Raw genomic sequence first — 56,916 nt, forward strand, 5'->3', positions numbered from 1 at the left:
GCTGCCCCGCAGGGAAAAAGTGCCACAGGTGAATCCGCAGGCAGCACGGCGGGCTACCGAGTCGGCACCCGGACCCGGTCAGCCCTGTCCCCACCAGACCGATCACCGCTGCTTGACCGCACCATGGTCACCAGCATCCGGGACCTCGCTGCTCCGATCCGAAGCCGTCTACGCAAGGTCTCAGCAGAGATCGGTCGCTGAAACGTGTCCCAGTGCCGCGCATCCTCCTGACGAGCACGCTCCAGGAGATCATCTCCAGGAGCCATCCGACGTCCCCAGCAGCAGCCCCATCACAGACAGGTCCACCGCCGGCGCCACCAAGGGCGCCACCCATGGCGGCACGCCCAGGCGCAGCGCCAGAGTCCACACGTTCCCGGAGCCGAACAAGAATGTGAGCCCGACCACGGCCCCCATGATCCACGTGACCGCTCGAAGCGTGACCTTCCGCTCATAGGAAGCACCCGTCCGCCCCGTGACGGCTGCCGGATCCGTGTCCCGCTTCACCGGGTCCCGTCCCAGGCTGCAGGCCGGAAACGCCCCTCCACCACGAGGCGCCCGATACGGATTGGACACTGCCGGTCAGACCTGCAACCATCTGCCTGTGCCCCGATTGGGGGCACGAGACACCGTGTGCGACACTGGCTCCGCCAGTTCGCGCGCAACAGCAAGGTCCTGTGGAGCAGCTTGGAGTGCTCGCCACCCTGTCAAGGTGGAGGCCGCGGGTTCAAATCCCGTCAGGACCGCTGAGGTTTCCCCGGAAGCCTCGTGGCTGGGTAGCTCAGTTGGTACGAGCGATCGCCTGAAAAGCGATAGGTCGCCGGTTCGACCCCGGCCCCAGCCACAGTGAAGGCCCCGATCTTCGGATCGGGGCCTTTGTGCATGTCTTTCGCGCTGCGTGCGTTTCTTCACACAGCGCCAGGAGCCGGAGGCCGAAGGGCCCGACCCGGATTTCACCACGGTCTTCGACGGCTCCCTCCTGCTGCCCGACGGCCGCATCGCCGTCGCCGATGTCGAGCAGATGACCCGCTTCGTGCACCGCTTGGGCGACCGCGGTGAGTACGACGTGCATGTCGCCGTGGACTCGCCGGGGCCGGACGCCGGCGCCATCGATGTCACCCACCCGCCCCGGCAAGTGATCTGCCAGGACCGCCACCTCGGCGTACGCAGGCCGCTCACCAGCGGTCCCGGTCGCGGGCAAGGGGCCGTCGTCCTCCCGTCGTGGGCCGGGGATACGATCCGGCTCTGTCGGTGCCGGGTGGCGTAGTTGCGGGGGAGATCGGCCATGAGCCAGGACGAGGCGCGGGGTGTCCGGAACACGGATCTGGAGAAGGTGCGGGCTCGGTACGGACTGCTCGCGGTGGTGGGCAGCAATGTGGCGATCACCGCGGTGGCGATCTTCGGGGTGTGGCAGCTGGACGGTGACCGGGCGGTGATCGTGGGGGTGCTGAGTTCGGCGTTCACCGCGATGGCGAGTCTGACCACGGCCTATCTGGGGATCAAGGCTGTGTCAAATACGGCGCAGTCGATGTCCAACAAGAACGTCGGGACGGGATCGGGCACAGGTCAGCATTGATCAGCCTGTCCGGCGGTTGAGGGCGAGGCCCTGACTCACCTGCACGACCCCCCGCCAAGCCGCCCCCGCCAATTCATTCGCCAGGAATTTCGCCAAGGTGAGACCCTGGACGGCGTATGTCTACGCACCCCGCCTCCGCCCCCGGCGCTCCGGCCGCCCCCGCCCTCGGCGATCTCGCCCCCCGCCTGACCGAGCTGACCCTGCGCGACGCGCACCGGCTCGGGCGCAGGCTCGAAGGCGCACGCAGGATCCGTAAGCCGGAGGCCCGTGCCGCCGTTCTCGCCGAGATCGAGGCCGAGGTGGCCCGTGGCGAGGAGCGGATGGCCGAGCGGCGCCGTCGTATCCCCGCGATCTCGTATCCCGAGCAGTTGCCGGTCAGCCAGAAGAAGGCCGACATCGCCGCCGCGATCCGTGATCACCAGGTGGTGATCGTGGCCGGTGAGACCGGTTCCGGGAAGACGACCCAGATCCCGAAGATCTGTCTCGAACTCGGTCGGGGCGTTCGCGGCATGATCGGGCACACCCAGCCGCGCCGTATCGCCGCCCGGACCGTGGCGGAGCGTGTCGCGGAGGAGATGGACACCCCGCTCGGCGAGGCCGTCGGCTGGAAGGTCCGTTTCACCGACCAGGTGAACCAGGAGTCGACCTTCATCAAACTGATGACGGACGGCATCCTGCTCGCCGAGATCCAGACCGACCGCGAACTGCGCGCCTACGACACGATCATCATCGACGAGGCCCACGAGCGGTCCCTCAACATCGACTTCCTGCTCGGCTATCTGGCCCAACTGCTGCCCAAGCGCCCGGACTTGAAGGTCGTCATCACGTCGGCGACGATCGACCCGGAGCGTTTCTCGCGGCACTTCGGCGACGCCCCGATCATCGAGGTGAGCGGCCGGACCTATCCGGTGGAGGTCCGCTACCGCCCGCTCCTCGAAGACGACTCCGAGGACTCCGACCGCGACCAGATCACCGCGATCTGCGACGCCGTGGAGGAACTCCAGGGCGAGGGCAAGGGTGACATCCTCGTCTTCCTCTCCGGGGAGCGGGAGATCCGCGACACCGCCGACGCGCTGGTGAAGAAGAACTACCCCCGCGCCGGAGGCGCTAATGGGCAGGGCACGGAGGTCCTGCCCCTCTACGCCCGGCTCTCGCACGCCGAGCAGCATCGCGTGTTCCAGCAGCACACGGGCCGAAGGATCGTTCTGGCGACCAACGTCGCCGAGACCTCCCTCACCGTCCCGGGCATCAAGTACGTCATCGACCCGGGCTTCGCCCGGATAAGCCGCTACAGCCACCGTACGAAGGTGCAGCGGCTGCCCATCGAGGCGGTCAGCCAGGCAAGTGCCAACCAGCGCAAGGGTCGTTGCGGCCGCACGTCGGACGGTATCTGTATCCGGCTCTACTCCGAGGACGACTTCCTCGCCCGCCCGGAGTTCACGGACGCCGAGATCCTCCGTACGAACCTCGCCTCCGTCATCCTGCAGATGACGGCGGCCGGGCTCGGTGAGATCGAGAAGTTCCCGTTCATCGACCCACCGGACCACCGCAACATCCGCGACGGCGTCCAACTCCTCCAGGAACTGGGCGCGTTGGACCCGGACGAGAAGGACCCACGCAAGCGCCTCACGCAGACCGGCCGCAAACTCGCCCAGCTCCCCGTGGACCCACGTCTGGCCCGCATGGTGCTGGAGGCCGACAAGAACGGCTGTGTCCGCGAGGTCATGGTGATCGCCGCCGCGCTCTCCATCCAGGACCCGCGCGAGCGCCCCGCCGAGAAGCAGACCCAGGCCGATCAGCAGCACGCGCGCTTCCGGGACGAGACAAGCGACTTCCTCGCGTTCCTGAACATGTGGCGGTACATCCGCGAGCAGCAGAAGGAGCGCGGCTCGTCCGCGTTCCGTCGCATGTGCAAGCAGGAGTACCTGAACTTCCTCCGCATCCGCGAGTGGCAGGACATCTACAGCCAACTCCGCACGGTCGCCAAGCAGATGGGCCTCCAGCTCAACGAGACTGCATCCGATCAGGGGGCTCCGCCCCCGGGCGCGGCCGAGCAGAGCGTCCACGTCTCCCTCCTCGCGGGACTGCTCTCGCACATCGGCATGAAGGACGTGAAGGACGGCGCGAAGAACGAGTATCTGGGCGCGCGCAGCGCCAAGTTCGCGATCTTCCCCGGCTCGGCGCTCTTCAAGAAGACGCCGCGTTTCGTCATGTCGGCCGAGCTGGTGGAGACTTCGCGGCTCTGGGCGCGCGTCAACGCGAAGATCGAACCGGAGTGGGTCGAGCCGCTGGCCGGCCATCTCCTCAAGCGGACGTACAGCGAACCGCATTGGGAGAAGGACCAGGCGGCGGTGATGGCCTTCGAGAAGGTGACGCTCTACGGCGTCCCGATCATCGCGCAGCGCAAGGTGAACTACGGCCGGATCGACCCGGAGGCGTCCCGCGAGCTGTTCATCCGCAACGCGCTGGTCGAGGGCGACTGGCGCACACACCACAAGTTCTTCGCGGACAACCGCAAACTCCTCACCGAGGTAGAGGAGTTGGAGCATCGTGCCCGGCGCCGGGACATCCTGGTCGACGACGAGACGCTCTACGACTTCTACGACCAGCGGGTGCCCGAACACGTCGTGTCCGGCGCCCACTTCGACTCCTGGTGGAAGCACAAGCGCCATGAGGAACCCGAACTCCTCGACTTCGAGCGCTCGATGCTCATCAACGAGCGTGCGGGCGACATCAGCAAGGACGACTATCCGGACTCGTGGCGGCAGGGGCCGCTCAAGTTCCGGGTGACGTACCAGTTCGAGCCGGGTGCGGACGCGGACGGTGTCACGGTCCACATCCCGCTGCACGTTCTCAACCAGGTCACGGACGAGGGCTTCGACTGGCAGATCCCGGGCCTGCGGGAGGAGGTCGTGACGGAGCTGATCCGTTCCCTCCCGAAGCCGATCCGCCGCAACTACGTACCGGCACCGAACTTCGCGCAGCGCTTCCTGGCCACAGCCGTCCCCCTCCAGGAACCCCTCACCGCCACCATGGCCCGCGAGTTGAAGCGCATGGTCGGAGTCCCCTTCACGGCCGACGACTTCGACTGGTCGAAGGTTCCGGACCATCTCCTCATCACCTTCCGGATCGTGGACGAGCGGCGCCGGAAGCTGGCGGAGGACAAGGATCTGGAGGCGTTGAAGCTCCGGCTGAAGCCGAAGGCGCGGCAGGCGATCTCGCAGGCCGCCGCGGCGACGGCGGAGCGTGAGGGCGGGGAGTCCCTGGAGCGGAAGGGGCTGACCGACTGGTCGATCGGCACGCTCACGCGGGTCTTCGAGACGCGTCGGGCGGGTCAGCCGGTGAAGGCGTATCCGGCGCTGGTCGACGACGGCGACACGGTGTCCGTGCGGCTCTTCGACACGGAGGCCGAGCAGGCGGAGGCGATGTGGAAGGGCACGCGGCGGCTGATCGTGCGCAACATCCCGGTCAATCCGGCGAAGTTCGCTTCCGAAAAGCTCACCAACGCGCAGAAGCTCGCGCTGTCCGCGAATCCGCACGGTTCGATCCAGGCGCTGTTCGACGACTGCGCGCTGGCGGCGGCCGACAAACTCATCGGTGACTTCGGTGGGCCGGCGTGGGACGAGGAGTCGTACCGGAAGCTGTACGAGCGGGTGCGCGCGGAGATCGTCGACACGACGGTGCGGGCGGTGGGGCAGGTGCAGCAGGTGCTGGCCGCCTGGCAGGCCTGTGAGCGCCGTCTGAAGGCGGCGAGCAGCCCGGCCCTCCTCCCGAACCTCGCGGACGTACGAGCGCAGCTGGACGCCCTCGTGAAGCCCGGGTTCGTCACGGCGGCGGGGATACGTCGCCTGCCCGACCTGATGCGGTACCTGGTGGCCGCGGACCGTCGGCTCCAGCAGATGCCGACCGGGGTCCAGCGGGACACGACCCGCATGGAGAAGGTCCACGAGATGCAGGACGAGTACGCGTGGCTCCTGGAACAACTCCCGCAGGGCCGCCCGGTCCCCTCCTCCGTCCGTGACATCCGCTGGATGATCGAGGAGCTCCGGGTGAGCTATTTCGCGCACGCGCTGGGCACGGCGTATCCGGTCTCCGACAAGCGGATCGTGAAGGCGATCGACGCCGCCGCGCCGTAACAGCGCCTGCACACAGGGTGAGTTCGACCAGGCGGGCCCCCCTCCTGTACAGTCTCGTCTCGCAGCACAACGCACCATCAAGTGCCGCGAAACCAGGTCCTGTGGAGCAGCTTGGAGTGCTCGCCACCCTGTCAAGGTGGAGGCCGCGGGTTCAAATCCCGTCAGGACCGCAGTGAACGAGACCCACTTCCTTCGGGAGGTGGGCTTTTTCGTGCACACACCGACAACGACCACGCCCGCCACCCCGTCAAGACGGAGGCCGCGCCCGCGGCGCAGCCGCAATCGGGCACAGCAAATCCCGTCAGGACCGCAGTGAACGAGACCCACTTCCTTCGGGAGGTGGGCTTTTTCGTACAGCCACGGCGGCCTGTCGACACCGGCCAGCACTACTCAGCCCGTCCGGCGTTTGAGGACGAGGCCCCTTCAGGGCCGATGGGGGTCTGGGGGCGGAGCCCCCAGGGACGGCGCCAGGCGCAGACGGTCCCCTTGACGCCGCCGCCGGCGCCCGGTACCCAGAAACCAGGCCCCGTTCCCGCAGGGCCACTGGAGGTGGCGTATGGCGGCTTCGGTCAGGCGTGAGACGCGGGCGCTGCTCCGTGCACATCTGTCGGCCGCCAGCTCCTACCGCCATGTGACCCGGCACTGTCCGATCTGCCACCGCCTGCTGCGGCTGGCCCTGGACTCCCCTCCGCCACCGGAGCCTCGGGACGATCCACCGGACCAACTCCTCTAGCGCACATAGACCATGGGCAACAAGTCCTCTGGCATGTGACGGGTGTCACCGCATAAGTTTTTGAAACGGTGGAACTTGAGACTCACCTACAACTGGTCAATTTAATATGTGCAATTGCACCCCTGTGAGCGATGGTCCACAGGAGATCCGACAGCCCTCCCCAGACTCCGACAAGGTCCCTCACAGGACCCCTCGCGAGGCGCGCACGGAGCCACGACCAGGCACAAAAAAGATCGCGCTGGACCCGGCGGAGTCCAGCGCGATCTACGACGCACCCTGTGTTCACATGTCTAAGAGCGTTGGGCGTGGGCCCTGTTGGGGCAGAACCCGCGTCGCTTGGAGCTGTGCTGTCGGGCGCTGTGACCGGTTGGGGGACCAGCCGTTTCGCCCTTATTCAGTTGGTCAGGCTTCGCTGCGCTGCTGCGGAATGCCCGCGAGCAGTGCACGGACCTCCGCCTCGCGGTAACGGCGGTGTCCGCCGAGCGTGCGAATCGAAGTGAGCTTGCCGGCCTTCGCCCACCGCGTGACCGTCTTGGGGTCCACACGGAACATCGTGGCGACCTCAGCCGGGGTCAGCAGCGGCTCGGCATCAGGGGTGCGAGCGGTCATGAGCGGCCTCCTCGGGAGAACCGAACCTTCTCGGTTCTTTCCTCTAAATTCTGCACCTTGACCCGCGTTGCCCGAAATGGCGGACGCGAGTCGAGTCGGTTATAGGACGAACGGCATGTCCTCGGCACTACAACTACACCATCTGTCCAACCGCTACGGCCAAACCGACGGAATTGCCATCCCAGGTGTCCATCAGCGACGGAAGCCGATGGACCATGCCATAACGGACAGTCACACCACTGTGACGATCAGTCACAGGGCGATCAGGAGTCATCCAGACCCCCCAAAGCACGCAATGCTGAGATTCCGCCCACAACGGGACGGACAGAGTCCTCCCCGGACTCCTTGTCCTATTTTGGCACGAGGGCGGGCAAGGGGCGCAAGGGATCTGCACGTGCGATCCGTCACGCTTGACATCAATCGTCCGGATAGGGACCTACGCCCCGTGTTGACGAACCGTAAGAATCCTATGCGCACTTGTTCGAAGGTGTCAGCCTCGTCGGCCCGAGCGTCAGTTGGCCGACCGCCGGTCCCGGACCGACCGCCACCGCTCCACGAGCCGCCCGTACGCCTCGCCCGCCGCCGCCCCGTCCCCGGTCCGCAGCGCCTCGATGCCCGTGGCCACGTCCGCCGCCGAGTGGTCGTCCTCCAGCTCGCCGGCCGGCAGGACGTGCACGAGTCCGCCGTAGTCCAGTTCCACCAGCGAACGCGGATGGAACTCCTCCAGCCAGCGCCCCACGTCCACCAGACCGTCGATCAGCGGCCCGTCGTCGATCGCGTCCTTCAGGGTCCGCAGCGCCCGCGCCGTGCGCCGCCGCGCCTGCACCATCGGCGTCCGGTAGCGCAGCATCGGCGGATCTTCCCCGGAGGCCTTGTCGTAGCGGCGCTCCTCGTCCCCGACGAGCACGAACCAGTTCAGCGGCACCTGCCAGGTCGCCGTCCGGATCCACGGCCGGGCGTCCGGGTTGCGGGCCAGCCAGCGCTCGTAGTCCTGGGTGGCCTGGTGCCGTACGAGCGGCGGCAGTACGGCGTCCAGGACCGACGGCGGAAGTTCCTCCGCGAGGTCCCCCAGGGCCTGCCAGCCGCGCAGCCGGGTGCGCCAGGGGCAGACGCAGACCACGCCGTCGACCTCCGCCACGAAGGCGTCGGCGCTCTCGTGCACCGGCACCGCGACCGGCGGGGTGGGCAGCAAGTCGGCCAGCGCGCGGCGCAGTTCGTCCTGGTACGACGGACGGTCGGGCCGGCGGGCGTAGCGCGCCCAGTGGCCGCGCTCCGGCTCCGGGAAAGCGGCCAGCGGCTCGTAGACCCGCAGATAGGTCGCGTACGGGACGATCACCGAGGACACCTTCTTGGGCACGCCTGCTCCCTCCCCCGCCGACCGTCAGGAAAACCTCCGGAACCCGCTCACAAACGGGCGGGAAAACTATGCAAATCGTCGCACGGCCACCCCCCTTCGGTAGGTGATCCTGAACACTGCACCGATGGCGGCCGGACGCAGGCCCTACGCTCGTGCCACGGCACCCGCCACCCCTACGGGGGCCTGTCTCCAACCGCCGCCACTTACCCAGGAGTCACCACAGTGACCGACGTAGACAACGGCGTCCTGCACACCCTGTTCCACTCGGACCAGGGCGGTCATGAGCAAGTCGTGCTCTGTCAGGACCAGGCCAGCGGCCTCAAGGCCGTCATCGCCATCCACAGCACCGCGCTGGGCCCCGCCCTCGGCGGTACCCGCTTCTATCCCTACGCGAGCGAGGCCGACGCCGTCGCCGACGCGCTCAACCTCGCCCGCGGGATGTCGTACAAGAACGCCATGGCCGGCCTGGACCACGGCGGCGGCAAGGCCGTGATCATCGGTGACCCGGAGCGCGACAAGACCGAGGAACTGCTGCTCGCCTACGGCCGGTTCGTGGCCTCGCTGGGCGGGCGGTACGTCACCGCGTGCGATGTCGGCACGTATGTCGCCGACATGGACGTCGTGGCCCGCGAGTGCCGCTGGACGACCGGACGCTCCCCGGAGAACGGCGGCGCGGGCGACTCCTCCGTGCTGACCGCCTTCGGCGTCTTCCAGGGCATGCGGGCCAGCGCGCAGCACCTGTGGGGCGATCCGTCGCTGCGCGGCCGTACGGTCGGCATCGCGGGCGTCGGCAAGGTCGGGCACCACCTGGTGGAGCACCTGCGGGACGATGGCGCCGAGGTCGTCATCACCGACGTGCGCGAGGAGTCCGTGCGGCGGATCCTCGACAAGCACCCGAGCGGTGTGCGGGCCGTCGCGGACACCGAGGCGCTGATCCGGGTCGAGGGGCTCGACGTCTACGCCCCCTGCGCGCTCGGCGGTGCCCTGAACGACGAGACCGTGCCGGTGCTGACCGCCGAGGTGGTGTGCGGCGCGGCCAACAACCAGCTCGCGCACCCGGGTGTGGAGAAGGACCTCGCCGACCGCGGGATCCTCTACGCGCCGGACTACGTGGTGAACGCCGGCGGGGTGATCCAGGTCGCCGACGAGCTGCACGGGTTCGACTTCGAGCGGTGCAAGGCGAAGGCCGCGAAGATCTTCGACACCACGCTGGCCATATTCGCACGTGCGAAGGACGACGGTATTCCGCCGGCCGCGGCGGCCGACCGGATCGCCGAGCAGCGGATGCACGAGGCCGCCGCGCGGAACAGGTGAGCGGTACCCGCCGACGAGGACTTGGAGAGAACTCTCACGTTCGTCGGCGGGTCGCCTGCCAAGAAGTGGTTAAAATCGCGGTTGACCAGCGAGGACAGGGCGCCTCGCGGGTCCTGTGGCCCGGCACGTGCTGCGGGCGACGTACCGTATGGGCGCGGGCTCAGGTACCGTGGAACCCCTACGGACCGGTCTCTCCACGGAGAGTCCGTTCCAGATCATGAACGCGTGTCAAGACTCTGGGGCCACCGAGCCCCGTATCCGAGGGGGTCGAGCCATGGGGCGCGGCCGGGCAAAGGCCAAGCAGACGAAGGTCGCCCGCCAGCTGAAGTACAGCAGCGGCGGGACTGACCTCTCGCGTCTGGCCAATGAGCTGGGCGCTTCGACTTCGAGCCAGCCGCCGAATGGCGAGCCGTTCGAGGACGACGACGAGGAAGAAGACGACCCGTACGCTCAGTACGCGGATCTCTATAACGACGACGACGAGGACGAGGACGACGAGTCCGGTCCCCAGTCTCAACGTCGCGGAGCTTGACGCAACAGCGTCCCTCGCAGTTTCCGCATATCCGGAACAACTGCACCTCACCCGGTCCGGGGCAACACCGCCGGACCGGGTTTTGTGCTGCCGTTCCTCAGGCAGCCGCTTGGATCAGGCTGAGGCGCTTTAAATCGAATACGTGCCGACCAGCTCCGCGCCCGTCGCGTGGTCGCCGCGCTCGGTGATCTCGCCGGCGACCCATGCCTCGACCCCGCGGTCGGCCAGGGTCTCCAGGGCCACCTCCGCCGAGTCCTCGGGCACGATCGCGATCATGCCGACGCCCATGTTCAGGGTCTTCTCCAGCTCCAGGCGTTCGACCCGGCCCGTCTTTCCGACGAGGTCGAAGACCGGCGCCGGGGTCCAGGTGGAGCGGTCCACGATGGCGTGCAGGCCGTCCGGGATCACCCGGGCGAGGTTCGCGGCGAGTCCGCCGCCGGTGACGTGCGAGAAGGCGTGCACGTCGGTCGTACGGGTCAGCGCGAGGCAGTCCAGCGAGTAGATCTTCGTGGGCACGAGGAGCTCCTCGCCGAGCGTGCGGCCGAGTTCGTCGACGCGCGCCTCCAGGTCCAGGCCGGCCTGGTCGAGCAGCACATGCCGGACGAGCGAGTACCCGTTCGAGTGAAGTCCGGAAGCCGCCATGGCGATGACCGCGTCACCCGTGCGGATGCGATCCGCGCCGAGCAGCCGGTCGGCCTCCACGACGCCCGTACCGGCGCCGGCGACGTCGAAGTCGTCCGGGCCCAGCAGACCGGGATGTTCGGCGGTCTCGCCGCCGACCAGGGCGCAGCCGGCCAGCACACAGCCCTCGGCGATGCCCTTGACGATGGCCGCGACACGCTCGGGGTGCACCTTGCCGACGCAGATGTAGTCGGTCATGAAGAGCGGCTCCGCGCCGCACACCACGATGTCGTCCATGACCATGGCGACCAGGTCGTGGCCGATCGTGTCGTAGACGCCGAGGCGACGGGCGATGTCGACCTTCGTGCCGACGCCGTCCGTGGCGGAGGCGAGCAGGGGGCGCTCGAACCGCTTGAGGGCGGAGGCGTCGAAGAGCCCGGCGAAGCCGCCGAGGCCGCCGAGGACCTCGGGGCGCTGGGTCTTCTTCACCCACTCCTTCATGAGTTCTACGGCGCGGTCGCCCGCTTCGATGTCGACGCCTGCGCTGGCGTAGCTGGCACTGGTCTCAGACATTGCCTGGGATCTTTCGCGTTGAGTGGTGCGGCGGGGCTTACGGGCGACGGATCGCGTCGGCCGCGGCCGTGGCGGCCGGACCGGCCGCCAGCTCGGTCTCCAGGAGCTGCTTGCCGAGCAGCTCGGGGTCCGGGAGGTCCATCGGGTACTCGCCGTCGAAGCAGGCGCGGCAGAGGTTCGGCTTGGCGATGGTGGTCGCCTCGATCATGCCGTCGAGGGAGATGTACGACAGGGAGTCGGCGCCGAGCGAGGTGCCGATCTCGTCGATGGTCATGCCGTTGGCGATGAGTTCCGCGCGGGTGGCGAAGTCGATGCCGAAGAAGCAGGGCCACTTCACGGGCGGCGAGGAGATCCGGATGTGGACCTCGGCTGCCCCGGCCTCGCGGAGCATGCGCACCAGCGCCCGCTGGGTGTTGCCGCGCACGATCGAGTCGTCGACGACGACCAGGCGCTTGCCCTTGATGACTTCCTTCAGCGGGTTCAGCTTCAGCCGGATGCCGAGCTGCCGGATGGTCTGCGAAGGCTGGATGAACGTACGGCCGACGTAGGCGTTCTTCACCAGACCGGCGCCGAACGGGATGCCGGAGGCCTCCGCGTAGCCGATGGCGGCCGGGGTGCCGGACTCCGGAGTCGCTATGACCAGATCGGCCTCGACGGGAGCTTCTTTGGCGAGTTTCCGGCCCATCTCCACGCGGGAGAGGTACACGTTCCGCCCGGCGATGTCGGTGTCGGGGCGGGCCAGATAGACGTACTCGAAGACACAGCCCTTGGGCTTCGCTTCCGCGAATCGGGAGGTGCGCAGGCCGTTCTCGTCGATGGCGACGAACTCGCCCGGCTCGATCTCGCGGACGTACGCGGCGCCGCAGATGTCGAGGGCGGCGGACTCGGAGGCGACGACCCAGCCGCGCTCCAGGCGGCCGAGGACCAGCGGGCGGATGCCCTGGGGGTCACGGGCCGCGTAGAGGGTGTGCTCGTCCATGAAGACGAGCGAGAAGGCGCCTTGGACCTGCGGGAGGACCGTATGGGCGGCCTCCTCGATGGTCAGCGGCTTGCCGTCCGGGTCCTCCTGGGCGGCGAGCAGGGCCGTGAGGAGGTCGGTGTCGTTGGTCGCGGCCACGCGCGGGGTGCGGCCGCCCTCCTTCTTCGGGAGGTCGGCGACCATCTCCGCGAGCTGGGCGGTGTTGACCAGGTTGCCGTTGTGACCGAGCGCGATCGAGCCGTGCGCGGTGGCGCGGAACGTCGGCTGGGCGTTCTCCCAGGTGGAGGCACCGGTGGTCGAGTAGCGGGCGTGACCGACCGCGATATGACCCTGGAGCGAACCGAGCGAGGTCTCGTCGAAGACCTGGGAGACCAGACCCATGTCCTTGAAGACGAGGATCTGGGAGCCGTTGCTGACCGCGATTCCCGCGGATTCCTGGCCTCGATGCTGGAGGGCGTAGAGCCCGAAGTAAGTGAGCTTGGCGACCTCTTCACCGGGAGCCCAGACTCCGAAGACGCCGCAAGCGTCCTGGGGTCCTTTCTCGCCGGGGAGCAGATCATGACTGAGTCGACCGTCACCACGTGGCACGGTATCGAGTGTAGGCGAGATCGACCACTGGTCCGAATTCGGGATACACGCCTGCAATGGATCACTCCCCGACGGCACCGCCCTCACCAGCGAAAACGCGGAAAGCGGCGCTACGGCGGCCCCGTCGCCCGCCCTACGAGGTGAGCGGTCGCACATCCTGCCGCGCCCCGACCGGCCCCGAACCGGCCTCAGGACATGATCGGCAGCAGCCCCCCGAGGTCGGCCCGCTCCCCGCTGGCCCTGACCTTCGCCTCCTCGACGGCGTCCTTCCACGCGACCCGTCCGGTCGCGAGCCGGATCCAGGTGAGGGGGTCGGTCTCCACGACGTTGGGCGGGGTGCCGCGGGTGTGCCGGGGTCCCTCGACGCACTGCACGACCGCGTACGGCGGGATCCGCACCTCCGTCGAACCGCCGGGCGCCTTCACGGCCAGCGCGTCGGCCAGCAGCCGGGTGCAGGCGGCGAGGGCCTGGCGGTCGTAGGGGACGGCGAGGCCGGGAACGGCGGCGTTCAGGTCGTCGGTGTGGACGACGAGTTCGACAGTGCGGGTGACGAGATAGTCGGCCAGGGGCATGGCGCCCGCGTTGGTTTCGAGCAGCCGGGTGCCGGGGTGGGCATCGAGGTGGGCGGTGAGGGTCTGCTCGATGTCGGCGAGGTAGGCGCCGAGGTCGGGGTTCCGCTCGGCGAGCGTCCGCGTGAAGTCGGCGATGACCGCGGAGCTGGCCGCCGTGGCGAAGGGCCAGTCGAGGAGCACGGCGTCCTGCGCCGGCGGGGCCGGCCGGTCCAGGGCGCGGTGGACGGCGGTCACCGCCATCCCGATGTGCGCGACCAGCTCTCGCACGGTCCACTCCCCGAGCCGGGTCGGCAGCGCGAGCTGCTCGGGGGTGAGGGCCGCCACCGCCTCTCGTACGTTCCCGAACTGGGCGAGAACCGCGGTGCGGGTCTTGGCCGGGTCGTAGGTGCGGGCGCGCTTCTTGGCCGTGGGCATGGCGGCGAGCCTATTCCGTGGTCGCGGTGGCCACCCGGGGGACGGGGGTGCACCTGAAAAAGTGTGTCACTTACTCGTGCCAGTGACACACTTTTTGAGGACACCCTCCGGGAGGGCGGAGGGATCGGCCGCGAAACCGGCGGCGGCCGGCGGTCGGTCAGGGGCGGCGTGCGTAGTCGCCGAGCCCGTTCTCCACCAACGCGAAGGCGCGTTCGGCTCGTCCGGGGGCTTCGGCGGCGACCGTGGTGACCGGCTCGCCCGCGTCGATACGGCGGTAGTGCTCCTCGATGAGGGCGTTGCGGGCGGCGCTGATCATGGCGGCGGCGACCGTGGCGAGCATCAGGTCGCCGGTCTCCTCGGCGAGGTGGGCGGCCATGTCCCGGGTGCCGCGCTGCGCGGCCAGGAAGGCGCGTTCCTTCAACACCGGCGTGCCCATGACGAGATCGCGCAGTCGGCGGGCGAAAGGTTCGCTGTGCAGGCCGACCGCCGGATCGCGGGTCGCGACCATCTCCAGGAACTGCCGTCGTACGGCCTCCACCGCGGACTCGCCGGCCGCGCGCTCGCGCACCGCGCGCGCCGCGTCGCCGAAGTGCTCCTCCATGGGCCAGAAGACCAGGTCCTCCTTGGTGCCGAAGTAGTTGAAGACGGTCATCTTGGAGACGTCGGACGCGTCGGCGATCTCCTGGACGGAGACGTTGTCGAAACCGCGCTCGGAGAAGAGGCCGATCGCGGTTCGGATGATCCGCCTGGCCGTCTCCAGCTTCTTGCGCTCACGCAGTCCCATCGCTTCGGTCACGGATTTACTGTACCAAGGCGAAATTTAATCCCGGATGAAATATTGACTCGGTACACGAACAACCTCCATGGTGGTTTCCGTGACCGAGACCCAGCGAAAAATCGGCTTCGCCGTCTGCCTCGTCACGATCGTGCTGGCCCTGCTCGACCTGCAGATCGTGTCCGCGGCAACCGTCCCGATCGTCCGGGACCTCGACCCCGCCCACGGCATCGACAAGATTCCGTGGCTGGTCAGCGCCTACGCGCTCGCGTCGGCTGCGATGCTCCCGCTCTACGGCAAGCTCTGCGACGTACACGGCCCCAAGCGGGTCTTCACCGCGGCGATCGCCACCTTCCTGCTCGGCTCGGCGCTGTGCGGAGCCGCGCGGTCGATGGACCAGCTCATCGCGGCCCGCGCCCTCCAGGGCCTGGGCGGAGGCGGACTGATGAGCATCACGATGGTGGTGATCGCCCACCTGAAAGGACCAGGCGGGGAGGACTCCGGCAGGGGCGCGAACGCCGGTGGACTGGTGGCCGGCGGCGCGATGGTGATCGGCCCATGGATCGGCGGCCTGCTCGCCGACCACGCGAACTGGCGGTGGATCTTCTACGTCAACCTGCCGGTGGGCATGGTGGTCCTGGTCACGGCCGTCTTCGCGCTGAAGCTCCCCGAGCATCATGTCCGGCGCCCGCTGGACTACTTGGGCGCGGGGCTGGCGGCCGGGTTCTCCAGCGCGCTGCTCCTGACGACGGACTGGGGCGGCAAGAAGTACGGGTGGGCTTCGCCGGAGATCGTGGGCTTGGGCTTCGCTACGGCTGTGACGCTCGCCCTGTTCGTCTGGCGCCAACTCCGGGCGCCCGAACCGGTGTTGCCGCTCTCCCTGTTCAAGGTCCGCGAACTGCGGCTTGGCTTCGCGGTGCAGGCGATTCTCGGCGGCGCGATGATGTGCGCGATCTACTACGTCCTGATCTATCTCCAGGTCGCGCGAGGCATCGCCAGCTCATCGGCGGGCCTGTTCCTGGTGCCGCCGGCGGTGGGACTGGGGGCGGCGGGCCTGCTCACCGGGCCGCTGGGCGCGCGGGGCTGGTCGGCCCGGACCTTCACGCTCAGCGGTACGGCGACGACGGCACTCGCGTTCGCCCTGCTCGCCACGACGACCGGCCCGGACACGTCCCTGTGGCTGATCCGAGCGGAACTGTTCCTGGCGGGGGCGGGGTTCGGCCAGCTCGTCGGCCAACTGATCCCGCTGGTCCAGGACTCCGCGCCACCCCACCAGCTGGGCGTGGCCACGACCTCGATCCGCTTCTTCCAGACCCTGGGCAACGCCCTGGGCACGGCGGCGTTCGGCACAGTGCTGGCCCGTCTCTACGGCGAGCACGGGCCCGGTGGGGACATCACGGGGCTGGCTCATCTGACGGGTTCGGCGCGCGTGGCCGGCGTCCAGGCCTTTGTCGATGCGACGCACGTGGTGTTCTGGGGCGGGGCCGGGTTGATGGGGGTGGCCGCGGTGTTGGCCTGGCGGTTGCCCAAGTCCGGGGAAGCGACAGGTGGTTCGGTCGCGGGCGATGACCTCGCTTATGTACGCACGTAAGTCACGAACGCGGTGAACGCCTCCGGCGAGAGGGTGAGCGCGGGGCCGTGCGGGAGCTTGGAGTCTCGGACGGCGACCAGGGATTGGGTGGGCGTCGGTCGGCTGTCGGCCGTGTCGGTCTCGCGTCGGCGGATTGTCGGTGCGCGCTGGAACCGTTCCGGAGCAGCCGCCGGGCGACCGTCCGGCAGGCCCGCGACACGCAAGACACACACGGAGTCGTCATGACCACGCACGTCACGATCATCGGCGCCGGACTCGGCGGACTGACCCTCGCCCGCGTCCTGCACGTCCACGGCATACCGGCCACGGTCTACGAGGCGGAAGCCTCACCGAGGGCCCGGCTGCAGGGCGGGATGCTCGACATCCACGACTACAACGGCCAACTCGCCCTGGGGGAGGCCGACTTGATGGACGAGTTCCGCGCCATCGTCCTGGCGGGCCGCCAGGCGAGCCGCATCCTCGCCCCGGACGGAACCGTCTTGCACGACCATCCCGACGACGGCACGGGCAGCCGCCCCGAGGTGCAGCGCGGCGAGCTGCGGCAGATCCTGCTCGACTCGCTCCCGGACGGCACCGTGCGGTGGGGACACAAGGTCAGCGGGGTGCGCGCGCTCGGCGAGGGCCGGCACGAGGTGGCCTTCGCGGACGGTGGCACCATCGTCACCGGTCTGCTCGTCGGCGCGGACGGCGCCTGGTCCCGCGTACGGCCGCTGCTGTCCGACGCCACCCCGGAGTATTTCGGCCGGACCTTCGTCGAAACCTATCTTTACGACGCCGAGACCCGGCATCCCGCCGCCGCGAAGGCGGTCGGCGGCGGATCGCTGTTCGTGCTCGACAAGGACGCGAAGGGGAGGTGGATCGGGGCGCACCGGGAGAGCGGCGAGACGCTGCACGCCTATGCGACGCTGGTCAGGCCGCAGGAGTGGTTCGATCGCATCGACTTCACCGATGCCGCCGCGGCCACCGCACGGATCGCCGCGGAGTTCGACGGCTGGGCCCCCGAGCTCACCGCCCTGATCACCGACACCGACACTGCCCCGGTCCTGCGCCCCCTCAACTCACTGCCGATCGGGCACCGTTGGGACCGGGTACCGGGAGCGACTCTCGTCGGTGACGCCGCCCATCTCGCGCCGCCGGACGGTGAGGGCGCCAACCTCGCCATGCAGGACGGCGCCGAACTCGCCCTGGCCATCGCCGCGTACCCCGACGACATCGAGCAGGCGCTCACCGCGTACGAGGAGGCACTGTTCCCCCGTAGCGCCACGGCCGCCGTCGAGGCCGTGGCCATCAACGAGGCCCTGGGTCAGGACCTGCTCGCCTTCTTCGGCCAGAAAGCCTGACAAGCGAAAGCGTTCGTGGAGCGGTCGTCTCCGTGACCGCATCCACGAACGCTTTCCCCATCCGAACTGCTACGCCAGCAGCGCCGGAATCGTCCCCTCGTGCGCCTCGCGCAGCTCCTCCAGGGACAGCGCGAACTCGCCCTGGACGTCGACGGATTCGCCGTCGACGACGCCGATGCGCGTGACCGGCAGGCCCCGCGCGCCGCACATGTCGTTGAAGCGGAGTTCCTCCGAGCGCGGGACGGCGACGACCGCGCGGCCCGCCGACTCCGAGAACAGGAACGTGAACGCGTCCAGACCATCCGGGACGATCAGACGCGCGCCCTTCTCGCCCAACAGGGCCGATTCCACGACCGCCTGGATCAGACCGCCGTCGGACAGGTCGTGCGCCGAGTCGATCATGCCGTCGCGGGACGCGGAGATCAGGATCTCGGCGAGCAGCCGCTCCCGCTCCAGGTCGACCTTCGGGGGCAGTCCGCCGAGGTGGTCGTGGACGACCTGCGACCAGGCCGAACCGCCGAACTCCTCGCGGGTGTCACCGAGGAGGTAGAGCAGCTGCCCCTCCTCCTGGAAGGCGACCGGCGTGCGACGCGCCACGTCGTCGATGACGCCCAACACCGCGACGACCGGGGTCGGGTGGATGGCGGCGTCGCCCGTCTGGTTGTAGAGCGAGACGTTGCCGCCCGTCACCGGGGTGCCCAACTGCTGGCAGGCGTCCGCCAGTCCACGGATCGCCTCCGCGAACTGCCACATCACCGCCGGGTCCTCGGGCGAGCCGAAGTTCAGGCAGTCGGAGACCGCGAGGGGCTTCGCGCCCGTCGTCGCCACGTTGCGGTAGGCCTCGGACAGCGCCAACTGCGCGCCCGCGTACGGGTCCAGCTTCGCGTACCGGCCGTTGCCGTCCGTCGCGATGGCGACCCCGAGGCCGGTCTCCTCGTCGATGCGGATCATGCCCGAGTCCTCGGGCTGCGCCAGCACCGTGTTGCCCTGCACGAAGTGGTCGTACTGCGAGGTGATCCACTTCTTGGAGGCCTGGTTCGGGGACGACACCAGGGCCAGGACCTGGGACTTCAGTTCCTCCGAAGTCCCGGGCCGGGCAAGCTTGTTGGCGTCGTCGGCCTGGAGCGCGTCCTGCCAGGACGGGCGGGCGTAGGGGCGCTCGTAGACCGGGCCGTCGTGTGCGACCGTGCGCGGGTCGACGTCCACGATCTTGCCGCCGTGCCAGAAGATCTCCAGCCGGTCGCCGTCGGTCACCTCGCCGATGACCGTGGCGATGACGTCCCACTTCTCGCAGATCTCCAGGAAGCGGTCGACCTTGGCCGGTTCGACGACCGCGCACATGCGTTCCTGCGACTCGCTCATGAGGATTTCCTCGGGCGAGAGCGTGGAGTCGCGCAGGGGTACGTCGTCCAGGGTGACCGTCATGCCGCCGGAGCCGTTCGACGCCAACTCGCTTGTGGCGCAGGAGAGTCCGGCCGCACCCAGGTCCTGGATGCCGACGACCAGCTTCTCGGCGAAGGCCTCAAGCGTGCACTCGATCAGCAACTTCTCCTGGAAGGGGTCACCTACCTGGACCGCCGGACGCTTCGACGGCTTCGCGTCGTCGAACGTCTCACTCGCCAGGATCGACGCGCCGCCGATGCCGTCGCCGCCCGTGCGGGCGCCGTAGAGGATGACCTTGTTGCCCGCGCCGGAGGCCTTCGCGAGGTGGATGTCCTCGTGCCGCATGACGCCGATCGCGCCCGCGTTGACCAGCGGGTTGCCCTGGTAGCAGGCGTCGAAGACGACCTCGCCGCCGATGTTGGGCAGGCCCAGGCAGTTGCCGTAGCCGCCGATGCCCGCGACGACGCCCGGCAGGACGCGCTTGGTGTCGGGGTGGTCGGCCGCGCCGAAGCGCAGGGGGTCGACGACGGCGACCGGGCGGGCGCCCATCGCGATGATGTCGCGCACGATGCCGCCGACGCCCGTGGCCGCGCCCTGGTAGGGCTCGACGTACGAGGGGTGGTTGTGCGACTCCACCTTGAAGGTGACCGCGTAGCCCTGGCCGACGTCGACCACGCCCGCGTTCTCGCCGATGCCCACGAGCAGCGCGTCGGACTGGGGGGCCTTCTCGCCGAACTGGCGGAGGTGGACCTTGGAGGACTTGTACGAGCAGTGCTCGGACCACATGACGGAGTACATGGCCAGCTCGGCACCGGTGGGCCGGCGGCCGAGGATCTCCACGACCTTCTCGTACTCGTCCTTCTTCAGGCCGAGTTCGGCCCAGGGCAGCTCGACGTCGGGGGTCTCGGCCGCGTGCTCGACCGTGTCCAGAGGCGTCCGGCTCATGCGTTGACCAGCTTCTTGAGGATCGAGGTGAAGAAGGGAAGGCCGTCCGTGCGGCCGGACCCGATGAGCGGCTCGACCGCGTGCTCGGGGTGCGGCATGAGGCCCACGACGTTCCCGGCGGCGTTCGTGATGCCGGCGATGTCGCGCAGCGAACCGTTCGGATTGACGTCTACGTAGCGGAAGACGACCCGGCCCTCCGCCTCCAGCTCGTCGAGCGTGTGCTCGTCGGCGACGTACCGGCCGTCCATGTTCTTCAGCGGGATGTGGATCTCCTGGCCGGCGGTGTAGTCGCCGGTCCAGGCGGTGTCCGCGTTCTCCACCCGCAGTTTCTGGTCACGGCAGATGAAGTGCAGGTGGTTGTTGCCGAGCATCGCGCCGGGGAGGAGGTGCGCCTCGGTGAGGATCTGGAAGCCGTTGCAGATACCGAGGACGGGTAGTCCCGACTTCGCCTGCTCGATGACCGTCTCCATCACCGGCGAGAAGCGGGAGATGGCACCCGCGCGCAGATAGTCGCCGTAGGAAAAACCGCCCGGGAGGACGACCGCGTCGACCTGGTGGAGGTTCTTGTCCTTGTGCCAGAGGGCGACCGGTTCGGCGCCGGCGAGGCGGATCGCGCGCTGGGTGTCCCGGTCGTCGAGGCTGCCCGGGAAAGTGACGACGCCAATACGAGCGGTCACTTCGCGGCCTCCGCGACTTCCTCCACCTTGACGGTGAAGTCCTCGATCACGGTGTTGGCGAGGAAGGATTCCGCAAGATCGTGGATGCGGGCGAGCGCGGCCTCGTCGACCGGTCCGTCAACTTCCAGTTCGAATCGCTTTCCCTGACGTACGTCGGAGATGCCTTCGAAACCCAGGCGTGGCAGCGCACGCTGGACCGCCTGGCCCTGGGGGTCGAGGATCTCCGGCTTGAGCATGACGTCGACTACGACGCGTGCCACTGGCACTCCCGGTGTTGTGGTGCTGAGCAGGTTCCTGCGGGTCTTCGACAGGTGTCTTCAGACTACCCGCCCAAAATTTCTACGCGGGTAGAGTTGTAGGAATCTACGTGAGGACCGTCACGATCCGGCATCGAGTGGGGGTCTTCACGAAAAGTTCAGGGAAAGATCCCGGATCGATCCCGGTTCACTATTGCGCGGAGACACGCGGGAAGATTTAGTCGGGCTTCACATTGCATTGCCGGGCACTGTACAAATGAATTGGCAATAGCCGATACTTTGCCCATTAACAGGCGGACAGTCGACATCTCCGCACCTCCGTGGCGTCTCCGTGCGCCCTCGCGGATAGTGCGGTTTCAGGTGTCGCACGAAGGGACCGATATTCGTGGCGCAGAAGGTCGTGGTCACTCTCTTTGACGACATCGACGGCTCGGAAGCGGCGGAGACGATCGCCTTCGGACTCGACGGCAAGTCGTACGAGATCGACCTGAATCAAGCCAATGCCAAGAAACTGCGTAAGGCGCTCGCGCCGTACGTGGACGCAGGTCGCAAGCGGTCGAGGTCGGGCAAGGCCTACCGCCAGACCGAGGTCGCCCCCGACCCGGCGGCCGTCCGCGCCTGGGCACAGGCGAACAAGATGGACGTACCGGCCCGCGGACGCATCCCCAAGAAGGTCTACGAGGCGTTCGCCGCCGCGCAGTAGGCGGCCCGCGCGGTTCCCCCGACGACCGGTCACCGGGCCCTCGGGGGAACCGACTTGCGCTCCACCCCTCCTGGTCAGCTAGAGTTCGGAGCACGCCGAGGGGCGAGGCCGAAAGGCCCAGCTCACGGGGTACATGCGGGTGTAGTTCAGTAGCAGAACATCCCCCTTCCAGGGGGAAGGCGCAGTGTGCAATTCCTGTCACCCGCTCTGCATCACCGTCCGGACCACTCTGGTGGATCGGGTAGGCTGGTGCTCGCGCCGATCGGCGGCTGAGTCTTCCAGAGGCTTGGCGGTCGGAGGCAATGCGGACGTAGCTCAGTTGGTAGAGCGCAACCTTGCCAAGGTTGAGGTCGCCAGTTCGAACCTGGTCGTCCGCTCGGGAACAAGACCCCGGTCCACTGGACCGGGGTCTTTTCGTGTGCCTCGACGCCCGTCTGACATTTGTCATGCCGACTGATGACACCGCGCACTGCTGCCGCGCCCCCGCCGCCGGGACGCTGGAGCCATGGACACCAACGAACACGAACACGTGATTGAGGTCACCGACCTACGCCGTGTGTACGGGGGCGGGTTCGAGGCTGTGCGGGGGATCACATTCTCCGTGTCGCGCGGTGAAGTCTTCGCGCTCCTCGGCACCAACGGCGCCGGCAAGACCTCGACCGTCGAAGTGCTGGAGGGACTCGCGGCACCGTCCGGCGGCCGGGTGCGCGTCCTCGGCCACGATCCCCACACCGAGCGGGCCGCCGTACGGCCGCGCACCGGCGTGATGCTGCAGGAGGGCGGCTTCCCGTCCGAGCTGACCGTCGCCGAGACCGCGCGGATGTGGGCCGGCTGCACGAGCGGAGCCCGGCCGGTGCCGGAGGCGCTCGCGCTGGTCGGGCTGGAGCAGCGGGCCGCCGTACGGGTGAAGCAGTTGTCCGGGGGTGAACGGCGGCGGCTCGATCTCGCGCTCGCGCTGCTCGGGGAGCCCGAGGTGCTGTTCCTCGACGAGCCGACGACCGGGCTCGATGCCGAAGGGCGCCGGGACACCTGGGATTTGGTGCGGGCGCTGCGCGACGGCGGTACGACCGTGCTGCTGACCACGCACTACCTGGAGGAGGCCGAGGGCCTCGCCGACCGGCTGGCGATCATGAGCGAGGGCCGGATCGCGGTCACGGGGACGCCGGCCGAGGTCACGGCGGGGCGGCCGTCGCGGATCTCCTTCGAGCTGCCCGCGGGCTACTTCGTGGGGGACCTGCCGCCGCTCGGCGAACTGGGGGTCGTCGGGCACGAGGTGGCCGGGAATGTCGTACGGCTGCGGACGCATGAGCTGCAGCGGGCGGCGACCGGGCTGCTGGTGTGGGCCGAGCGGGCGCGGATCGAGCTGCGGCGGCTGGAGATGCGGTCGGCCTCGCTGGAGGAGGCGTTCCTGGGGATCGCGCGGGAACAGGAGGTGACCGTATGAACGCCGTGGCGACTACTCCGGCGGGGCGGATGCGGGCGCTGGGGCGAGCCGAGTTGAGCCTGCTGGGGCGGAACCGGAACGCGGTGGTCACGGCGCTGTTCGTGCCGCTGGCGCTGCCGTTCAGTGTGCGGCCCGCGGTCGACCAGATGGATCTGAAGGGGGAGGGACTGTCGGTCGGCTCGGTGATGCTGACCGCCGCGATCGGCTTCTCGCTGCTCTTCGCCGTGTACTCGTCCCTCGTCGGCGCCTTCGTCGCGCGCCGGGAGGAACTCGTCCTCAAGCGGCTGCGCACCGGGGAACCCGGCGACTCCGAGATCCTCGCCGGCACCGCGCTCCCGGCCGTGTGCCTCGGGTTCGTGCAGTCCGTGCTGCTGGCCGTGGCCTGTGCGCTGCTGCTCGACGCCGGGGCCCCCGCAGCGCCCCAACTCGTCGTCCTGGGGCTGCTGTTCGGCCTCGTCCTGAGCGCCGCGCTGGCGGCACTCACGGCGAGCGTGACCAGGACGGCGGAGAGCGCGCAGGTGACCGCTCTGCCGGTGGTGCTGGTGTCCATGATGGGATCCGGGATCATCGTCCCGCTCCAGCTCCTGTCCGACCGGGTCGCGGACGTCTGCCAGTTCCTCCCCCTCTCCCCCGCGATCCGGCTGATCAGCGGCGGCTGGAACGGCGACCTGTCCGGCTACGACGCACTGGGCGCCGTCCTGACCGCGCTGGCCTGGACCGTCCTCGCGGTGTTTGCTGTACGGCGGTGGTTCCGCTGGGAACCGCGGCGCTGACGTACGGAGAGCACCGGATCATGCGGACATCTGGCAGTACGCGCGGCTCCGGCGGCTGGTGGGGGCGGAAGAACACGCCCGGGAAGGTCGAGACGTACACCCGGCTGTCCTTCCACTTCTTCGCCCTGATCGAGGTCACCGCGGTCGGGCTGCCGCTGTTCGCGCAGGTCGGGGTGGGTGTCGCGGGCCGGCTGGCGGTGCTCGTGACCGTGCACGCGCTGCTCTGTTCCGCCACCGCCTCCCGGGCACTCGACTGGACGCGCGGCCGGCGGGCACAGCCCGTACGGCTGCTGTGGTTGCTGGGGGCGGTGACCGCGCTGATCGCCGTCGTCGCGGTCGTCCTGGGGGAGCGGGGTCCCGACGACAACGAAGTGCAGGCCGCCGCGACCACGCTCCTGGTGGGCGTGCTGAGTTTCGGCACCGGCACCCTGACGCTCGGGGTCCGCGGCCGGCGACAGGTCCTCGCGGTGGTGGCGGGCGTGGTCGGCGGAACGCTGGTCCTGCAGCTCGCGCTGGGTGTGGCCGCCCCGGCCGCGCTCGTCACCGCGTTCATCGTCCTGTTCACAGGCGGTGGTCTCGCCTTCACCGCCGTCTTCTCCGTGTGGCTCCTCGACGCCGTCTACGAACTCGACGAGGCCCGCGAGACCCGGGCCCGGCTCGCCGTCGCCGAGGAACGGCTGCGGTTCGGGCGCGACCTGCACGACGTGATGGGCCGCAACCTGTCGGTGATCGCGCTGAAGAGCGAACTGGCCGTGCAGCTGGCGCGGCGCGGGCGGGCCGAGGCCGTGGAGCAGATGGTCGAGGTGCAGCGGATCGCGCGGGAGTCGCAACGGGAGGTGCGGGATGTCGTACGGGGTTATCGCGAGGCCGCACTCGACGTCGAACTCGCCGGTGCGCAGGGCGTGTTGACCGCGGCGGGCATCGAGTGCGAGGTGACCGGGGAGGCGGCGGGGCTGCCGGCCGAGGTGCAGTCGGCGCTCGGCTGGGTGGTCCGCGAGGCGACGACCAACGTGCTGCGGCACGGCAACGCGGGGCGCTGCGCGGTCGCGGTCCGGGTGGCGGAGGGGAGTGTGGTGCTCACGGTGGAGAACGACGGGGCGAAGGCGGTCGACGGGAGTACCGGTACCGGCGGTGGGGCGGGGCTCGTGGGGCTGCGGGAGAGGCTGACCGCGGTGGGCGGCGAACTGGAGGCGGGGGCCATGGACGGCGAACGTTTCCGGGTGATGGCGACCGTGCCGCTGCCCGCGGTGGCGGGAGGTGTCGCGTCGTGACCGGAATCACCGGACGCCCGGCGCCCACCGCGAGCCGGCTCACCGCCCGCCCGCTGCCCACCACCACCCCGGTCACCGGAGTCGCGTCATGACCGCCGGTGTCGTACGGCTGCTGCTCGCCGATGACGAGCATCTGATCCGGGGGGCGCTGGCCGCGCTGCTCGGGCTGGAGGACGATCTGCTGGTGGTCGCGGAGGCGGCGACCGGGCCCGAGGCGCTGGCCATGGCGCGGGCGCACCGGCCCGATGTCGCCGTACTGGATCTGCAGATGCCGGGGGCGGACGGTGTGAAGGTCGCCACATCCCTGCGCGCCGAACTGCCCGGCTGCCAGGTCCTGATCGTCACCGGACACGGCAGGCCCGGTCATCTGAAGCGGGCGCTCGCGGCGGGTGTGCGGGGGTTCGTCCCGAAGACGGTGAGCGCGCAGCGGCTCGCGGAGATCATCCGCACGGTGCATGCCGGACAGCGGTATGTCGACCCGGAGTTGGCCGCCGACGCCATCTCCGCCGGGGACTCGCCGCTGACCGCGCGCGAGGCCGAGGTCCTGGAACTGGCCGCCGACGGGGCGCCGGTCGCGGAGATCGCCGAACGGGCCGCGCTCTCGCAGGGCACCGTGCGGAACTATCTCTCCTCGGCCGCCTCGAAACTCGGTGCCGAGAACCGTCATACGGCAGTGCGTCTCGCACGCGAGCGAGGTTGGGTATAGTTGCTCTCGCGCCACGGCGCAGCGCGGACGTAGCTCAGTTGGTAGAGCGCAACCTTGCCAAGGTTGAGGTCGCCAGTTCGAACCTGGTCGTCCGCTCCAGCGAAAACCCCGGTCCGGGTGGACCGGGGTTTTTTCGTGCGCCGAGTGCGGGGGCTAGCTCCAGCTCTGGCCGGTCAGGCGCTCGTACGCCTCGATGTACTTCGCGCGGGTCGCGTCCACGACCTGCTGCGGCAGCGGCGGCGGAGGCTGCTCGCTCTTGCGGTCCCAGCCCGACTCCGGCCCGGTCAGCCAGTCGCGCACGAACTGCTTGTCGTACGACGGCTGCGCGCGCCCCGGCTCCCACTCCTCGGCCGGCCAGAACCGCGAGGAGTCCGGGGTGAGCACCTCGTCGGCGGCGATCAGCGTCTCGCCCTCGAAGCCGAACTCGAACTTGGTGTCCGCGAGGATGACGCCCCGCTCACGGGCGATGTCCCGGGCCCGCCCGTAGACGGCGAGCGTCGCCTGCCGCAGCTGCGCGGCGGCGTCCGCGCCGACCTGCCGGGCGACCTCCTCGTACGACACGTTCTCGTCGTGCTCTCCTACGGCGGCCTTGGTGGCCGGGGTGAAGATCGGCGCGGGGAGTTCGCTGCCGTCGACCAGGCCCTCGGGGAGGGCGAGGCCGCAGACCGTGCGGGACGCGTTGTACTCCAGCAGGCCGGAGCCGGTGAGGTAGCCGCGGGCCACGCACTCCACCGGGACCATGCGGAGAGACTTGCAGATCAGGGTGCGGCCCGCCCAGTCGGCCGGGGCACCGGGCGGGAGTTCGGTGCCGAGGACGTGGTTGGGGATCAGGTCGGCGAGCTGGTCGAACCACCAGAGGGAGAGCTGGGTGAGGACGCGGCCCTTGTCCGGGATCTCGGTGGGCAGCACCCAGTCGTACGCGGACATGCGGTCGCTGGCGACCATCACGAGCTCGCCCGCCTCGTTCTGGTACAGCTCGCGCACCTTGCCGGTGTGGAGGTGCGTCAGGCCCGGGACCTGGAGCGGCTCGGGCTTTTCTACGAATCCGGACACGGTTCCTCCAGTGGGTCTCTCCAACTGGCTCGATTGTCCCGTATGCGCGGCCGGCCTCCGGTCACGGGGTCAGTCGTGCTTGCAGATGCGGTCCAGGAGGTTGGCGGTGGCGCGCTGGACGCGGGCGTCGACGTGGCCGGGGCGGTCCAGGGCCGGTGACCAGGCGAAGGTGCCGGAGGCGAAGACCAGGGAGCCGGACGGCGCGCGGTAGAGGGAGGTCTCCTGGTGGCGGAGGACGCCCTCACTGTCCGTGTACGGGGAGTGGGCAAGCAGGATGCGCTCCTCGTGCGGGGGGAGCTGGGTGCGCGGGAAATACCGGTCGGCCTCGCCCGCGACCAGCCCCTCGATGCCCTCGCCCTCGGCGGTGCCGGTCGCCTCCCACAGCCAGTGGTCGGCGTTGCGGACGGTCAGCGGGTGCGGCTCGGGGACCCGGCCCGCGTACTGGATACCCACCAACTGCTGCTCGGGGCGGTCGACTTCGCGCCACAGCACCGGCCTTCCCGGGCCCCGGCGCTTGCGGCAGGTGAGCAGCCGGTCGGGGACACCGGACGGGGAGGGCGCCAACTCCACTTGCCAGTACATGGTGTTGGCGGAGAGGAAGACGAGGGACGTGCCGTGCTCGCGGGCCAGCTCGACGGTACGGCGCATGGGGATCGACCAGTACTCGTCGTGGCCCGGGAAGACCAACCCCCGGTAACGGGTGGGGTCGACATGGCCCGCGTGCAGATCGCGGTGGTCGGCGTAGGCGAGGTCGTAGCCGTAGCGCTCGGCCCAGCGGATGAAGTCGTAGGCGTGGCCCACGTGCAGGGGCAGGCCCGCGCCCGCGTACGGGCGGTCGAAGGAGACCGTCGTCGCGGCCTCGGACTCGCCGAGCAGCCGGCCGTCGTCGTCCCAGGCGTGGTAGAGGCTCGCGCCGGTGTGGCCGTCCTCCGGGTAGAGGTTGTACGCCTGCCAGGTGATGTCCGGCAGGAGGAGCAGCAGGTCGGCGGGGTGGTTGTCGCGGACCGTGAAGGGGATGTGGGAGCGGTAGCCGTCGGCGGTGGTGAGGACGGCTACATAGGCGCCGATGCTCCAGTAGCTCGGGATCTGCAGCCGCCAGGACAGCCACCAGTGGTGGCAGGAGACCGTGCGGTCGGCGGTGAGCGGCGGGGGCTGGACGATGCCCGACAGACGGGGGCTGGTGGTGATCTTGGCGGCGCCGTCACCGCCGTAGTGGCCGATGCGGTAGATGTCGACGCCGAACTCCTGGGGCGGGTCGACGGTGACATGGAAGTCGAGGGCCTCGCCGGGTGCGACCGCGCTCGCGTTGGTGAACCCCTTGATCTGGCGGCGCACGTCGTCGGCGGAGCGCGGGCCGCCGCCTCCCGGCGCGCGCGGGGCGGGGAGCCTGGGGGCGGTCCTGCCGGGGGTGCGGTCGGGCGTGTGGGCGGGGGCCGGGTCCACGTACCAGGGGACCACCTGACCGGTGTCGTCGAAGTAGGTCTCGCTGCCGCGGAGCCAGGGGACGGGGCCCTGTCCGAAGGGGTCCGTCACGGCGTGCGCCAGCGCTCCCGACTCCCAGCGGCGGATCTGCTCCGACCCCATGTCGCTCCCCTCCCTGGTGCCCCCGTGGTGGTTCTTCGTCCAACCGTCGTATGCCGCAAGCCTTTGTCAGCTACGGGACGGCGTACGGGATCGACCCCAGCACATCACATTGAGCACTCACTCTGTCACTGGTCGTTGCGAATTGACCAAAAGTGGAGCTCTGGGTTCCGATACGCGTGAGGGGTGGCGGGGCGCGACCTCAGACGAGGCGTACCGGCTTCTCCGGGCGTATGCCCAGGTCGATGAGCCAGGCCCGCAGCGGGGCCGGGTCGCCGTCCTCCACGAGGCTGAGGACCCTCGGGGCGAGGTCGGCCGCTCTCGTGCCGTTGACGAGCAGGGTGGGGCCGTCGAGCCAGTCGAGGCCGGGAGTCGCGCCGGCCGTGTCCATCGCGGCGCAGCACACCATCGCCGTGACGTGATCGGCGAGCAGCTCCCGTCCGCTGCGCGGTGGTTGGAGCGGGAAGAGGGGCAGCGAGTCGTCGTCCCAGAGCGCGGAGTCGGGCCCCTGCCCGGGCGGCGCCGAACCGGTCGCCGGGGTCGCCGCCTCCTCCCGCGCCAACTCCGCGGTGAGCCCGGCGGCGAGGGCCGCGCTGTGCGGCGAGCAGCTTTCGCCGAGTTCGTCGTCGTCGGCCGCCATCGCCTTGTAGTGCTCAGGGGGGTGGGGGGCGGCGTCCGGCTCCGTGGGTGGAGTGGTGACGGTCGGCTCGGTCGCGTACCGCTCACCGTCCCCGTCAGCAGGCGCATGGTCGTCGGGCTCGGCGTACCGTCCCGCCACCGGCGGGTCCGTCAGGTGGTCCACCACCCGGGCCAGGGTCGGGGCGTCGTGGTGCGGGGTGACGGGGTCGGGGGAACGGCGGACGCCGAGGGTGTCCAGGACGCGGTGGAGGCGGGCCGCTTCGGTACGCCAGGTGCGGTCGACCACCTCCTCCGGGTACTCCTGCCAGTCCACCGGCGCCCAGTCGGGACCGGCCTCGGCCGGGCCGCCGTGGAAGAGGCGGGCGGCGAGGAGCGAGGTCGCCTCGTCGATCGTGCCGGGCTCTTCGAGCAGGTCGCAGGCGGGGCGCTCGCCGAGCCGGGAGGCGAAGCCCTCGGCCAGCCGGTCGCGGCGGGACAACTCAGTGAGCGCCGCGACGACGCCCGCGTCCAGCCGGGACGGCCAGCGGCCCATCCGCCACGCGGGCAGCGCGACCCGGGTCAGCAGCCGGTCCCAGCCCGCGTACGCCAGCCCCACCTGCTCCTGGGCGACGATCCGCAGTCCGTAATCCACAGCCTGTGCACGCTCGGCGGCACCGGCGGCCACCCCCCGCTCCATCTCGGCCGCGTGCCCCCGGCAACTGCGCAGCAGCAGCCGGGCCACCCAGCCGACACCGGCGAGCACCGAGCGGAACACGGGACCACGGGGTGCCGAGGCCACGGCCACCGCCGCGTCCAGGCCCCGTACGAAACGGCGGGCGGCGGCTATGTCCGGGTGCGCGGAAGGTCCCGTACCGGCAACGACCGGGGCGAGCACCGCGCGCAGCTCACCGACCCGCATCCACCACAGGAACGGGGAGCCGATGACAAGGACGGGCGAGGCCGCCGTACGACGAGAGCGCGCCGGGGTGAGGCCGCGTACGCCCGTGATCTCGTCGCGGTCCTCCTGCGGGAGCGGGCCGTGGGCCGGGTGGGTGCGGTCCTCCAGCCAGCTGTCGCAGTCCGGGGTGAGGGCTATCGCGGACGGCGCGGGGACGTCGAGGCGGTCGGCCAGGTCGCGCACCATGCGGTACAGGTCGGGGGCCGACTCCTCGGCGATCGCGACCGTGGGACTCACGGCGGGGCGGGAGCGCGCGACGACCAGCGCGATCGCGCCGGCCGCGAGCAGCACGAGGACCGCGGCCACGCCCATGATCCAGCGGGCGAGGTCCCAGCCCCGGCCCACGAGATGGCCGGTGGAACCGCCGGCGAGCAGGATCACCGCGACGGCGGCGGGCAACAGGGCGACGGCCAGCGCGCGGCTGCGGATGCGCAGCACGGCCAAGGCCCGGGAACGCGCCGCCTGCGCGCCCGCCTCCACACCCATACCGGTCACGACCGGACCTCATCCCCTCCGTGCTGTCCCGCTCTGCTGGCGTTGCTCACTCCCCCACTGTGGCACCCGCCACTGACATCGCAATGCCGGTGGGCCAAGTGCCGGAACGCTTGCGCCGCACCATAGTTGGGGCCCCGGCCCCCGTCAGCCGGATGGGGCATCGGTCACTCGATGGAATGGCTCAGGGGAAAGGTGCATGACGGAGGGCAAGGATCAGGCCCCGAATCCTGAGACGGGATCGGGGCCTGTGGGGTTCATCGGCGCGCGGGAGCGCTTGGGGTCACCCGCCCGCCGCCGCCTTCGCCGCGATGTCCGTCCGGTGCTGGGAGCCGTCGAGGCGGACGCGGGCCACGGCCGCGTACGCGCGTTCGCGGGCCTGCGTGAGGTCCGTGCCGGTGGCCGTGACGGACAGGACCCGGCCGCCCGCGCTGACGACGTCGTCGCCGTCGCGCCCGGTCCCGGCGTGCAGCACGTAGGCGTGCGGGGCGTCCTGCGCGGCCACCTCGTCGAGGCCGGTGATCGGGTCGCCGGTGCGCGGGGTGTCGGGGTAGTTGTGCGAGGCGATGACGACGGTGACCGCCGCGTCCTCGCTCCAGCGCAGCGGGGCCAGGTCTTCGAGCGTGCCGTTCGCCGCGGCGAGCAGGACGCCGGCCAGCGGGGTCTTCAGGCGGGCCAGGACCACCTGGGTCTCCGGGTCGCCGAAGCGGGCGTTGAACTCGATGACCCGCACACCGCGCGACGTGATCGCGAGGCCGGCGTAGAGGAGGCCGGAGAAGGGGGTGCCGCGGCGCCGCAGCTCGTCGACGGTCGGCTGGAGGACGGACTGGAGTACTTCCTCCACCAGCTTCGGGTCGGCCCACGGCAGCGGGGAGTACGCGCCCATGCCGCCGGTGTTCGGGCCCTCGTCACCGTCGAGCGCGCGCTTGAAGTCCTGCGCGGGCTGGAGCGGGACGACGGTCACACCGTCGGTGATCGCGAAGAGCGACACCTCGGGCCCGTCGAGGAACTCCTCGATGACGACCCGCTCACAGGCGTTGGCGTGCGCCTTCGCCGCGGCGAGGTCGTCGGTCACCACGACACCCTTGCCGGCGGCCAGTCCGTCGTCCTTCACGACGTACGGCGCACCGAAGGCGTCGAGAGCCTCGTCGACCTCTTCCGGCGTCGTACAGACATACGAGCGGGCGGTCGGAACACTGGCCGCCGCCATCACTTCCTTGGCGAAGGCCTTGGAGCCCTCCAGCTGCGCGGCCTCCCCGGAGGGGCCGAAGACCGGGATGCCCGCCTCGCGCACGGCGTCGGCGACCCCGGCGACGAGGGGTGCCTCCGGACCGACCACGACCAGCTCGGCACCGAGCTCCGTGGCCAGCGCGGCCACGGCGGCGCCGTCGAGGGCGTCGACCGGGTGCAGCTCGGCGACCTCGGCGATGCCGGCGTTGCCGGGGGCGCAGTGCAGTTCGGTGACGTCTGGGTCTAGGGACAGGGAACGGCAGAGGGCGTGTTCGCGGGCACCGGTACCGATGACGAGGACCTTCACGGGGGTCAGCCTAGGACACGGGGAGGGCGTGCCGGTCCGGGGCGGGTCGTGAGGTGGTCGTGAGGGGCGGTAGCGAGTGGTCGTGCGGGGCGGTGTCGGAGTGGCCGTAGGGGGCCCTGCTCAATCGCTCCCTACTCGTTGGTGAACTCCTCCATCACCGTTGCGCCCAGCTCCCGCACGATCAGTTCGTGGCCGGAGAGGGCCGACTCGTCGAGGTCGGGGTCGTCGTCCTCAGGGGTGTCGTCCTCGGCGGAGACGGTGCGGTGGACGGGGGCCGGGGACGGGGCTGCAGGGGGCTGGGGCTGGGCGGGCGCCTGTGCCGAGGGTGAGTTCGTGGTGTTCGTGGGTGCGGGCGCGGAGGCGGGGGTGGGCTGCGGGGATGCCGGGCGGGGGGTGGGCGTACCTGGGCCGGGGGCGCCGTAGCCACCGGATGCGGCACCACCGAAGCCGCCACCACCGCCGTACGAGCCGCCGCCCGGCTGCGGGGGCGGGGTGCCGCCGCCCGACGGGTCGACGACCGCCTCGATCTTCCACTGGACGTTGAACTGCTCGGCCAGCGCCTGCTTCAGTACGTCCTCGCTGCCGCTGCTGTTGAAGTTGTCCCGCGCCCCGGCGTTGACGAAGCCGATCTGGAGGGTCGTGCCGTCGAAGCCGGTGACCTGCGCGTTCTGGCTGAGCAGGATCCAGGTGAAACGGCGGCGGTTCTTCACCACTTCCAGGATGTTCGGCCAGAGCATGCGGGGGTCGAGGCCGCCGGCCGGGGGTTGAGCGGGGGCCGCCGCAGCGTGCGCCTGGGGCGCAGGGGCGGCTACGGCGGCGGGTGCGGGCGGGGGTGCGGGTGCGCTGTGGGCGGACGGGGGCTGGCCGCCGCCCGCCGGGGTTGCCGTGGGCCAGCCGCCCGGGCGGCGCCCGCTGCCTGCGGCGGTGGCGGTGGGCCAGGCGCCGGGGGCGGAGGCGGAGGCAGGGGGTTGTGCCTGGGGTTGCGGCTGTGGGGGCGCCTGGGGCGGCGGGGCGGGCTGGGAGTAGGCGGCGGGGGTGGGGGCGGGGGCCTGCTCCGGCGGCGTCGCGGGGGCGGGGGCCGGGGCGGTGCCGGGTGCCCCTGGACCTCGTACCGCGGCCCGGGCGGCAGCGACACCGCCGCCCGGCGGGACGGGTGCGGCGCCGCCTCCTCCGTACCCCTGGGCCTGAGCCTGGGTGTGCGTCTGCGGCTGCGGCTGCGCCTGGGGGTGGCCGCCGTGGGCGTCGGGTCCGGGGACGTATCCCATGGCGGGCGCTCCGCCGCCCGCGAAGTTGACGCCTCGTTCGAGCCGGTCGAGGCGGGCCATGACCGACTGCTCGTCGCCGTACGCGGCGGGGAGCATCACGCGGGCGCAGATGAGTTCCAGCTGGAGGCGGGGGGAGGTGGCGCCGCGCATCTCGGTCAGGCCGGTGTTGACGAGGTCGGCGGCGCGGCTGAGTTCGGCCGCGCCGAAGGTGCCGGCCTGTGCCTGCATGCGTTCCAGGACGTCGGCCGGGGCGTCGATGAGGCCCTTCTCGAGGGCGTCGGGCACGGCGGCGAGGATCACCAGGTCACGGAGGCGTTCCAGCAGGTCGGCGACGAAACGGCGGGGGTCGTTGCCCCCCTCCATGACGTGGTCGACGACCTCGAAGGCGGCGGCGCCGTCACCCGTGGCGAAGGCCTCGACCACGGAGTCGAGCAGCGAGGCGTCCGTGTAGCCGAGGAGGGAGGTCGCCATGGCGTAGGTCACACCGTCGGTGCTCGCCCCCGCGAGCAACTGGTCCATGACGGACATGGAGTCACGCACGGAACCGGCGCCCGCGCGCACGACGAGCGGCAGCACGCCGTCCTCAACGGGGATGTTCTCCCGCCCGCACACCTCACCGAGGTAGTCGCGAAGCGTGCCCGGCGGCACGAGCCGGAAGGGATAGTGATGGGTCCGCGACCGAATCGTCCCGATGACCTTCTCGGGCTCGGTGGTCGCGAAGATGAACTTGAGGTGCTCCGGGGGCTCCTCGACGACCTTGAGCAGGGCGTTGAAGCCGGCCGACGTGACCATGTGGGCCTCGTCGATGATGTAGATCTTGTACCGGCTGCTCGCGGGCCCGAAGAAGGCCTTCTCGCGCAGCTCACGGGCGTCGTCCACACCACCGTGCGAAGCGGCGTCGATCTCGATCACGTCGATCGATCCGGGCCCGTTGCGCGCGAGGTCGCGGCAGGACAGGCACTCGCCGCAGGGCGTGGGCGTGGGGCCCTTCTCGCAGTTCAGACAGCGGGCCAGGATGCGCGCGCTCGTGGTCTTGCCGCAGCCGCGCGGCCCGCTGAACAGGTACGCGTGATTGACCCGGTTGTTCCGCAGCGCCTGCTGCAACGGGTCGGTTACATGCTCCTGCCCGATGACCTCGGCGAACGACTCCGGGCGATAACGGCGATACAGCGCGAGAGACGACACGCGTACGAGGTTATAGGCGCGCACTGACAACGGGGGCCGACGGGCGAGCTCGCGCGGACGCGGGAGCGGCAGACGCCGGGGCGGCAGACGCAGGAGGAACTGACACCGGAAACGTGAGCGCCCCCCACGCACCCGCCAGAGCCAACCTACCCTTGCTGCCTTCCGGCCCTGGGGGAGTTCAGTCAGATAGCGCCGCGTGAGGGGCTCCGCACAGGCTACAGGATCTGAGCGGGGGGAACGAGTTCGCGAGCACTCCTCAACGTCTTGTATTGTTTGCGGCGGAGGATTCGCCTAGTGGCCTAGGGCGCACGCTTGGAAAGCGTGTTGGGGGCAACCCCTCACGAGTTCGAATCTCGTATCCTCCGCCAGTGCCTCACCGGGCACGATGTCGAAGGGCCCCACCGTTCGCGGTGGGGCCCTTCGTCGTTGTCCGTCTCAGTTTCCGTCTCAGTTTGTCTCTGAGTCCGTTTTCGGGAGCTCCCAAAGGGCGTCGCCAACTTGCTGGGCGACTTTGCGAAGCATGGTCCCCGTCACGTGCATGTACCGAGCGCGCATCCGGGCCGCTCCCCCGGGCTCCCAACCCATGATCGAGTCGATCACGACGTCGGGGACCCCGAGGATCAGGAGGACGGTCGCGGCGGTGTGGCGAGCGTCGTGGAGACGGCCGTTGCGCACGCCCGCGTCCCGGAGAAGCCGCTTCCAGGTGTGGAAGTCGGTGTTGGGGCTGAGAGGGCCGCCGATCGGTGAGGCGAAGACGTACCCCTTGCCCTCCCAGTCGGCGCCGGCCGCGATGCGCTCCCGTTCCTGGGCTTCCTGGTGCTGGCGGAGAATCTTGATCAGCGGATCGGGCAGGCCGATGGTGCGCCGTCCAGCTCGGGACTTGGTGGACTTGTGCTCGCGCCGGGTCTGCTCCCGCTTGGGGCAATAACCAGCTTTCCGGCCGCACGGGTTGGCACCGCAGCCGTGCGCGTACTTGGGGCGGAGTCGGTTCTTGCGGATGCGGACGTACCCGGCGGTGAGGTCGACGTCTTCCCAGTGCAGGCCGAGTGCCTCGCCTTGACGGAGACCAAGCGCCAGGGCGACCACCCAACGCGCGCTGTTGCGGAGCTTGGCCGCTTCGACGAGCAGGCTCTGTACCTCTTCGATCGTGTACGGCTCGATGTCCTCCTCTTCGAGTCGAGGCGCCTTGGCGATCTCGGCCGCGTTGGTGGGCACGTGTCCGCGCCGTACTGCCTCGCTGAGAGCCGTACGGACCGTGCGGTGCACGTGGTGGGCGGTGCCAGCCGCGCTGCCGTTGCTCTGCATCTTTTGGTAGAAGCGCTCCAAGTGCTCGGGCTCCAGCCGATCGAGTCGGTGGGCGCCGAGGCCCGGGACCAGGTGAACACGTACGTCCACCTCGTATCCGGCATACGTGTTCTCGGAGACGTACGGCTTGGCGATGTTCTCGACCCAGTGCTCAAGCCAGCTCTGGACGGTCCAGCCCTTGCCCGGCTTCCGGAGCTTCTTGTCGTCGCGGGCCCGTTCCAACTCGCGTACGGCTTTGGTCACTTCGGCTTTCGTCTTCCGCTCGACGTGACGGCGGTCAGGCTTGCCGTCATCGCGGACGCCGACCGTCACGCGGCCGTGCCATTTGCCGTCCTTGCCGAGGTAGATGGAGGAGGCGCCGTTGGGCTGGCGAGTGCGTTTGGTCTCTGCCATGTCGCCCCCCCCTCAGGCCGCTGCGGAGGGACGGCGGCGGAGTTGGGTGACGTAGGCGGGCAGCGCCTCAGCCGGAACTCGGCGGAGTCGACCGACCGTGACCGATTCGATCTCGCCCGCGAGCACGAGCTTGAAGCACGTCGTACGGCCGATACGGAGTCGCCGTGCCGCCTCTTCGACGGTCAGCAGGACCAAGGACGGGTCGGCCAGTTCCGGGACAGCGGTCAGGGCTCGCGGCTCAGCCACGGGTGGGCTCTCCTTCCGTGCCGGGGGCGGGTTCGAGGGATTCGGCGAGCCAGGCTTCGGTAGAGGAGAGGCCGGTTCCGGCGAAAACCCAGTGCGCGAGTACGTACGTGGTGTTGGTGGTGGGGCCGTTGGCGGGTGTGGCTTGTGCTCGGCGCCGTTCGGTTCGGGCGTCTCGGAGGGCCCCGAGGGTGGTGGAGTACCGGCGGGATTTGGTGGAGAAGTGGCCGCGGAAGCCGAGCATGTGGGCCCAGGCGCGCAGGCGGAGGTGCTCCAGGCTCTTCCGAGCGCCAAGAGTCCAAGCCGTTCGGATGAGGCGCCGGGCATGTTCGCTGATGTCGAGGTGGGCGAGTTCGGTGGCGAACTTGAGGGGGCGGTCGAGCGCTCCCGTGGCTGTCTCGGCGCCCTTGGTTGCGTACTTGGCGATGTAAGCAGCGACGGCTCGTTCGGTGAGTTCCTGGCCGTTGTTGAAGTCGGCGGATCGGATGGTGCGGACGTCGAGTTGGCGACCGAAGGTGAAGGTGTGGGTGCGGTCGTCGATGGTCGGGCCGTCCACGTGGACCTTGGGTGCGGCGGCACGGATCGCGTCGGTGAGCAGCTCGGCCGTGGCCCAGGGCGGGGGTGAAGTGTCTCCGCCGGTGGGGCCGTCGATGCGGATCACGGCGTGAAAGTGGACGGCTCCGCGCTTCTGGTACTCGGCAACCTTGGCGAAGGACACGCGCGCGTGGTCGCGGAACCGACGCTGGGAGAGGCCTGCGCGCTTGGCGACCTCTCGGCGCAGGTAGGTGGAGAAGCGGCGCCAGAGGGGACCGGCGTGGGCGTTCCAGAGGACGGCGGCTTCGTAGTCGTAGGTGTCCGGGTTGAGTGGGGTGCCGAGGGTGTCGTCGTCTTGGTCGTGGTGGACGCCGCAGCGGCAGGGGCGGCCGTCGGTGCGGCGGTTGTGGACCGGGCCGAAGCCGGGGGCGGTGAAGGTGGCGAAGACGCGGGGGTGGGTGGCGACGTGTTCGGGGGTGCCCTTGCCTCCGCGCAATCCTGCGGTGATCAGGTGGAAGGTGTCGCGGCGGTAGACCTCGGAGCAGGCCGGGCAGCGGGTGGTGCGGCGGTTGTTGCAGCGGACGAGGAGTTGGCCAGCCGGGAGGGTCGAGGAGTTGAGGTGGTGGAGGACGGTGCCGATCTGGCCGGTGGTGGTGTCGAGGTCGTATTCGGTGCGGTGGCCGTCGAGGCGGATGGGGTTGGTGCAGCCGCCGAGGCCGGAGAGTTGGCGGAGGATACCCGGGAGGGTGCCTTGCGCGGCCAGGTTCGCTAGTTCGGGGAGTGGGGCCGGGGTGGGGCGGGTGAAGATGGCTTGCTCCTTCTGGCTGGCTCGGTCAGGAGAGACGGGCCCCGGGGCGGCGAAATGCTTGGTCGTGTGCCGCCGCCCCGGAGGCCAGGGGTTGTTCAGGGAGTCGTTCAGCGGCGGTGGTCGCGGAGCATCGAGCGCAGGACCACGGCGGCTATGGCTACGGAGATGGCCGTTACGGCGACGGCGGCCAGGAGCGCGGTGAGGACGACTCCGCCGACGACCAGGGCGACGACCGTGTTGCGGTCGATGGCGACCGGCGGGAGCGAGCGCCGTACGGGCAGCGGGTCGGCCGGGGTGTGGGTGTGTGCGGGCGGCGGGGTCGGGTTGTCTGGGTACTTGGGCAGGAACACGGCGAACCCTTTCTCATCTACTCGTCTAGTCATGTGAGCCGTTTACGACACCCACGCCGGAGCGCGTGCCGGACTCGATGGCGGGGGCGAGGAAGGTGTGGGAGAGCCAGAAGCCGAACAGGGCGATCAGTACGACGATCCAGGTGCGGACGCCGAGGAACTTGACCGCTCCCCAGGCGAAGAAGCCGAGAACGACGACGAGCGGCAGGCTGACGGTCACGGGATGGAACTCCCTTTCAGCGGACGGGGCAGTGGTGGGTGTGAGCCGCCAGTTCGGCAGCGGCGCGGCTGTCGTAGTCGTGCGAGACACCGCAGCGTGGAGCGGTGCAGGCGGCGGTGTGCTTCTCCTGGCCCCGGTCGTCGTAGGACGTGGCGACCTGGACGGGGCCGATGCGGATGACGTTGCGGAAGCGGCGGTTGGGGGTCACGGCTGGTTCTCCTGTCGCAGGCTGGGGGCGGGGAATTCGTGCAGGATGCGGGCTGCTTCGGTGGGGTCCGGGGTGCGTTCTGCGGCCTCTTCGGCGAGGAGCCGGGCCAGTGTCGGGCGGCCGGTGTCGGCCATCTGACGGGCCGCGTCGAGGTAGTCGGCGGCGGTGTTAAAGCAGAAGAGCGGCATGGTCTCCCTGGCTCAGGCGAGTTGGGCGGCGATGGCTTCGGCCATAGGCGCGGGGACGCCGAGGCGGGCGCGGAGGGTTGGGGTGTCGATGGGGGTTCCGGTGCGGGTGTGGTGCTCGGCGGCGACCTTGCGTGCGTGCTCGATCAGGGCGGCCGGGACAGGCACGGCAGGGCGGTTGGGTGGTGCCTCGATGGCCGGTTGCGCGGGCATCTCGGGCAGGGGTTCGGGCGCGCCCTCCTGGACGTCGGCGGCCTCAATATCGTTGGTTGCTGCGGGTGTTGTGGTGTGGGCGAGGAGGGTTCCGCCGAGGAAGGCGACGGCGGGCCAGCCCGCGACGAGGATGCGCAGCCAGGCAGGGACGTCGCCGAGGTCGAGCAGGCCGGCGGTGGCGACGTTCGCACCGAGGGACGCCGTCAGCGCGATGACGAACCAGCACCAGCCGGAGGCCTTCGCTTCGCCGGTCCGCAGTCGGCGCCAGGCGGCGACAAGCAGCAGGTCGACGCTGATGGGGTAGGCCCACGCTTTCCACCCGTCCTGTCCGGCCGCCGAGGCGATGTCGTGCAGGTGGGCGAAGGAGAGGGCGGCGGCGATGAGGGCTTGGACGAGTACCGCGTCGACGCGGGCCAGTTGGGCGCGCATGATGCGGCTCCTTCCGGGTTCGGACATGGGAGGGGTAGGGATATGGCGCGAGGCGGTCACGCCAAACCGGTCTGGGAGAAGGTCAGTTGGTTGCCGAGCGCGGCTGGACGTTGGGGCCCGGGGCTTTGACCGGTTGCGCGGGCGCATACGGCTGGAAGCGCTTGAGCGCGGGCAGGTCGGGCACCAGGTGCGCGGAGTCGCGGCAGATTGCGGCGGCGTCGCCGAGGGAAAAGTAGGGGGTGCGGATGCGGGACCAGCCGCCGGAGGTGTCGCCCGCTACGGCCAGGCCGGGGCGTTCGGGGGCGATGGCGCAGGCGGCGCCGACGGCTTCGGGTGCGATGTCGCCCAGGGCCATCTTGGCGGAGGCTTCGTCGTTGACGCGGTGGCAGACGCGGCCGGTGAGCTGGGCGCGGAGCATGGTGGCGCCCTTGCCGAGTTCGGCGCCGAAGCGCTGTCCGCAGACTTCGAGGTAGATGCCGGCGGCGCGGCCGAGTTGGGCGAGGCGGATGAGCTGGGTGACCATCTCGTCGCGGCGTTCCTCGTCCTTGCGCGTGGCGACGAGGAAGAGTTCGGCCACCTCGTCGACGAACAGCACGATCGGGACCGGGCGTTCACTCTCCGGCAGGCCCCAGATGTCTGAAGTGATCTCCTCGTCGGGGGTGTTGGGGGCGATGCCCTGCCGGGACTTGATCAGGTCGTAGCGGTCCTCCATTTCGTCGATGAGTGCGGGCAGCAGGTCGGCTGCCTGGTCGGGGTCGGTGGCCAGGGCCGAGAGGCGGGCAGCGAACGGGGACAGTTCCACGCCCCGCTTGCAGTCGATGCCGACCAGGGCGACAGGCTGCCGGGCGAGTCCGGCGACCAGGTGGCGCAGGTACATGGACTTGCCCGACAGCGTTGCGCCGAGGGTGAGTTGGTGCGGAACGGTCCGGTAGTCCCGTACGAACGGGGTGGCATCCTCCCGCAGGGCCACCGGCACTTTGAGGAGGCCGGACGGGAGCTTGCGGGTACGCGGCATGCGGACCCGGCGCAGTACGTCGTAGCCGACGAGCCGCAGTTCGACGACGCCGGGCTTGAGGGTGGTGACGTAGACGGCGTGAACTCCCCAGGCGTGGCGCAGTCGTTCGGCGGAGGCGGCGACGTCGGCAGGTTCCTGGCCCGGGGCGAGCCGCAGCCGTATCCGCAGGCCGGTCGTGGTGGGCCGGATGATGCCCCGGCGGGGCGGTACGGGCCGGACCTCACGTCGGGTGGTGGCCTTGACGGCGAGGACGCGAAGCCGGGACGGGGCCACGGTCAGGCCGCAGGCCTCCATGACCGAGCCGTACGAGCTGAGCAGTCGGGTTGTGGATATCGGCAGGCCGATCGTGGACCAGTACGCGGCCGGGTGCTTGGCCCGGGTGTAGGCGGCCCCGCCGCCGAGTGCGGCGAGGGGACCACCCACCTCCAGGAGCGTCGTCAGGTCGGTCATCAGGCAGCGACCCCGGCCGTGACCGGGAACGCGGCCGGAGTGACGGCGGCGGCGCGGAAGGCAATGCCGTGACGCTGCTGCCCGTTGAACACGCTCTCCCACGGCCGGGCAACCAGCCCCGGCAGCGAGACCGGAGCTCCGAGCGCCAGCCCCTCGGACACCCCGCCCTCGGGGACGGTGACCTTGATGAGGGACGACTCGCCCTCCTCGATGTAGACGACGCCGAGCGTCATCAGCGCCTCGCCGCTGACGGCGTCCTTGGCGATCTCGCCGGTCTGACGGTCGCGGACCTTCGGCTCCGGGGCCTCGGTCAGCAGGATCGTCGCGGCGGCGGTCTCAACACGGATGGTACGCAAGGAAGTTTCCCTATCTACTCGTCTATACATGTAGCGATCCGAGAACCCGATCTCCGGGTTCGTGCGGACCACCCTGTCACACAACTTGCCCACTCGTCTATACGAGTATGCATGTTGGGGTGTACGAGTTCGGGAAGCGTCCCCCGCGCACCACCGCCCATCACGCGATCAGGTCGCGGGGAGCTGGTACGACAGCACGTACGCGTCCGCCGCCATGACCGTGTCGCAGACCTCCACCGCCCGCCCTTCCGTGTCGTACGCGGTGCGGACGAGGTGGATCACCGGCACGCCGGAAGCCAGCCGGAGCGTCTTCACCTCGGTGGGCGAGGGCATCCGGGCACGGATCTCCTCCTCGAAGTGGTCGAGGTGGTGGCCGAGTTCTTCGAGGCGGGCGTAGATGCCGCCGGGGCCCGGGTTGGGATCGGCGATCTGCGTACCGCGCGCGATGTCGAGGGGGAGGTAGGAGGTGGCGAACTCGACCGGCTTCCCGTCGAGGAGATACCGGCGCCGGCGGGCGAGCACGCGCCGCACGGAACCGAGCCGGGTGGAGATGTCCTGGCTGGCCTTCTCCTCCTTCACCTCCAGACTGTCGACCTGGGGATGGCTGCCGGCGGCGTCGGCCTCGACGATGAACGCGGACTTCCCCTGCTCGCGGTGACGGCGGGCGAACCGGTCGGAGGCGAGCCGCCGTACAGGCGGCCGGGGACGGACGAAGACGCCCTTGCCGTGCTCGGCGTGCACCAGGCCCTCGCCCTGGAGGACGGAGAAGGAGTTGCGGACGGTCATCCGGGACACCCCGTAGTGCTCGACGAGGTCAGCCTCGGAGGGCAGCTTTTCGCCCTCCTTGAAACGCCCACGGTCGATGGCCTCGCGCAGTTGGTCGGCGATCTGCCGGAAGACCGCACGATCACTCGTGGGGTCGAGATCGCCGAGCAGGCCGGAACGGAGAGGGCTCACGTTGAGTACTCCTTTAGGTATCTAGACGAGTGGGCGAGTGTTGTTGCTACGGTGGAGAGCCTAGCCAGCCGGGAGGGCCGAGGAACGTGAGCACTGACCGTCCGCACTCCGTGAGCGTCGCCGGAGTCATCGTCGACGACCACGGCCGCGCCCTCCTGATCAAGCGCCGGGACAACGGCAAGTGGGAACCCCCGGGTGGCGTCGTCGAGCGAGACGAAACCCTCCCCGAGGCCCTCCAGCGCGAAGTCCTCGAAGAAACCGGCATCAAGATCGCACTGCCTGCGACCCTCACAGGCGTCTACAAGAACATGACCGGGCTGATCGTCTCCCTGGTCTTCCGCTGCCAGGCCGCCGACGGCACACCCACCACCGGGGACGAGACCCGCGCACTGCGCTGGGCCACCCGCGAAGAAGTATCCGAACTCGCCGACGAGGCATACGCGATCCGCGTCCTGGACGCACTCGACGCGGCGTCTCCGCCGGCCATCCGCGCCCACGACGGCGTGAAACTCGTCTAGCCCGAACCCGCTGCACATGGCGGCCTACCAGCACGAAGGAACTTGTATGCACGAGTATACGAGCACTGCGCGGGTCTGGGGGCTCACTTGCCCAGGTTTCCCGGAAGAGGTCAGCAGGGCGCGGCGCTGGACGCGGGACATCCTGCGCGGCTCGCCCCTGGCCGAAGACGCCGAACTGATCGTGAGCGAGCTGAGCGCGAACGCGATCCTGCACACGGCCAGTGGGCGAGAGGCCGGCAGCTTCCACCTGGCGCTTGCGGTGTCGTCGCAGGTGGTCGCCCTGTCAGTGACGGATGGCGGGGGCGCCGGGACGGCTCCGAAGGCCGAGCACCAGGACCAGGAGGCAGAGCACGGCCGAGGGCTGGGCATGGTCAGTGCCATTGCGCACCGGGTCGTGATCCACGACAGCGACGGCGGCCATACGGTCACCGCGGAGCTCTTCACGGACGTACGACGAGGAGGGCACCCATGCTGAACACGACGACCGACCCAGGCTTTTGGTGCGAGTGCTGGACCCGGCACTTGGACGACAGCCAGCCGCCAACGCTCTTCGGCTCCTACGACGCGTACACAGAGACCGAGGCGAACAACTGGGTCTCCGAGATCCTGCGCACCATCTCACCGGAACTCGACTCCGACGCCTCCCAGGAGGCATGGGAACGACTCTACGACCACCGCATCAACACCCGACGGGCCCTGTTGCGCCGCGTGCCCTGGACGGTGTCCGTCATCCACGCCCGAACACTCATCACCTGGACCGTAAGCCCAGTCACCTTCCTGCCGCTGGCACACCGTCAGGCCGCAGAACTCCCCACATGCGCATACGACTTCAAGCCGCGCTCCAGTAGCTGACGAGCCTCCACCAAGAGGTCAGCGTGGCACCCGGCCAGCGGTGAACCCTTCGCCATCCTGGAATTCGATCAGGACCCCACTGTTAACGAGGTAGACCCAGCACTCAGAACAGCACTCCAAAATCATGTCGGCATGCGTGGCCACCAGGCCGACCTCCAGGGCGAGCGAGGGCACCGCGAGATTGCCCCAGAACACGACTGCCAACTCGTCCGGACGAGCGAGCCCGCCCAACAGTCCCCGAAGCTCCCCACCGTCGAATGCTGGGGAGCTCTGGAGTACTTCAACACCACTCCAGTCCAGGCGAGATGACCCCACAGAACCGAAGCGGCTCAAGCTCACCGCGGCGAACGATCGGTCCTCGTCATACGACAGCACCACCGCCTTGCCTCCAGCAGCGGCCAGAAGCGCCGCGATCACATCAGGCTGTGCTCCATAGCCGATCTCAGCGCTCACGACACTCCCTTGCATCCACCGCCTTCTGGGATGCACGAGCGAGCCCTTTCCTCAGACAGCACAGCACCCAGCCGTGAGGCACACCCCCAACAGCACCATCCAACCTACTGAGTTACAACTTTCTCTACTGGTTCAAGGCGGCTCGCTCCGCTCCCCGCGCGCGGCCCAGCCCCCGGCCGGGCCTGCGCTCCTGTCTCCGCCCCGCTCCAGCCCGGCCGGCGCCCGGGCCGCGCTCACGGCAACCAACCACCGAGGGTCAGAGAAAAGGTACGTCACAGCTAGGCCAGCTCCGCCATGCTAGCCAGGCACTCTGGCGCGAGCTTCAAAGAGCATCGCCCCAACATCGTGCTTTACCGCACAGGTCGGCTGGCTGTACCGCAAAGTCGTTAGCGGGCGTATGCGAGCGGTAGCTACACGCGCAGTCGATCAGCCAACTGCTCCACTCGCTGGAGACAGCGGGCCAAACTGGGCGACTCTTCTGCAGCCACTCGGGGTCTCCATTGCCTCTGCCCGAAATCCCGAATATCAGAAGCGTAAGTTGGGCCTACAGAAGTGCCACTTTTGGGCCTTGGAACCAATCCCTCTCTAATGTCTCTCTTTCGCGACTTGCGTGCGAGATTGATGATCTCTTGCTTGGGGTCACCTAGCGCATCGGGATTCCTTGGAATCTTGCTTTCAGCAACCCCAAGGAAATCGGCAATGGCTTCCCTATCTGCAAGTAGCCATCCCTCAAGTTCGGCAACCGCCACGCGAAAAACCATATTCTCGGAGGGCTGAGGAAGCCACGCCGACAACTTCTCAACGACACAACCGTCAGCCGAGTCCAAGTCAACAAGAACAAACCAGGGAAAATGTAACGCCGCCTTATTGTAGGCGGGCAGTCTTTTCAGCAAAGAATCTTTGCCATTCTTACCCTGGACCATCTTTACCGTCAGCCCAAACTCTCGCAGGATAGAGCGAACGGCGCCTTCGTCGGAGATTCCCTCAACCCCCACCATGACTTGACTCATGCCTACCCCACAAAGAAGCTCAGTTGTCCAGCTTCTTCGGGAGCTGTTAGCTCTTTCAAAATGTCTCCCAGAGGCACACCAGCCTCGCGCAGTGCCTGTAGATCTGACCGCTCGGACAAAGAAGTTACCGTAGTCCCCTCCGACTCCGGGATCAGGGCCAAAACTTCATCTGATCCAATTCCTGAGTCGTTCAAGATCTCAGGGGAGTGAGAGCTGACCAGGATCTGGCGAGAAGACCTGCGCTGAACTCGCGCGAACATCTGCGGGATGTAGCGCACCACCTCAGGGTGAAGCGAAAGTTCAGGCTCCTCAAGGAGCAATGGCCCCTTGGAATCAGCTACGGCCCAGAGCAACCCGAGCAGCCGCAGGGTGCCATCAGAGAAATGGTCCTCCGATTGCCAGGCACCGTTCGGCCTCCAGTGTTGATACTTGCCCCGAAGGTGAGGAACTCCACGAATATCTGGCTGTAGTTCAAGAGTTTGCAGCTGGGGAACTGCAACCTTGAGCGCATCAACAATTTTGCGCAGCCTAGAATCGCGTGTAGCCTTCGGGGTTCTAGCGATCTGCTCAAGGAAGTCGCCGCCAAACGGATCATTCTTTTTGCCGACAGATCGGTCTGGCTCGCGAACGAGTTGAGGGACGATGTGCATGTAACTCAAGCTCGAGAAAAACTCAGCAACGACCCTGAATTTACGGTTGACATTCACCTGCTCCAGATGGGTCTGCTTCAGGCGCTCAGCATCATCACGATCGCCTGCATCGGGCCTACGAAGCACATCTTTCCCGCGATATTTTACAACCTCTGACTCGATAATTGGTCGGCGATTATTGTCTTGCTTGAACTGTAGTTCATAGTGCCACTCATTGGGAACCACATCGTTTCCGAGTGTCACCTTTAGAGAAATCGACGGATACCTTCGAGCAGCGAACGATCGAATCATGCTTACGCCACCTCGCTTAGCAACTGCCGCCTCAAATCCACCTCCCACGGAGACGATTTCAGCAAGGAATCGAAAGCAGTCCAGGAAATTTGACTTTCCCGAGGCATTAGGGCCAACCAAGAACATCCTCTGCTGTAGATCAACGGAGAAGCTTGTGAAGTTTCTCCAGTTGGCCACTTGAAGGCTAGTAAAGCGCATGCTCCTTCGCTCTAGAGGTTCAGGAGCAGTCTCATCGTTAGTGTCACTCATACGCCCTCCCTGGGATTTGAGGAGTCGCCACCATCTTGCATTAGAGATCGTATCGCCCTGGAAGCTTCGCTGTCAGCGTTCCAGGCAGCTAGAGCTGTGTCCACAGGCACATGCCGTGGAGGGGGCCGCCTGTTTACTACTCGTACAGTTTCCCAGCCAGGTATCTCGTGGGGGTGGGAGAGAGATCGCCGCATCCCAGATCCTGCGGCGAACCGCAGACACCAACCATCAGCTGACCTGGAGATGAGACTCCTCGATCGGAGGTCAGCATGGCAACAATCCCTAGATCGACCACGCTTCCTAAGCCGAGTCTTGAGGAGCAAAGAGTTCTGAGTGGCCTTCACGCGCCGGCCGTCCCGACTTACTCTCGTCGTCGACACTGGCAGCGTGGCTAAGGACGGTACGGGTACAGCGAGGCATACGCGCGCCCTGCCAGTCGGCTATCCCGCCGTCGTGGCGGACTGTCGTCGGCCAAGGCTCAGACGGGCCGTGCATCGATCCAAATTGGGCCATGCCTGGCCATCCAACGTCGCTCGGTAGCAGCCAATGGCGACCAATCACGCCCCGTCAGGAACACACGGCCATTGGCATGCCAAGCGCAGATCCAGCTCCCAAGATCCCTGACAAGACCCCAGAGCAAGAAGATCAAGTCTTGTCTCGCCATTATTGGGCTCCGCCAACTGTGTTGATGTGCAAGCCCCACACTCGGCGACTCAAGCAGTCTCGAACTCGTTCTTCATATCCTCAATGGCCGACTTCATCCGAGAGTCATCCGTCTCGCGATAACGCGAGTAAAAGAACTGCGGCACTCTAGTGGCTTTACTTCGCACAGCGAAGATATCATCTTGAATTTTCCTGCAAGATTTGATGAGCCTCTTCTTTTGTTGTGCAGATAGTTGCAGGGTTGCCCATTCAAGTTCGGACGAGATCCGAGCTTTCACAGCTGACCTATCTGTTATGGTCTGTCGCTGAGAGTTAATAACCTCCCAAGCAAGAGATACAACCGCCAGCGAAGGCGCATACCACCTCAGCAATAGATTCATGGTAGTTAGATTTGTCAATACGCCGAGCGTCACTCCAAGTGAAAGCCAGGCGATTAGGACCGTGATAACAAGATTCTTCCAGCGCTTCCGCAGCCGCATGTCCCAGGTGACATTTGATCTCTGACTCAATAGCACTGCCACTGGCAGTGGGAATTCGGACACGTCGGCATAGTAGTCACACAGCTGATTGGTGTCCCCTTTGAACTTTGATGCCAACTCGCGAATTCTCTCCGGGTCCACCTTGTCATTTTTTTCGGCCCATTCCATACCATATACATAAGTATCGAAGTGCTCCTGCAACTTCGCGGCTTCAGCGCATCGCAACTTCGCAAGCGGGGCGAGCAGTACAGCGGATACTAAGGCCCACACGAATCCCGCAATAATGAGCGCGGGATTGGTTTTTTCCAGGCACGCGAAAACTGCAGCCGTCACAGCTAAGGCGAGAGATGGCACGTAGCGCAACCACTCCACTCTACGAGCCGAATAATGTGCTGCGTTGACGGCTTTATTCAGGAGTAGGCCACGGTCGTCGTTCTGTCTTTCATTGATCAATTCGCACCCCTAGAGATATTCCCACTCCGGAAATGGGCGACCGTATACGTCAGCCCAGGCTCTTACGGCTCGCCCCTGCTCTCCTTCGCTTTGTGCGATAAGCGCTGAAATCGACTTCCCTGCCGACGCTTTGCAGAGTGACTCGAAAGCCGCCCTTTCTGACTTCGCAAGATACTCAGAAAGGTCTCCTTGATGACGAGCCGGATCTGCTATGTTTATACTTCTCGATGCCAACTCAAAGAATTCGAAACTAGCGATCGAATAATCACTATTCAGCTGCGGAGCAAGTTCGGCAGCAAGAGATTCGAGATGGTAGGAACGAACCATACCTCCATGTTTTGCATTCCATTGCTTCAACCCTCTAGTGAACTTAGGCAAGCAGATTTCTGACGCAATGTCCTGCCGCTTGAAATAATCTTCTTGGGCGCAAGGGTCCGTAATCCTCCATCCATCGCTACCATCCGGAAATAGGTAGCCTTTTCGATCACCCTTCACGGCAGGAAGGAGATCCAAGGAGATTCCGTCCGAATATTCTAGCCTGACAACCTCTTGGAACTCATAAACCTGAACAGTAGAATCTTCTACTTGCCCAAGCGTTTCCCTAATGCCCGTCAGCAGGGTGTGCGATCCCAAAATCTCAATCGGAGTCACCCTCTCAAATTCCAGCATGACATCGACGTCGCTGTGTCCCCGAATCGCCGTCCGCCTTGCATAGGACCCCATTACTCTATGCTGCACAAATATGGGCGATCCCACTGACGGCATCTCGCGCATTTTTGTGGCCACTTTTTCTACACGCTCAAGCGCTCGCTCAACCTGTTGCTTAGAAGGTGTGATCAATTCGTAGAATCGATTAAAGGCTGCGCCTACCCGTGCGTCCATGTAGAGACTTCTGTTCCCCAAATAAACCAAATCATCACTTGCGTTCGACGATATCGGAAGTTTCCGGAACAGTCTTGGGTTTAGCTCAGCTAGCGCACGTTTGTGAGGCTGGCCTGACCGCTAGCCCTGGGCGAGCGCGCTGGCTACGTGTACCTCGACCAAGCCGCCTCCTCCCGCAAGAGTGGCCAAACGCTCTCCCAGCTTGTACCAGACAGTGCGAAGAACACCGGGGGACGCGCACTGCCGCCACCGGGCGTCGACACAGTCGTGCCGCAGGTCAGCAAGGTTTCCGCCTTGGGTCACCCATGTTTCCCAAGCTGAGAGCACAACCCGGTGGTACTGATGCACTGGCAGACCCGCTCATCCGCAAACTGCACAGCTTCCCCATGACCATCTGCCAGGCCTAATGCGGTGATCCGGCGGGCACAGCGGGTACTCCCGAGGCTTCGCTCAGCGTGGCCGGCGTCACCAACCCCGACACCACTGCCTGAACGATGACCTCGTTGGCCCCTCGCTCGCTCACCACTCCGGCGCGGTAGAGCCTGACGGTGAAGAGGAAGAGCAGTCCCCACAATGGGGAGTGCAACCAGATGAGCACAGCGCCGAGCCCTGAGGCGGCAATGGCTACGTTCTTACGGAACTCAGCTTCCGCCACGGCGCGATCGTACTCATTGAAGAGATCGGCGTTGGCCAGCAAGAGCTTGGTGCGCAGCTGCCTGGTCTCGCCGAGAATCTTGCGAACAGCAAGATTCACGACATCACGCTGACCACGCCTGCCCTCAGCGCTCAATTCGGCTTGTGGATCAGGCTTCGGCACCGTGTCGTTCGCCCGGAGAAACACAGTCAGGTCTTCAAGCGCGAGCCTGGACAGCGGGGGTGTGATGGATCGGGATTCCCAGAACCGGAAGGTCTTCGGCGCTTCATGAGCGTTGACGGTCACTACACGGACTGCGAGCACGGCACCGATGAGGTAGGCGAGGAAGGCGCCTGCCGCAAGGAGCCCGGAGGAGCCGATCAAGCCGCTGATGCGGTACAGCGAAGCCCACACACCGCGAGCTTCCTGTCGTGTCGGCACGTGATCCGCAAGGACTAACCAAATCGTCAGAAGCCATATACATCCTGCTGAAAGCGGGGCTCGGACATCCCGAAGTCCCGGTAGCAGATTCATCAGCATGTGCCCTCCCGGTGCGAACCTCAAAGGCATACCCAGACGAGGGGACCGCTGCTCAGCGTTCGCCCGGTTCGCCTCGGTCTAGGACGGATCGGCGGCCGTCAGTTCCAGGACGGTAGCGTTGGGGGCACTGGGTATGAGGGTGAAGATGCCGCCGAGTGCTTCGGCACGGCTGCACTTCGTAGACATGCCGCTGCTGCGTCCGGCCGGTCGCCACCGTCTCAGTTTCCGTCTCATTCACCGACGTTCGCGAACGTTCAGACGAGACCACAAGCCCACACCTGCACACAGAGCAGCCTCCTATGAACCCAGGCGAACGCCACCGCACACACCCCAACACCCCACCACCACAGTTGGAAAGCGTGTTGGGGGCAACCCCTCACGAGTTCGAATCTCGTATCCTCCGCCAGTGCCTCACCGGGCACGATGTCGAAGGGCCCCACCGTTCGCGGTGGGGCCCTTCGTCGTTGTCCGTCTCAGTAAACCGGGGGCCCGACGGCTCCACCCGGTGGGCGTGAAAATCGGTGGGTGGCCGTCCGGCGGACGCCGCCGAAAACTGGTGCGATCCGGAGCCCTTGTCTCAGTAGGACGCTGGGGGTCCACCGTCAGGCATCCGGACGTGTTGATTCGAGCACGTGAATCAGTTTCTCCCGCCTGACCCCCGGGCTGCCGGCGATGCGGGACTGGCTCCTGGCCGAGGGCATCACGGTGACCCACCTGCAGGCCGCGCGCGCGGTCCGTTCTCGGCTTGACTGGACGTACGCCCTGTCGCTGGAGCTCGCCGATACCGGGTTCGACTTCTCCGTTCTCAGCGAGTTCCGGGCCCGGCCGGCCGAGTCGGATGCGGGCAGGCGGTGTTCGACGCGGTGCTGACCGCTGCCGGGGAGGCCGGGCTGGTCAAGCCGGGCAAGCGGCAGCGCACGGACGCCACCCACGGGCTGGCCGTGACCAGGGGCCTGAGCCGACTGGAGTTCGTGGTCGAGACGCTGCCAGCGGCGCTGAACCAGATTGCCGAGGCGGCCGGGGACTGGCTGGTGGCGCCGGAGTGGTTCGACCGGTACTCGGCCCGGCCGCAGGACAGCCGTTTCCCGTCGCGGTGGGCCGCATGGGTCGAGCACGGCGACCAGTGCGGGGCCGACGGCATGGTGGCTGCTTCAGGCCGTCCGGCCGGCGTCGGCACCCCCTGACCGTCGGCATGCCCGCGGTTGAGTTCCCGCGCCAGACCTGGGTGCATCAGTTCAAGGCGGACCTCGGTTCACAGTGATCTGGTTCACCGTGGCGCGGCTGGGTGACCCGCCACAGTCTGCGGCGGCAGGCCGCCCTCCTCAAAGGGGTGGACCTCCTGAAGCATCCAGCCCTCGGCGAGGTGGTCGACCAGGGCGCGGGGGGGCAGCTGGCTCGAACGGTTGCTCGCCGTACCTGGTGGGGTGCTCGCCACGGGTCTGCCAAGTGCTCTCGCTGGGCTTCGGCCGGCTCCCGCTCGTACTCCGACATGCTGGCACCCTTCCAACCGCCTGTGTCAGCGGTGGGATCCGTATCCGTTCAGCAGTCTCGATCGCCCAGCAGCCCAGGATCGCGCGTACGGCGGCCGGGGACCCGGTGCGGGGCTCCCGGAGGTAGGGGTCGACTCCGACCCTATATGGGAAGTTTGTTGGAATAAGCTATAGAATGAGATATTAAAAGGATGGTCTCCGCAGGGCGGGATGATCGTGAATGACCATGGGAAGCGAACGAACCGAGTGGTGGGGAGCCACTGGTGACCAGGCGGGTCCATTCGACGCAGGCACCGCCACTCTCAGCGCCCAGGGGATCATTACGGGCTGGAGCGAAGGCGCCCAGCTACTGCTGGGGTACCTGGCCGCGGAGGTCGTTGGGCACACCGCGGCGGGCCTGTTCGCCGAGGCCGCCTTCCCCGACACGGCTTGGTGCTCCATGGCCGGCACGCGGGAGTGGAGCGGTACCGCGGCCCTTCGTCACCGCGACGGCCACCGCGTCGATCTCGCGCTGGGCATCCGTCGGCGGATGGAGGACGACGGTCGACCGCAGGAATATCTGGTGACCGCCGTACCGCACTCCGACGGGCCCGCGTACGACTGGCCGACGATGCTGGACTGGGCCTTCGCACAGTCCACGGTCGCCATGACCGTGTTCGACCGGGAGCTGCGTCACCCGAGAATGAACGAGGCCGCGTCCGAGGAATGGGGTACTGCCGAGGTCGGCATCGGCTCTGAGCTGCGCCGGCGCATCTGTGAAGTGGCCGAGCTGGGGATACCAATGCGGCACGAGGTCTGCGCGGACGAGGAGTCCGCCGACCGTGGCAGCGCGTCCGTCGTCGAGATGTGGCCGGTGAGGGATCCGGTCCGCGGCGAGGTGCGCGGCGTCGGTGCCGTGTCGCTCGACACCAGCGAGCAACACCGGGCCCGGCAGCGGCTGGCACTGCTCAACGAGGCGGGCTCCCGTATCGGCACCACCCTGGACGCGGCAAGCACCGCGCGGGAACTGGCCGCGCTGGTGGTGCCCCGGCTCGCGGACTTCGTCAGCGTCGACCTGCTCGACGACGTGCTCCGAGGAGACGAGCCGGTCGCCTCGGCGATGGTCCTGCGCCGGATCGCGCACGAGACGACCGACGAGACGGCCGACGCCCCGGCTGCGGAGGCCGCCGTCCGTCTCGGGGAGATCGTCGCCTACCCCCCGTCCTCACCCCCGGCCCGCTCCCTCGCCACTGGACAGCCGCTGCTCGCAAGGGGTGAGGACGCCGAATTCAGCCGGTGGATGGCGCGGCACGACATCCGTTCGGTCATGGCGGTTGCGCTGCGGGCCCGGGAGGTCACGCTCGGTGTGGCGGTCTTCGGCCGCCGGCGAACGGCCCCCTTCGACCAGACCGACCTGCTGCTCGCCGAGGAGTTGGCCGGCAGAGCCGCCGTCTCCGTGGACAACGCACGCCGCTACACCCGTGAACGCCGCACCGCGCTCGCCCTGCAACGCAGCCTGCTGCCGCGGCGACTCCCCGAGCAGGCCGCCGTCAAGGCAGCCTTCCGCTATCTGCCGGCCGGCAGCCAGGCCGGGGTGGGCGGCGACTGGTTCGACGTGGTTCCGCTGTCCGGCACCCGGGTGGCCCTGGTCGTCGGCGACGTGGTCGGTCACGGGATCCACGCTTCGGCCACCATGGGCCGGCTCCGTACCGCGGTGCGCACCCTCGCCGACGTCGACCTGCCCCCGGACGAACTGCTGACCCACCTCGACGACCTGGTCACGCACGTCACCGCGGACGAGACCGGCAGTGCTCACAACGCACCGGACAGCGGTGAAAGCAGCGCCACCTGCCTGTACGCCGTGTACGACCCGGTCTCCCTCACCTGCACTCTCGCCAGCGCCGGTCACCCCCCGCCCGTCATCCTGCTGCCGGACGGCACCGTGTCCCTGGTCCGGCTCTCGCCAGGGCCTCCGCTCGGCGTCGGTGGCCTGCCGTTCGAGGCCACCGAGGTGGAACTTCCGGAGGGAAGCCTGCTCGCCCTCTACACCGACGGCCTGATCGAAGCGCGCGGCCAGGAGCTCGGCATCGGCATGGAACTGCTGTGCAAGGCCCTGGCCGGCCCCGCCCCCTCGTTGGAGGCCACCTGCGACAACGTGCTCAAAGCGCTGCTGCCCGACCGCCCGCCCGACGATGTGGCCCTGCTGCTTGCCCGCACCCGTGCCCTGCACACCGACCAGGTCGCCACCTGGGCCCTGCCCGCCAACCCCGCGATCGTCGCTGTCGCACGGTCCCAGGTCTCCCGCCAACTCACCAACTGGGGCCTTGCGGACATGTCGTTCGTCACCGAACTACTGGTGAGCGAGCTGGTCACCAACGCCATCCGGTACGGCTCCGCCCCCATCGGACTGCGACTGATCCGCGACCGGACCCTGATCTGCGAGGTCTCCGATGCAAACAGCGCCGCCCCCCATCTGCGCCGCGCCCGCGACTTCGACGAAGGCGGACGCGGGCTGCACATGGTCGCTCAGCTTGCCCAGGGCTGGGGTACCCGCCAGACCGCCCTGGGTAAGACCATCTGGGCCAAACAGACCCTCTCGGTGAGCTGACCGTGCAACGGCAGCCGCGCGATCCAGTGACCGCCCCCGGCACGCGGGCCGACTCGAGCACCAGTACGGCCGAAACCGGCTGGAAGGGCACACTCGCCCTGTCCTACGCACCCTCCGGGCCCGACGGCTACTACACCCAGATGCAGCACGACTTCATCGGCGAGATCACCGTGGCCTCCGCACGCAAGGGCTACGACCTCCTGCTCTCCCCCAGCAGCCATGCCGCCGATGCCTCGTTCCAGCGGCTGCTGGGCGAGCGGCGGGCGGCCGGGGTCATCATCATGGAGACACGGGTCCCGGAGGACGACCGGATCGACGCGCTCGCGGAGGCGCACTTCCCCTTCGTCACCGTGGGCTACAACCCGCAAGCGGACCGGTCAAGCTGGGTCAGACTGGACTTCGCGGCGATGGCCGGCGCGTGCGTGCGGTATCTGGCCGACCTCGGGCACCGCAGGATCGCCTTCGTCAACCGGCCCGATTGGCTCTTCGGGACCGGATACGAGTCCGCGGTGCTCGGCCTGGCGGGGTTCACCGACGCCGTCGCGGAACTGGGGCTCAGCGGACAGGCGTATTTCTGCGAGGACGACCCCGCCTCGGGCGAGTCCTGCCTGGAGCAGATCCTGCGGGACGACCCGGCGACCACCGCGATCGTCACGCTCAACGAGGCGGCCCTGGGCGGCATCTCCCTGGGACTGACGCGGGCGGGCCGCAGCGTCCCGCGCGACTTCTCGCTCGTCGGCGTCGCGGCCGGCCGCTGGGCGGAGCAGGCGAACCCGAAGCTCACCGCTGCCGACGTGCCCGCCCGTGAGCAGAGCCAAGCAGCCGTCGACCTGCTGGTAGAACGGCTCACCTCGCCCGACGCGCCTCTCCGGCGCGTTGTGCTGACCTCCCTGCTCTCCATCCGGGCCAGCACCGGCCCCTGCCGCCCGCTGCCCGAAACGGAACCTGGCCTGGGGGATCTGGAAAGCCTGGACGATCTGGATTTCTGAGGGTCAGCTGCAATCGATCCGGTACTCGGCCCCAGGTTCGGGCAGGAAGACGACCACCGAGGGTTCCGGACGGGAGAGCCGCAGCTGCCCGTACGGTCCGTGCACGGTCACCGGATCCGCCGTACGAAGTCTGATCTCGCCTCGCCGGGCGGCACGCAGGACCGCCCGCCGCAGCCGGCCGCCGTGCCACGACAGGTCGATCTCCAGCCCGCCGCGGGCACGCAGGCCCCGTACACTGCCGTGCGGCCAGCGTGTGGGGAGGGCGGGCAGCAGATGAACCTCGCCCGCGTGACTCTGCAGCAACATCTCGGTGATCCCGGAGACCGCGCCGAAGTTGCCGTCGATCTGGAAGGGCGGGTGCAGGTCGAACAGATTGGGAGCGGTGTGCCGGGGGGTCAGCTGGTCCGCCAGCAGCTTGTAGGCACGGTCACCCTCCGCAAGTCGTGCCCACAGATTGATCTTCCAGGCCAGTGACCAGCCCGTCCCGTCGTCCCCGCGCAGTTCCAGGGTCCTGCGGGCGGCCCGGCACAGTTCCGGGGTGTCACGCTCGGTGATCTGGTTGCCGGGATGCAGTCCGTAGAGATGCGAGACATGCCTGTGGTTCGTCTCGGCCAGCGCGTCCCAGTCCTCGATCCATTCCTGGAGCTGGCCGAGGTGGCCGACCCGCATGGGGGCGAGACGGGCGCGGGCCGCCGACACCTCGGCCAGGAACGCGCCGTCCTCGTGATCCCTGCCGACGATCGCGGCGGCCTGTGTGCAGGCGGCGAACAGGTCCCGCAGCAGTTGCGTGTCCATGGTCGGACCGGCGCAGACCGTGGTGTTCAGCTCCCGGTGGTGCGGCATCTCGGGCGAGATCGAGGGGTTGGTGACCAGCCAGCCGTGCCCGGGATACTCGGCCAGCGTGTCCAGGAAGAACCGGGCGGCACCCTTGATCAGCGGATAGTGGCGGCGCAGAGCGTCCTCGTCGCCGGTGAACAGGTAGTGGTCCCACAGCATCACGCTGAGCCATGCGCCGCCGCTGGGCCAGGCGCCGGTGAGTGCGCTGTCCACCATGGAGGTGCCCCGCCAGGCATCGGTGTTGTGGTGGGCGACCCAGCCCCGGGCACCGTACTGCACGGCGGCCGTTCGGCGGCCGGCCTCGGCGAGGTCGGTGACCAGGTCGCAGAGCGGCTCGAAGCACTCCGAGAGATTGGCCGGGTCCGCTGGCCAGTAGTTCATCTGGGTGTTGATGTTGATGGTGTACTTGGAACCCCAGGCCGGGGTCATGCTGTCGTTCCAGATGCCCTGGAGGTTCGCCGGCTGGGTTCCCGGCCGGGAACAGGAGATCAGCAGATAGCGCGCGTACTGGTAGTAGAGCGCGGCCAGCTGCGGATCGTCGTCGTCGCGGAACAGTGCCACCCGCTGATCGGTGGGGAGCGCCGCCGTCCCACCGCCGCCCAGGTCGATGCTCACCCGGTGGAACAGGCGCTGGTAGTCCTCACGATGGCGCCTCAGCAGTGTCTGCCAGGACAACTCGGCAGCGGCGGCCAGATGGTGGCTCGCCCGGACGGCCGGATCGGCGCTCGTGTCGCGGTAGTCGACGTAGCTGGTGGCCGTCGACACGAGCAGGGTCACCGCGTCCGCACCGGTGACCGTCAGGACGCCGTCGCGGCTGTTTACGGTGCCGCCCTCGCCCATCGCTCTCACGAGGGTACGGAAGAGCACCTGGCCGGCGATGCCCTCCGCGTCGCCGGACCGGCCGGCGACCACCAGGTCGGTTCCGGAGCAGGACACCTCGTACCGCTGCGGACTGTCGAACCTCGCCCTGAACGAGACGGCGCCGGGCCGGTCGGCCGTGAGCCGGACCGCGACGACCTGGTCGGGTGCGGAGGCGATGACCTCGCGGGTGTGGCGCACGTCTCCCGCGGTGAAGGAGGTACGCGCCACGGCCTGGTCGAGATCCAGCTCGCGTTCGT

At 68.4% G+C, this 56,916-nt stretch carries 54 protein-coding genes, 7 tRNA genes and 1 other RNA gene (1 of these 62 only partly in view); 28 read left to right on the top strand and 34 right to left on the bottom strand.

Annotation, left to right across the window (positions count from 1 at the left end; all coding sequences use genetic code 11):
- Positions 1–668 precede the first annotated feature (668 nt).
- From OH768_RS25325 to OH768_RS25355, 7 genes are all read left to right on the top strand, one after another.
- A tRNA-Asp gene (locus OH768_RS25325) sits at positions 669–743 on the top strand.
- A 24-nt stretch (positions 744–767) separates the two neighbouring features.
- Positions 768–841, top strand: a tRNA-Phe gene (locus OH768_RS25330).
- A 54-nt stretch (positions 842–895) separates the two neighbouring features.
- A complete protein-coding gene (locus OH768_RS25335; protein WP_406457222.1) occupies positions 896–1,264 on the top strand; it encodes a hypothetical protein in 369 nt (122 codons plus the stop codon).
- 18 nt (positions 1,265–1,282) lie between these two features.
- Complete coding sequence (locus OH768_RS25340) at positions 1,283–1,573, top strand: hypothetical protein (RefSeq protein WP_406457224.1); 291 nt, start codon at positions 1,283–1,285, stop codon at positions 1,571–1,573.
- Positions 1,574–1,689: 116 nt separating this feature from the next.
- On the top strand, positions 1,690–5,709 hold the full coding sequence (gene hrpA / locus OH768_RS25345; protein ID WP_406457226.1) for an ATP-dependent RNA helicase HrpA: 4,020 nt from the start codon (positions 1,690–1,692) through the stop codon (positions 5,707–5,709).
- Positions 5,710–5,804: 95 nt separating this feature from the next.
- A tRNA-Asp gene (locus tag OH768_RS25350) sits at positions 5,805–5,879 on the top strand.
- Positions 5,880–6,265: 386 nt separating this feature from the next.
- On the top strand, positions 6,266–6,442 hold the full coding sequence (locus OH768_RS25355; protein ID WP_406457228.1) for a DUF6274 family protein: 177 nt from the start codon (positions 6,266–6,268) through the stop codon (positions 6,440–6,442).
- Positions 6,443–6,844: 402 nt separating this feature from the next.
- Here OH768_RS25355 and bldC read toward each other — a convergent pair whose 3' ends face one another.
- Positions 6,845–7,051, bottom strand: coding sequence for a developmental transcriptional regulator BldC (bldC, locus tag OH768_RS25360; RefSeq protein WP_003949541.1), 207 nt, complete (start codon positions 7,049–7,051; stop codon positions 6,845–6,847).
- 511 nt (positions 7,052–7,562) lie between these two features.
- Complete coding sequence (locus tag OH768_RS25365; protein ID WP_406457230.1) at positions 7,563–8,408, bottom strand: hypothetical protein; 846 nt, start codon at positions 8,406–8,408, stop codon at positions 7,563–7,565.
- A gap of 222 nt (positions 8,409–8,630) precedes the next feature.
- Here OH768_RS25365 and OH768_RS25370 point away from each other — a divergent pair, with 222 nt between their 5' ends.
- A complete protein-coding gene (locus OH768_RS25370) occupies positions 8,631–9,722 on the top strand; it encodes a Leu/Phe/Val dehydrogenase (protein ID WP_406457232.1) in 1,092 nt (363 codons plus the stop codon).
- A gap of 274 nt (positions 9,723–9,996) precedes the next feature.
- The gene (locus tag OH768_RS25375; protein WP_019061825.1) at positions 9,997–10,254 is read left to right on the top strand and encodes a DUF3073 domain-containing protein; all 258 of its coding nucleotides are present in this window, start codon (positions 9,997–9,999) and stop codon (positions 10,252–10,254) included.
- A gap of 129 nt (positions 10,255–10,383) precedes the next feature.
- Here OH768_RS25375 and purM read toward each other — a convergent pair whose 3' ends face one another.
- The 4 genes from purM to OH768_RS25395 all read right to left on the bottom strand — a co-directional run bounded on the left by purM (position 10,384) and on the right by OH768_RS25395 (position 14,797).
- Positions 10,384–11,448: a phosphoribosylformylglycinamidine cyclo-ligase gene (gene purM / locus OH768_RS25380; RefSeq protein ID WP_406457234.1), complete on the bottom strand. Its 1,065-nt coding sequence runs from the start codon at positions 11,446–11,448 to the stop codon at positions 10,384–10,386.
- 37 nt (positions 11,449–11,485) lie between these two features.
- The gene (purF, locus tag OH768_RS25385; protein ID WP_406457236.1) at positions 11,486–13,015 is read right to left on the bottom strand and encodes an amidophosphoribosyltransferase; all 1,530 of its coding nucleotides are present in this window, start codon (positions 13,013–13,015) and stop codon (positions 11,486–11,488) included.
- Positions 13,016–13,203: 188 nt separating this feature from the next.
- On the bottom strand, positions 13,204–14,001 hold the full coding sequence (locus OH768_RS25390) for a sterol carrier family protein (RefSeq protein WP_406457238.1): 798 nt from the start codon (positions 13,999–14,001) through the stop codon (positions 13,204–13,206).
- Positions 14,002–14,158: 157 nt separating this feature from the next.
- The gene (locus tag OH768_RS25395; RefSeq protein ID WP_406457240.1) at positions 14,159–14,797 is read right to left on the bottom strand and encodes a TetR/AcrR family transcriptional regulator; all 639 of its coding nucleotides are present in this window, start codon (positions 14,795–14,797) and stop codon (positions 14,159–14,161) included.
- A 67-nt stretch (positions 14,798–14,864) separates the two neighbouring features.
- On the opposite strand from OH768_RS25395, the gene OH768_RS25400 reads away from it, so the two are divergent.
- Positions 14,865–16,367, top strand: a complete 1,503-nt coding sequence (locus tag OH768_RS25400) for an MFS transporter (protein ID WP_406457242.1) — start codon at positions 14,865–14,867, stop codon at positions 16,365–16,367.
- On the opposite strand, the gene OH768_RS25405 is transcribed toward OH768_RS25400, so the two are convergent.
- Positions 16,352–16,660 (bottom strand): DUF397 domain-containing protein, encoded by a 309-nt coding sequence (locus OH768_RS25405; protein WP_406457244.1) that lies wholly within the window; start codon positions 16,658–16,660, stop codon positions 16,352–16,354. The two genes, OH768_RS25400 and OH768_RS25405, sit on opposite strands and share 16 nt — an antisense overlap.
- On the opposite strand from OH768_RS25405, the gene OH768_RS25410 reads away from it, so the two are divergent.
- Positions 16,589–17,707 carry an FAD-dependent oxidoreductase gene (locus tag OH768_RS25410; protein ID WP_406457246.1) on the top strand — a complete coding sequence of 373 codons (1,119 nt, stop codon included), beginning with the start codon at positions 16,589–16,591 and terminating at the stop codon, positions 17,705–17,707. The two genes, OH768_RS25405 and OH768_RS25410, sit on opposite strands and share 72 nt — an antisense overlap.
- 69 nt (positions 17,708–17,776) lie before the next feature.
- On the opposite strand, the gene purL is transcribed toward OH768_RS25410, so the two are convergent.
- Genes purL through purS form a run of 3 tightly spaced genes read right to left on the bottom strand, consistent with a single transcriptional unit; the run spans position 17,777 to position 20,972 of the window.
- Entirely contained in the window at positions 17,777–20,035 is a 2,259-nt protein-coding gene (gene purL / locus OH768_RS25415; RefSeq protein WP_406457248.1) for a phosphoribosylformylglycinamidine synthase subunit PurL, read from the bottom strand.
- Positions 20,032–20,712: a phosphoribosylformylglycinamidine synthase subunit PurQ gene (purQ, locus tag OH768_RS25420; RefSeq protein WP_406457250.1), complete on the bottom strand. Its 681-nt coding sequence runs from the start codon at positions 20,710–20,712 to the stop codon at positions 20,032–20,034. Before purQ ends, purL begins: the two co-directional genes overlap by 4 nt.
- Positions 20,709–20,972 carry a phosphoribosylformylglycinamidine synthase subunit PurS gene (gene purS, locus OH768_RS25425; RefSeq protein WP_015659417.1) on the bottom strand — a complete coding sequence of 88 codons (264 nt, stop codon included), beginning with the start codon at positions 20,970–20,972 and terminating at the stop codon, positions 20,709–20,711. Before purS ends, purQ begins: the two co-directional genes overlap by 4 nt.
- A gap of 382 nt (positions 20,973–21,354) precedes the next feature.
- Here purS and OH768_RS25430 point away from each other — a divergent pair, with 382 nt between their 5' ends.
- From OH768_RS25430 to OH768_RS25465, 8 genes are all read left to right on the top strand, one after another.
- Complete coding sequence (locus OH768_RS25430; protein WP_019073805.1) at positions 21,355–21,672, top strand: Lsr2 family protein; 318 nt, start codon at positions 21,355–21,357, stop codon at positions 21,670–21,672.
- Between the two features lie 135 nt (positions 21,673–21,807).
- Positions 21,808–21,879 (top strand) — tRNA-Gly (locus OH768_RS25435).
- A 97-nt stretch (positions 21,880–21,976) separates the two neighbouring features.
- A tRNA-Gly gene (locus OH768_RS25440) sits at positions 21,977–22,049 on the top strand.
- 128 nt (positions 22,050–22,177) lie between these two features.
- Entirely contained in the window at positions 22,178–23,116 is a 939-nt protein-coding gene (locus OH768_RS25445) for an ABC transporter ATP-binding protein (protein ID WP_406457252.1), read from the top strand.
- Positions 23,113–23,889, top strand: coding sequence for an ABC transporter permease (locus OH768_RS25450; protein WP_406457254.1), 777 nt, complete (start codon positions 23,113–23,115; stop codon positions 23,887–23,889). Before OH768_RS25445 ends, OH768_RS25450 begins: the two co-directional genes overlap by 4 nt.
- A gap of 20 nt (positions 23,890–23,909) precedes the next feature.
- Positions 23,910–25,160 (top strand): sensor histidine kinase, encoded by a 1,251-nt coding sequence (locus OH768_RS25455; RefSeq protein ID WP_406457256.1) that lies wholly within the window; start codon positions 23,910–23,912, stop codon positions 25,158–25,160.
- A gap of 88 nt (positions 25,161–25,248) precedes the next feature.
- Positions 25,249–25,866, top strand: a complete 618-nt coding sequence (locus tag OH768_RS25460; protein WP_406457258.1) for a response regulator — start codon at positions 25,249–25,251, stop codon at positions 25,864–25,866.
- Positions 25,867–25,889: 23 nt separating this feature from the next.
- Positions 25,890–25,965 (top strand) — tRNA-Gly (locus OH768_RS25465).
- A 54-nt stretch (positions 25,966–26,019) separates the two neighbouring features.
- Here the strand turns inward: OH768_RS25465 and OH768_RS25470 are convergent.
- The 6 genes from OH768_RS25470 to ffs all read right to left on the bottom strand — a co-directional run bounded on the left by OH768_RS25470 (position 26,020) and on the right by ffs (position 34,764).
- A complete protein-coding gene (locus OH768_RS25470; RefSeq protein ID WP_406457260.1) occupies positions 26,020–26,919 on the bottom strand; it encodes a phosphoribosylaminoimidazolesuccinocarboxamide synthase in 900 nt (299 codons plus the stop codon).
- Positions 26,920–26,988: 69 nt separating this feature from the next.
- Complete coding sequence (locus tag OH768_RS25475) at positions 26,989–28,503, bottom strand: N,N-dimethylformamidase beta subunit family domain-containing protein (RefSeq protein ID WP_406457262.1); 1,515 nt, start codon at positions 28,501–28,503, stop codon at positions 26,989–26,991.
- Between the two features lie 199 nt (positions 28,504–28,702).
- Positions 28,703–30,562 carry a hypothetical protein gene (locus OH768_RS25480; RefSeq protein WP_406465436.1) on the bottom strand — a complete coding sequence of 620 codons (1,860 nt, stop codon included), beginning with the start codon at positions 30,560–30,562 and terminating at the stop codon, positions 28,703–28,705.
- 289 nt (positions 30,563–30,851) lie between these two features.
- Positions 30,852–32,105 (bottom strand): phosphoribosylamine--glycine ligase, encoded by a 1,254-nt coding sequence (gene purD / locus OH768_RS25485; RefSeq protein ID WP_406457264.1) that lies wholly within the window; start codon positions 32,103–32,105, stop codon positions 30,852–30,854.
- Between the two features lie 131 nt (positions 32,106–32,236).
- Positions 32,237–34,555 carry a DNA polymerase III subunit gamma and tau gene (locus tag OH768_RS25490; RefSeq protein WP_406457266.1) on the bottom strand — a complete coding sequence of 773 codons (2,319 nt, stop codon included), beginning with the start codon at positions 34,553–34,555 and terminating at the stop codon, positions 32,237–32,239.
- A gap of 110 nt (positions 34,556–34,665) precedes the next feature.
- An RNA gene (gene ffs, locus OH768_RS25495) (signal recognition particle sRNA small type) lies at positions 34,666–34,764 on the bottom strand.
- A gap of 71 nt (positions 34,765–34,835) precedes the next feature.
- Between ffs and OH768_RS25500 the strand changes: the two genes are divergently transcribed.
- A tRNA-Ser gene (locus OH768_RS25500) sits at positions 34,836–34,923 on the top strand.
- Positions 34,924–35,002: 79 nt separating this feature from the next.
- On the opposite strand, the gene OH768_RS25505 is transcribed toward OH768_RS25500, so the two are convergent.
- From OH768_RS25505 to OH768_RS25515, 3 genes are read right to left on the bottom strand one after another with little or no spacing between them, the layout of a single operon-like run.
- Positions 35,003–36,253, bottom strand: a complete 1,251-nt coding sequence (locus OH768_RS25505; protein WP_406457268.1) for a tyrosine-type recombinase/integrase — start codon at positions 36,251–36,253, stop codon at positions 35,003–35,005.
- Between the two features lie 12 nt (positions 36,254–36,265).
- Entirely contained in the window at positions 36,266–36,499 is a 234-nt protein-coding gene (locus OH768_RS25510) for an excisionase family DNA-binding protein (RefSeq protein ID WP_405841700.1), read from the bottom strand.
- Positions 36,492–37,724: a replication initiator gene (locus OH768_RS25515; protein WP_406465438.1), complete on the bottom strand. Its 1,233-nt coding sequence runs from the start codon at positions 37,722–37,724 to the stop codon at positions 36,492–36,494. The genes OH768_RS25510 and OH768_RS25515 overlap by 8 nt, the downstream gene beginning before the upstream one ends.
- On the opposite strand from OH768_RS25515, the gene OH768_RS25520 reads away from it, so the two are divergent.
- The gene (locus OH768_RS25520) at positions 37,650–37,802 is read left to right on the top strand and encodes a hypothetical protein (RefSeq protein WP_406457271.1); all 153 of its coding nucleotides are present in this window, start codon (positions 37,650–37,652) and stop codon (positions 37,800–37,802) included. The genes OH768_RS25515 and OH768_RS25520 overlap by 75 nt on opposite strands.
- 143 nt (positions 37,803–37,945) lie before the next feature.
- On the opposite strand, the gene OH768_RS25525 is transcribed toward OH768_RS25520, so the two are convergent.
- The 8 genes from OH768_RS25525 to OH768_RS25560 all read right to left on the bottom strand — a co-directional run bounded on the left by OH768_RS25525 (position 37,946) and on the right by OH768_RS25560 (position 42,221).
- Positions 37,946–38,188: a SpdD protein gene (locus OH768_RS25525; RefSeq protein ID WP_406465440.1), complete on the bottom strand. Its 243-nt coding sequence runs from the start codon at positions 38,186–38,188 to the stop codon at positions 37,946–37,948.
- A 25-nt stretch (positions 38,189–38,213) separates the two neighbouring features.
- Positions 38,214–38,408, bottom strand: coding sequence for a hypothetical protein (locus OH768_RS25530; protein WP_019075277.1), 195 nt, complete (start codon positions 38,406–38,408; stop codon positions 38,214–38,216).
- A gap of 16 nt (positions 38,409–38,424) precedes the next feature.
- Entirely contained in the window at positions 38,425–38,616 is a 192-nt protein-coding gene (locus tag OH768_RS25535; protein ID WP_406457273.1) for a mobile element transfer protein, read from the bottom strand.
- Positions 38,613–38,804 (bottom strand): hypothetical protein, encoded by a 192-nt coding sequence (locus OH768_RS25540; RefSeq protein ID WP_406457275.1) that lies wholly within the window; start codon positions 38,802–38,804, stop codon positions 38,613–38,615. Before OH768_RS25540 ends, OH768_RS25535 begins: the two co-directional genes overlap by 4 nt.
- A gap of 12 nt (positions 38,805–38,816) precedes the next feature.
- Complete coding sequence (locus OH768_RS25545) at positions 38,817–39,443, bottom strand: DUF2637 domain-containing protein (protein ID WP_406457277.1); 627 nt, start codon at positions 39,441–39,443, stop codon at positions 38,817–38,819.
- Positions 39,444–39,525: 82 nt separating this feature from the next.
- Positions 39,526–40,908, bottom strand: a complete 1,383-nt coding sequence (locus OH768_RS25550) for an FtsK/SpoIIIE domain-containing protein (RefSeq protein WP_406457279.1) — start codon at positions 40,906–40,908, stop codon at positions 39,526–39,528.
- Positions 40,908–41,264 carry a hypothetical protein gene (locus OH768_RS25555; protein ID WP_200715642.1) on the bottom strand — a complete coding sequence of 119 codons (357 nt, stop codon included), beginning with the start codon at positions 41,262–41,264 and terminating at the stop codon, positions 40,908–40,910. The genes OH768_RS25550 and OH768_RS25555 overlap by 1 nt, the downstream gene beginning before the upstream one ends.
- A gap of 168 nt (positions 41,265–41,432) precedes the next feature.
- Positions 41,433–42,221 (bottom strand): GntR family transcriptional regulator, encoded by a 789-nt coding sequence (locus OH768_RS25560; protein WP_406457282.1) that lies wholly within the window; start codon positions 42,219–42,221, stop codon positions 41,433–41,435.
- A gap of 110 nt (positions 42,222–42,331) precedes the next feature.
- Between OH768_RS25560 and OH768_RS25565 the strand changes: the two genes are divergently transcribed.
- From OH768_RS25565 to OH768_RS25575, 3 genes are read left to right on the top strand one after another with little or no spacing between them, the layout of a single operon-like run.
- Positions 42,332–42,739 carry an NUDIX hydrolase gene (locus tag OH768_RS25565; RefSeq protein ID WP_200715647.1) on the top strand — a complete coding sequence of 136 codons (408 nt, stop codon included), beginning with the start codon at positions 42,332–42,334 and terminating at the stop codon, positions 42,737–42,739.
- A 46-nt stretch (positions 42,740–42,785) separates the two neighbouring features.
- Positions 42,786–43,214 (top strand): ATP-binding protein, encoded by a 429-nt coding sequence (locus OH768_RS25570; protein ID WP_406457284.1) that lies wholly within the window; start codon positions 42,786–42,788, stop codon positions 43,212–43,214.
- The gene (locus OH768_RS25575; protein WP_406457286.1) at positions 43,208–43,591 is read left to right on the top strand and encodes a hypothetical protein; all 384 of its coding nucleotides are present in this window, start codon (positions 43,208–43,210) and stop codon (positions 43,589–43,591) included. The genes OH768_RS25570 and OH768_RS25575 overlap by 7 nt, the downstream gene beginning before the upstream one ends.
- Before the next feature lie 18 nt (positions 43,592–43,609).
- Here the strand turns inward: OH768_RS25575 and OH768_RS25580 are convergent, their stop codons facing one another.
- From OH768_RS25580 to OH768_RS25605, 6 genes are all read right to left on the bottom strand, one after another.
- Entirely contained in the window at positions 43,610–44,044 is a 435-nt protein-coding gene (locus OH768_RS25580; RefSeq protein WP_406457288.1) for a hypothetical protein, read from the bottom strand.
- A 410-nt stretch (positions 44,045–44,454) separates the two neighbouring features.
- Positions 44,455–45,054 (bottom strand): hypothetical protein, encoded by a 600-nt coding sequence (locus OH768_RS25585; RefSeq protein ID WP_406457290.1) that lies wholly within the window; start codon positions 45,052–45,054, stop codon positions 44,455–44,457.
- 2 nt (positions 45,055–45,056) lie between these two features.
- Positions 45,057–46,172, bottom strand: a complete 1,116-nt coding sequence (locus OH768_RS25590; protein WP_406457292.1) for an AAA family ATPase — start codon at positions 46,170–46,172, stop codon at positions 45,057–45,059.
- Positions 46,173–46,957: 785 nt separating this feature from the next.
- The gene (locus OH768_RS25595; protein ID WP_406457294.1) at positions 46,958–47,839 is read right to left on the bottom strand and encodes an S-4TM family putative pore-forming effector; all 882 of its coding nucleotides are present in this window, start codon (positions 47,837–47,839) and stop codon (positions 46,958–46,960) included.
- Between the two features lie 9 nt (positions 47,840–47,848).
- A complete protein-coding gene (locus tag OH768_RS25600) occupies positions 47,849–48,721 on the bottom strand; it encodes an SMODS domain-containing nucleotidyltransferase (RefSeq protein ID WP_406457296.1) in 873 nt (290 codons plus the stop codon).
- 403 nt (positions 48,722–49,124) lie between these two features.
- Entirely contained in the window at positions 49,125–49,769 is a 645-nt protein-coding gene (locus tag OH768_RS25605) for a hypothetical protein (protein WP_406457298.1), read from the bottom strand.
- Between the two features lie 798 nt (positions 49,770–50,567).
- Between OH768_RS25605 and OH768_RS25610 the strand changes: the two genes are divergently transcribed.
- From OH768_RS25610 to OH768_RS25625, 4 genes are all read left to right on the top strand, one after another.
- The gene (locus tag OH768_RS25610) at positions 50,568–50,765 is read left to right on the top strand and encodes a transposase (RefSeq protein ID WP_406457300.1); all 198 of its coding nucleotides are present in this window, start codon (positions 50,568–50,570) and stop codon (positions 50,763–50,765) included.
- On the top strand, positions 50,759–51,079 hold the full coding sequence (locus OH768_RS25615) for a hypothetical protein (protein ID WP_406457302.1): 321 nt from the start codon (positions 50,759–50,761) through the stop codon (positions 51,077–51,079). Before OH768_RS25610 ends, OH768_RS25615 begins: the two co-directional genes overlap by 7 nt.
- Positions 51,080–51,611: 532 nt before the next feature.
- Positions 51,612–53,972 carry a SpoIIE family protein phosphatase gene (locus OH768_RS25620; RefSeq protein ID WP_406457304.1) on the top strand — a complete coding sequence of 787 codons (2,361 nt, stop codon included), beginning with the start codon at positions 51,612–51,614 and terminating at the stop codon, positions 53,970–53,972.
- A gap of 2 nt (positions 53,973–53,974) precedes the next feature.
- Positions 53,975–54,961 carry a LacI family DNA-binding transcriptional regulator gene (locus OH768_RS25625; protein ID WP_406457306.1) on the top strand — a complete coding sequence of 329 codons (987 nt, stop codon included), beginning with the start codon at positions 53,975–53,977 and terminating at the stop codon, positions 54,959–54,961.
- A gap of 3 nt (positions 54,962–54,964) precedes the next feature.
- Here the strand turns inward: OH768_RS25625 and OH768_RS25630 are convergent, their stop codons facing one another.
- Positions 54,965–56,916, bottom strand: partial view of a glycosyl hydrolase family 95 catalytic domain-containing protein gene (locus OH768_RS25630; protein WP_406457308.1) — the 3' portion only. It continues 373 nt past the right edge of the window; the window shows 1,952 of its 2,325 coding nt (coding positions 374–2,325); its start codon lies off the right edge, out of view; its stop codon occupies positions 54,965–54,967.

It is taken from the genome of Streptomyces sp. NBC_01622 (assembly GCF_045209635.1).
In the GTDB taxonomy this organism is placed as follows: domain Bacteria; phylum Actinomycetota; class Actinomycetes; order Streptomycetales; family Streptomycetaceae; genus Streptomyces.

Excerpts from the sequence above, each read along its gene's own strand:
- OH768_RS25340 (WP_406457224.1), top strand. The coding sequence starts at position 1,283 with ATGAGCCAGGACGAGGCGCGGGGTGTCCGGAACACGGATCTGGAGAAG.
- hrpA (WP_406457226.1), top strand. The coding sequence starts at position 1,690 with ATGTCTACGCACCCCGCCTCCGCCCCCGGCGCTCCGGCCGCCCCCGCC.
- OH768_RS25355 (WP_406457228.1), top strand. The coding sequence starts at position 6,266 with ATGGCGGCTTCGGTCAGGCGTGAGACGCGGGCGCTGCTCCGTGCACAT.
- bldC (WP_003949541.1), bottom strand. The coding sequence starts at position 7,051 with ATGACCGCTCGCACCCCTGATGCCGAGCCGCTGCTGACCCCGGCTGAG.
- OH768_RS25375 (WP_019061825.1), top strand. The coding sequence starts at position 9,997 with ATGGGGCGCGGCCGGGCAAAGGCCAAGCAGACGAAGGTCGCCCGCCAG.
- purM (WP_406457234.1), bottom strand. The coding sequence starts at position 11,448 with ATGTCTGAGACCAGTGCCAGCTACGCCAGCGCAGGCGTCGACATCGAA.
- OH768_RS25390 (WP_406457238.1), bottom strand. The coding sequence starts at position 14,001 with ATGCCCACGGCCAAGAAGCGCGCCCGCACCTACGACCCGGCCAAGACC.
- OH768_RS25400 (WP_406457242.1), top strand. The coding sequence starts at position 14,865 with ATGGTGGTTTCCGTGACCGAGACCCAGCGAAAAATCGGCTTCGCCGTC.
- OH768_RS25410 (WP_406457246.1), top strand. The coding sequence starts at position 16,589 with ATGACCACGCACGTCACGATCATCGGCGCCGGACTCGGCGGACTGACC.
- purL (WP_406457248.1), bottom strand. The coding sequence starts at position 20,035 with ATGAGCCGGACGCCTCTGGACACGGTCGAGCACGCGGCCGAGACCCCC.
- OH768_RS25445 (WP_406457252.1), top strand. The coding sequence starts at position 22,178 with ATGGACACCAACGAACACGAACACGTGATTGAGGTCACCGACCTACGC.
- OH768_RS25450 (WP_406457254.1), top strand. The coding sequence starts at position 23,113 with ATGAACGCCGTGGCGACTACTCCGGCGGGGCGGATGCGGGCGCTGGGG.
- OH768_RS25455 (WP_406457256.1), top strand. The coding sequence starts at position 23,910 with ATGCGGACATCTGGCAGTACGCGCGGCTCCGGCGGCTGGTGGGGGCGG.
- OH768_RS25460 (WP_406457258.1), top strand. The coding sequence starts at position 25,249 with ATGACCGCCGGTGTCGTACGGCTGCTGCTCGCCGATGACGAGCATCTG.
- OH768_RS25475 (WP_406457262.1), bottom strand. The coding sequence starts at position 28,503 with ATGGGGTCGGAGCAGATCCGCCGCTGGGAGTCGGGAGCGCTGGCGCAC.
- OH768_RS25480 (WP_406465436.1), bottom strand. The coding sequence starts at position 30,562 with ATGGGTGTGGAGGCGGGCGCGCAGGCGGCGCGTTCCCGGGCCTTGGCC.
- OH768_RS25505 (WP_406457268.1), bottom strand. The coding sequence starts at position 36,253 with ATGGCAGAGACCAAACGCACTCGCCAGCCCAACGGCGCCTCCTCCATC.
- OH768_RS25540 (WP_406457275.1), bottom strand. The coding sequence starts at position 38,804 with ATGCCGCTCTTCTGCTTTAACACCGCCGCCGACTACCTCGACGCGGCC.
- OH768_RS25545 (WP_406457277.1), bottom strand. The coding sequence starts at position 39,443 with ATGCGCGCCCAACTGGCCCGCGTCGACGCGGTACTCGTCCAAGCCCTC.
- OH768_RS25550 (WP_406457279.1), bottom strand. The coding sequence starts at position 40,908 with ATGACCGACCTGACGACGCTCCTGGAGGTGGGTGGTCCCCTCGCCGCA.
- OH768_RS25570 (WP_406457284.1), top strand. The coding sequence starts at position 42,786 with ATGCACGAGTATACGAGCACTGCGCGGGTCTGGGGGCTCACTTGCCCA.
- OH768_RS25575 (WP_406457286.1), top strand. The coding sequence starts at position 43,208 with ATGCTGAACACGACGACCGACCCAGGCTTTTGGTGCGAGTGCTGGACC.
- OH768_RS25585 (WP_406457290.1), bottom strand. The coding sequence starts at position 45,054 with ATGAGTCAAGTCATGGTGGGGGTTGAGGGAATCTCCGACGAAGGCGCC.
- OH768_RS25600 (WP_406457296.1), bottom strand. The coding sequence starts at position 48,721 with ATGGACGCACGGGTAGGCGCAGCCTTTAATCGATTCTACGAATTGATC.
- OH768_RS25610 (WP_406457300.1), top strand. The coding sequence starts at position 50,568 with ATGCGGGACTGGCTCCTGGCCGAGGGCATCACGGTGACCCACCTGCAG.
- OH768_RS25620 (WP_406457304.1), top strand. The coding sequence starts at position 51,612 with ATGGGAAGCGAACGAACCGAGTGGTGGGGAGCCACTGGTGACCAGGCG.